77 protein-coding genes (1 of these 77 cut by a window edge) are annotated in these 53,213 nt (G+C 39.0%); 53 read left to right on the plus strand and 24 right to left on the minus strand.

Going from position 1 to position 53,213, the window contains the following annotated elements; all coding sequences use genetic code 11:
* A protein-coding gene (locus ACTF5Q_RS07100) for a zinc-ribbon domain-containing protein (RefSeq protein ID WP_438953934.1) crosses the window boundary here: on the plus strand, nt 1-646 show its 3' portion. The gene continues 32 nt to the left of window position 1, outside the view; the window shows 646 of its 678 coding nt (coding positions 33-678); the start codon falls outside the window, past its left edge; its stop codon occupies nt 644-646.
* 21 nt (nt 647-667) lie between these two features.
* Here ACTF5Q_RS07100 and lysA read toward each other — a convergent pair whose 3' ends face one another.
* On the minus strand, nt 668-1,936 hold the full coding sequence (gene lysA, locus ACTF5Q_RS07105) for a diaminopimelate decarboxylase (RefSeq protein ID WP_438953935.1): 1,269 nt from the start codon (nt 1,934-1,936) through the stop codon (nt 668-670).
* Between the two features lie 208 nt (nt 1,937-2,144).
* On the minus strand, nt 2,145-3,539 hold the full coding sequence (gene argH / locus ACTF5Q_RS07110; protein WP_438953936.1) for an argininosuccinate lyase: 1,395 nt from the start codon (nt 3,537-3,539) through the stop codon (nt 2,145-2,147).
* A 22-nt stretch (nt 3,540-3,561) separates the two neighbouring features.
* On the opposite strand from argH, the gene ACTF5Q_RS07115 reads away from it, so the two are divergent.
* Nucleotides 3,562-4,137 (plus strand): TlpA family protein disulfide reductase, encoded by a 576-nt coding sequence (locus tag ACTF5Q_RS07115; protein ID WP_438953937.1) that lies wholly within the window; start codon nt 3,562-3,564, stop codon nt 4,135-4,137.
* A 24-nt stretch (nt 4,138-4,161) separates the two neighbouring features.
* Here ACTF5Q_RS07115 and ACTF5Q_RS07120 read toward each other — a convergent pair whose 3' ends face one another.
* Entirely contained in the window at nt 4,162-5,913 is a 1,752-nt protein-coding gene (locus ACTF5Q_RS07120) for an ABC transporter ATP-binding protein (RefSeq protein ID WP_438953938.1), read from the minus strand.
* A 346-nt stretch (nt 5,914-6,259) separates the two neighbouring features.
* Here ACTF5Q_RS07120 and ACTF5Q_RS07125 point away from each other — a divergent pair, with 346 nt between their 5' ends.
* The 11 genes from ACTF5Q_RS07125 to ACTF5Q_RS07175 all read left to right on the plus strand — a co-directional run bounded on the left by ACTF5Q_RS07125 (nt 6,260) and on the right by ACTF5Q_RS07175 (nt 16,841).
* Nucleotides 6,260-6,727 (plus strand): flavin reductase family protein, encoded by a 468-nt coding sequence (locus ACTF5Q_RS07125; protein ID WP_438953939.1) that lies wholly within the window; start codon nt 6,260-6,262, stop codon nt 6,725-6,727.
* A 228-nt stretch (nt 6,728-6,955) separates the two neighbouring features.
* Nucleotides 6,956-8,296, plus strand: coding sequence for an ABC transporter substrate-binding protein (locus ACTF5Q_RS07130; RefSeq protein WP_438953940.1), 1,341 nt, complete (start codon nt 6,956-6,958; stop codon nt 8,294-8,296).
* 77 nt (nt 8,297-8,373) lie between these two features.
* A complete protein-coding gene (locus ACTF5Q_RS07135) occupies nt 8,374-9,627 on the plus strand; it encodes a carbohydrate ABC transporter permease (RefSeq protein WP_438953941.1) in 1,254 nt (417 codons plus the stop codon).
* A 14-nt stretch (nt 9,628-9,641) separates the two neighbouring features.
* The gene (locus ACTF5Q_RS07140) at nt 9,642-10,868 is read left to right on the plus strand and encodes a carbohydrate ABC transporter permease (RefSeq protein WP_438953942.1); all 1,227 of its coding nucleotides are present in this window, start codon (nt 9,642-9,644) and stop codon (nt 10,866-10,868) included.
* Nucleotides 10,869-10,871: 3 nt separating this feature from the next.
* Nucleotides 10,872-12,425, plus strand: a complete 1,554-nt coding sequence (locus ACTF5Q_RS07145) for an alpha-amylase family glycosyl hydrolase (protein WP_438953943.1) — start codon at nt 10,872-10,874, stop codon at nt 12,423-12,425.
* Complete coding sequence (locus tag ACTF5Q_RS07150) at nt 12,426-13,484, plus strand: ABC transporter ATP-binding protein (RefSeq protein ID WP_438953944.1); 1,059 nt, start codon at nt 12,426-12,428, stop codon at nt 13,482-13,484. It abuts the gene before it with no gap.
* Between the two features lie 185 nt (nt 13,485-13,669).
* Complete coding sequence (locus ACTF5Q_RS07155; RefSeq protein WP_438953945.1) at nt 13,670-14,293, plus strand: hypothetical protein; 624 nt, start codon at nt 13,670-13,672, stop codon at nt 14,291-14,293.
* A gap of 50 nt (nt 14,294-14,343) precedes the next feature.
* Nucleotides 14,344-14,688: a cupin domain-containing protein gene (locus tag ACTF5Q_RS07160; protein ID WP_153692136.1), complete on the plus strand. Its 345-nt coding sequence runs from the start codon at nt 14,344-14,346 to the stop codon at nt 14,686-14,688.
* A gap of 92 nt (nt 14,689-14,780) precedes the next feature.
* Nucleotides 14,781-14,978, plus strand: coding sequence for a hypothetical protein (locus ACTF5Q_RS07165; RefSeq protein WP_438953946.1), 198 nt, complete (start codon nt 14,781-14,783; stop codon nt 14,976-14,978).
* Nucleotides 14,979-15,031: 53 nt separating this feature from the next.
* On the plus strand, nt 15,032-15,949 hold the full coding sequence (locus ACTF5Q_RS07170; protein ID WP_438953947.1) for a DMT family transporter: 918 nt from the start codon (nt 15,032-15,034) through the stop codon (nt 15,947-15,949).
* 721 nt (nt 15,950-16,670) lie between these two features.
* Nucleotides 16,671-16,841, plus strand: a complete 171-nt coding sequence (locus ACTF5Q_RS07175) for a DUF1737 domain-containing protein (RefSeq protein WP_438953948.1) — start codon at nt 16,671-16,673, stop codon at nt 16,839-16,841.
* Between the two features lie 287 nt (nt 16,842-17,128).
* Here ACTF5Q_RS07175 and ACTF5Q_RS07180 read toward each other — a convergent pair whose 3' ends face one another.
* The gene (locus tag ACTF5Q_RS07180; protein ID WP_438953949.1) at nt 17,129-17,341 is read right to left on the minus strand and encodes a hypothetical protein; all 213 of its coding nucleotides are present in this window, start codon (nt 17,339-17,341) and stop codon (nt 17,129-17,131) included.
* 294 nt (nt 17,342-17,635) lie between these two features.
* Nucleotides 17,636-17,839, minus strand: coding sequence for a hypothetical protein (locus tag ACTF5Q_RS07185; RefSeq protein ID WP_438953950.1), 204 nt, complete (start codon nt 17,837-17,839; stop codon nt 17,636-17,638).
* Between the two features lie 217 nt (nt 17,840-18,056).
* Between ACTF5Q_RS07185 and ACTF5Q_RS07190 the strand changes: the two genes are divergently transcribed.
* The 4 genes from ACTF5Q_RS07190 (at nt 18,057) to ACTF5Q_RS07205 (ending at nt 20,494) form a co-directional block, all read left to right on the plus strand.
* On the plus strand, nt 18,057-18,410 hold the full coding sequence (locus ACTF5Q_RS07190) for a cupin domain-containing protein (protein ID WP_438953951.1): 354 nt from the start codon (nt 18,057-18,059) through the stop codon (nt 18,408-18,410).
* 182 nt (nt 18,411-18,592) lie between these two features.
* Complete coding sequence (locus ACTF5Q_RS07195; protein WP_438953952.1) at nt 18,593-19,018, plus strand: hypothetical protein; 426 nt, start codon at nt 18,593-18,595, stop codon at nt 19,016-19,018.
* A gap of 95 nt (nt 19,019-19,113) precedes the next feature.
* Nucleotides 19,114-19,692, plus strand: a complete 579-nt coding sequence (locus ACTF5Q_RS07200; protein ID WP_438953953.1) for a hypothetical protein — start codon at nt 19,114-19,116, stop codon at nt 19,690-19,692.
* Between the two features lie 127 nt (nt 19,693-19,819).
* Nucleotides 19,820-20,494, plus strand: coding sequence for a S1C family serine protease (locus tag ACTF5Q_RS07205; RefSeq protein ID WP_438953954.1), 675 nt, complete (start codon nt 19,820-19,822; stop codon nt 20,492-20,494).
* A 280-nt stretch (nt 20,495-20,774) separates the two neighbouring features.
* On the opposite strand, the gene ACTF5Q_RS07210 is transcribed toward ACTF5Q_RS07205, so the two are convergent.
* The 3 genes from ACTF5Q_RS07210 to ACTF5Q_RS07220 are packed head-to-tail and all read right to left on the minus strand — an operon-like array spanning nt 20,775 to nt 23,480.
* Entirely contained in the window at nt 20,775-22,157 is a 1,383-nt protein-coding gene (locus tag ACTF5Q_RS07210; RefSeq protein WP_438953955.1) for a multicopper oxidase family protein, read from the minus strand.
* Between the two features lie 25 nt (nt 22,158-22,182).
* Entirely contained in the window at nt 22,183-22,617 is a 435-nt protein-coding gene (locus ACTF5Q_RS07215; protein ID WP_438953956.1) for a c-type cytochrome, read from the minus strand.
* Nucleotides 22,617-23,480, minus strand: coding sequence for a c-type cytochrome (locus ACTF5Q_RS07220; protein ID WP_438953957.1), 864 nt, complete (start codon nt 23,478-23,480; stop codon nt 22,617-22,619). Before ACTF5Q_RS07220 ends, ACTF5Q_RS07215 begins: the two co-directional genes overlap by 1 nt.
* A gap of 155 nt (nt 23,481-23,635) precedes the next feature.
* Between ACTF5Q_RS07220 and ACTF5Q_RS07225 the strand changes: the two genes are divergently transcribed.
* Nucleotides 23,636-24,148, plus strand: coding sequence for a cytochrome b (locus ACTF5Q_RS07225; RefSeq protein WP_438953958.1), 513 nt, complete (start codon nt 23,636-23,638; stop codon nt 24,146-24,148).
* A 94-nt stretch (nt 24,149-24,242) separates the two neighbouring features.
* Here ACTF5Q_RS07225 and ACTF5Q_RS07230 read toward each other — a convergent pair whose 3' ends face one another.
* Nucleotides 24,243-24,629: a GFA family protein gene (locus tag ACTF5Q_RS07230; RefSeq protein WP_438953959.1), complete on the minus strand. Its 387-nt coding sequence runs from the start codon at nt 24,627-24,629 to the stop codon at nt 24,243-24,245.
* A 409-nt stretch (nt 24,630-25,038) separates the two neighbouring features.
* Here ACTF5Q_RS07230 and ACTF5Q_RS07235 point away from each other — a divergent pair, with 409 nt between their 5' ends.
* Nucleotides 25,039-25,527: a hypothetical protein gene (locus ACTF5Q_RS07235; RefSeq protein ID WP_438953960.1), complete on the plus strand. Its 489-nt coding sequence runs from the start codon at nt 25,039-25,041 to the stop codon at nt 25,525-25,527.
* A gap of 32 nt (nt 25,528-25,559) precedes the next feature.
* Entirely contained in the window at nt 25,560-26,666 is a 1,107-nt protein-coding gene (locus ACTF5Q_RS07240; protein ID WP_438953961.1) for an alkane 1-monooxygenase, read from the plus strand.
* Between the two features lie 550 nt (nt 26,667-27,216).
* Here the strand turns inward: ACTF5Q_RS07240 and ACTF5Q_RS07245 are convergent.
* Nucleotides 27,217-27,594 (minus strand): hypothetical protein, encoded by a 378-nt coding sequence (locus ACTF5Q_RS07245; RefSeq protein ID WP_438953962.1) that lies wholly within the window; start codon nt 27,592-27,594, stop codon nt 27,217-27,219.
* Nucleotides 27,595-27,865: 271 nt separating this feature from the next.
* Here ACTF5Q_RS07245 and ACTF5Q_RS07250 point away from each other — a divergent pair, with 271 nt between their 5' ends.
* The 3 genes from ACTF5Q_RS07250 (at nt 27,866) to ACTF5Q_RS07260 (ending at nt 29,102) form a co-directional block, all read left to right on the plus strand.
* On the plus strand, nt 27,866-28,168 hold the full coding sequence (locus ACTF5Q_RS07250) for a hypothetical protein (RefSeq protein WP_438953963.1): 303 nt from the start codon (nt 27,866-27,868) through the stop codon (nt 28,166-28,168).
* 143 nt (nt 28,169-28,311) lie between these two features.
* Nucleotides 28,312-28,620, plus strand: a complete 309-nt coding sequence (locus tag ACTF5Q_RS07255) for a hypothetical protein (RefSeq protein ID WP_438953964.1) — start codon at nt 28,312-28,314, stop codon at nt 28,618-28,620.
* Nucleotides 28,621-28,730: 110 nt separating this feature from the next.
* Nucleotides 28,731-29,102, plus strand: coding sequence for a hypothetical protein (locus ACTF5Q_RS07260; protein ID WP_164377007.1), 372 nt, complete (start codon nt 28,731-28,733; stop codon nt 29,100-29,102).
* Nucleotides 29,103-29,182: 80 nt separating this feature from the next.
* On the opposite strand, the gene ACTF5Q_RS07265 is transcribed toward ACTF5Q_RS07260, so the two are convergent.
* The gene (locus ACTF5Q_RS07265) at nt 29,183-29,632 is read right to left on the minus strand and encodes a GFA family protein (protein ID WP_438953965.1); all 450 of its coding nucleotides are present in this window, start codon (nt 29,630-29,632) and stop codon (nt 29,183-29,185) included.
* 147 nt (nt 29,633-29,779) lie between these two features.
* On the opposite strand from ACTF5Q_RS07265, the gene ACTF5Q_RS07270 reads away from it, so the two are divergent.
* Nucleotides 29,780-30,655: a DMT family transporter gene (locus tag ACTF5Q_RS07270; protein ID WP_438953966.1), complete on the plus strand. Its 876-nt coding sequence runs from the start codon at nt 29,780-29,782 to the stop codon at nt 30,653-30,655.
* Between the two features lie 5 nt (nt 30,656-30,660).
* On the opposite strand, the gene ACTF5Q_RS07275 is transcribed toward ACTF5Q_RS07270, so the two are convergent.
* Entirely contained in the window at nt 30,661-31,314 is a 654-nt protein-coding gene (locus ACTF5Q_RS07275) for a hypothetical protein (RefSeq protein WP_438953967.1), read from the minus strand.
* A 30-nt stretch (nt 31,315-31,344) separates the two neighbouring features.
* The gene (locus tag ACTF5Q_RS07280; RefSeq protein WP_164377004.1) at nt 31,345-31,551 is read right to left on the minus strand and encodes a hypothetical protein; all 207 of its coding nucleotides are present in this window, start codon (nt 31,549-31,551) and stop codon (nt 31,345-31,347) included.
* Nucleotides 31,552-31,627: 76 nt separating this feature from the next.
* On the opposite strand from ACTF5Q_RS07280, the gene ACTF5Q_RS07285 reads away from it, so the two are divergent.
* The 9 genes from ACTF5Q_RS07285 (at nt 31,628) to ACTF5Q_RS07325 (ending at nt 34,814) form a co-directional block, all read left to right on the plus strand.
* The gene (locus tag ACTF5Q_RS07285; RefSeq protein ID WP_438953968.1) at nt 31,628-31,936 is read left to right on the plus strand and encodes a hypothetical protein; all 309 of its coding nucleotides are present in this window, start codon (nt 31,628-31,630) and stop codon (nt 31,934-31,936) included.
* A 122-nt stretch (nt 31,937-32,058) separates the two neighbouring features.
* Nucleotides 32,059-32,385: a hypothetical protein gene (locus ACTF5Q_RS07290; RefSeq protein ID WP_438953969.1), complete on the plus strand. Its 327-nt coding sequence runs from the start codon at nt 32,059-32,061 to the stop codon at nt 32,383-32,385.
* A gap of 74 nt (nt 32,386-32,459) precedes the next feature.
* Entirely contained in the window at nt 32,460-33,029 is a 570-nt protein-coding gene (locus ACTF5Q_RS07295; protein WP_438953970.1) for a prolyl-tRNA synthetase associated domain-containing protein, read from the plus strand.
* Nucleotides 33,030-33,133: 104 nt separating this feature from the next.
* Nucleotides 33,134-33,298: a hypothetical protein gene (locus ACTF5Q_RS07300; RefSeq protein ID WP_438953971.1), complete on the plus strand. Its 165-nt coding sequence runs from the start codon at nt 33,134-33,136 to the stop codon at nt 33,296-33,298.
* On the plus strand, nt 33,279-33,473 hold the full coding sequence (locus ACTF5Q_RS07305; protein ID WP_438953972.1) for a hypothetical protein: 195 nt from the start codon (nt 33,279-33,281) through the stop codon (nt 33,471-33,473). The genes ACTF5Q_RS07300 and ACTF5Q_RS07305 overlap by 20 nt, the downstream gene beginning before the upstream one ends.
* Nucleotides 33,474-33,513: 40 nt before the next feature.
* Complete coding sequence (locus ACTF5Q_RS07310; RefSeq protein WP_438953973.1) at nt 33,514-33,939, plus strand: nucleoside 2-deoxyribosyltransferase; 426 nt, start codon at nt 33,514-33,516, stop codon at nt 33,937-33,939.
* 123 nt (nt 33,940-34,062) lie between these two features.
* Complete coding sequence (locus tag ACTF5Q_RS07315; protein ID WP_438953974.1) at nt 34,063-34,221, plus strand: hypothetical protein; 159 nt, start codon at nt 34,063-34,065, stop codon at nt 34,219-34,221.
* A 181-nt stretch (nt 34,222-34,402) separates the two neighbouring features.
* Nucleotides 34,403-34,534: a hypothetical protein gene (locus ACTF5Q_RS07320; RefSeq protein ID WP_438953975.1), complete on the plus strand. Its 132-nt coding sequence runs from the start codon at nt 34,403-34,405 to the stop codon at nt 34,532-34,534.
* A 55-nt stretch (nt 34,535-34,589) separates the two neighbouring features.
* Nucleotides 34,590-34,814, plus strand: a complete 225-nt coding sequence (locus tag ACTF5Q_RS07325; RefSeq protein WP_438953976.1) for a hypothetical protein — start codon at nt 34,590-34,592, stop codon at nt 34,812-34,814.
* 16 nt (nt 34,815-34,830) lie between these two features.
* Here ACTF5Q_RS07325 and ACTF5Q_RS07330 read toward each other — a convergent pair whose 3' ends face one another.
* Nucleotides 34,831-35,508, minus strand: coding sequence for a glutathione S-transferase (locus tag ACTF5Q_RS07330; RefSeq protein ID WP_438953977.1), 678 nt, complete (start codon nt 35,506-35,508; stop codon nt 34,831-34,833).
* 255 nt (nt 35,509-35,763) lie between these two features.
* On the opposite strand from ACTF5Q_RS07330, the gene ACTF5Q_RS07335 reads away from it, so the two are divergent.
* The 5 genes from ACTF5Q_RS07335 to ACTF5Q_RS07355 all read left to right on the plus strand — a co-directional run bounded on the left by ACTF5Q_RS07335 (nt 35,764) and on the right by ACTF5Q_RS07355 (nt 37,809).
* Nucleotides 35,764-36,039: a DUF3764 family protein gene (locus ACTF5Q_RS07335; protein WP_438953978.1), complete on the plus strand. Its 276-nt coding sequence runs from the start codon at nt 35,764-35,766 to the stop codon at nt 36,037-36,039.
* Between the two features lie 39 nt (nt 36,040-36,078).
* Nucleotides 36,079-36,366, plus strand: a complete 288-nt coding sequence (locus tag ACTF5Q_RS07340; protein WP_164376993.1) for a DUF4242 domain-containing protein — start codon at nt 36,079-36,081, stop codon at nt 36,364-36,366.
* A gap of 31 nt (nt 36,367-36,397) precedes the next feature.
* Nucleotides 36,398-36,829, plus strand: coding sequence for a GFA family protein (locus ACTF5Q_RS07345; RefSeq protein WP_438953979.1), 432 nt, complete (start codon nt 36,398-36,400; stop codon nt 36,827-36,829).
* A 74-nt stretch (nt 36,830-36,903) separates the two neighbouring features.
* On the plus strand, nt 36,904-37,137 hold the full coding sequence (locus tag ACTF5Q_RS07350) for a hypothetical protein (RefSeq protein WP_438953980.1): 234 nt from the start codon (nt 36,904-36,906) through the stop codon (nt 37,135-37,137).
* 54 nt (nt 37,138-37,191) lie between these two features.
* Complete coding sequence (locus ACTF5Q_RS07355; protein WP_438953981.1) at nt 37,192-37,809, plus strand: glutathione S-transferase family protein; 618 nt, start codon at nt 37,192-37,194, stop codon at nt 37,807-37,809.
* 211 nt (nt 37,810-38,020) lie between these two features.
* On the opposite strand, the gene ACTF5Q_RS07360 is transcribed toward ACTF5Q_RS07355, so the two are convergent.
* Complete coding sequence (locus ACTF5Q_RS07360) at nt 38,021-38,233, minus strand: hypothetical protein (protein ID WP_438953982.1); 213 nt, start codon at nt 38,231-38,233, stop codon at nt 38,021-38,023.
* 135 nt (nt 38,234-38,368) lie between these two features.
* Here ACTF5Q_RS07360 and ACTF5Q_RS07365 point away from each other — a divergent pair, with 135 nt between their 5' ends.
* Nucleotides 38,369-38,833, plus strand: a complete 465-nt coding sequence (locus ACTF5Q_RS07365; RefSeq protein ID WP_438953983.1) for a pentapeptide repeat-containing protein — start codon at nt 38,369-38,371, stop codon at nt 38,831-38,833.
* A 39-nt stretch (nt 38,834-38,872) separates the two neighbouring features.
* On the opposite strand, the gene ACTF5Q_RS07370 is transcribed toward ACTF5Q_RS07365, so the two are convergent.
* Nucleotides 38,873-39,256 carry a rhodanese-like domain-containing protein gene (locus tag ACTF5Q_RS07370; protein ID WP_438953984.1) on the minus strand — a complete coding sequence of 128 codons (384 nt, stop codon included), beginning with the start codon at nt 39,254-39,256 and terminating at the stop codon, nt 38,873-38,875.
* 833 nt (nt 39,257-40,089) lie between these two features.
* Between ACTF5Q_RS07370 and ACTF5Q_RS07375 the strand changes: the two genes are divergently transcribed.
* The 3 genes from ACTF5Q_RS07375 to ACTF5Q_RS07385 all read left to right on the plus strand — a co-directional run bounded on the left by ACTF5Q_RS07375 (nt 40,090) and on the right by ACTF5Q_RS07385 (nt 41,079).
* On the plus strand, nt 40,090-40,383 hold the full coding sequence (locus ACTF5Q_RS07375) for a hypothetical protein (RefSeq protein ID WP_438953985.1): 294 nt from the start codon (nt 40,090-40,092) through the stop codon (nt 40,381-40,383).
* Between the two features lies 1 nt (nt 40,384).
* Nucleotides 40,385-40,741: a hypothetical protein gene (locus ACTF5Q_RS07380; protein WP_438953986.1), complete on the plus strand. Its 357-nt coding sequence runs from the start codon at nt 40,385-40,387 to the stop codon at nt 40,739-40,741.
* A gap of 74 nt (nt 40,742-40,815) precedes the next feature.
* Nucleotides 40,816-41,079: a hypothetical protein gene (locus tag ACTF5Q_RS07385; protein ID WP_438953987.1), complete on the plus strand. Its 264-nt coding sequence runs from the start codon at nt 40,816-40,818 to the stop codon at nt 41,077-41,079.
* 29 nt (nt 41,080-41,108) lie between these two features.
* Here the strand turns inward: ACTF5Q_RS07385 and ACTF5Q_RS07390 are convergent, their stop codons facing one another.
* Both ACTF5Q_RS07390 and ACTF5Q_RS07395 read right to left on the minus strand, forming a co-directional pair.
* Nucleotides 41,109-41,531, minus strand: coding sequence for a GFA family protein (locus ACTF5Q_RS07390; RefSeq protein WP_438953988.1), 423 nt, complete (start codon nt 41,529-41,531; stop codon nt 41,109-41,111).
* Nucleotides 41,532-41,590: 59 nt separating this feature from the next.
* Entirely contained in the window at nt 41,591-41,779 is a 189-nt protein-coding gene (locus ACTF5Q_RS07395; RefSeq protein WP_438953989.1) for a hypothetical protein, read from the minus strand.
* A gap of 166 nt (nt 41,780-41,945) precedes the next feature.
* On the opposite strand from ACTF5Q_RS07395, the gene ACTF5Q_RS07400 reads away from it, so the two are divergent.
* From ACTF5Q_RS07400 to ACTF5Q_RS07425, 6 genes are all read left to right on the plus strand, one after another.
* Complete coding sequence (locus ACTF5Q_RS07400) at nt 41,946-42,926, plus strand: hypothetical protein (protein ID WP_438953990.1); 981 nt, start codon at nt 41,946-41,948, stop codon at nt 42,924-42,926.
* Nucleotides 42,927-43,158: 232 nt separating this feature from the next.
* Nucleotides 43,159-43,611 carry a GFA family protein gene (locus ACTF5Q_RS07405; protein ID WP_438953991.1) on the plus strand — a complete coding sequence of 151 codons (453 nt, stop codon included), beginning with the start codon at nt 43,159-43,161 and terminating at the stop codon, nt 43,609-43,611.
* A gap of 41 nt (nt 43,612-43,652) precedes the next feature.
* On the plus strand, nt 43,653-44,261 hold the full coding sequence (locus tag ACTF5Q_RS07410) for a carboxymuconolactone decarboxylase family protein (RefSeq protein WP_438953992.1): 609 nt from the start codon (nt 43,653-43,655) through the stop codon (nt 44,259-44,261).
* A gap of 99 nt (nt 44,262-44,360) precedes the next feature.
* On the plus strand, nt 44,361-45,062 hold the full coding sequence (locus ACTF5Q_RS07415; protein WP_438953993.1) for an SDR family oxidoreductase: 702 nt from the start codon (nt 44,361-44,363) through the stop codon (nt 45,060-45,062).
* A 133-nt stretch (nt 45,063-45,195) separates the two neighbouring features.
* Nucleotides 45,196-45,594 carry a hypothetical protein gene (locus ACTF5Q_RS07420; RefSeq protein ID WP_438953994.1) on the plus strand — a complete coding sequence of 133 codons (399 nt, stop codon included), beginning with the start codon at nt 45,196-45,198 and terminating at the stop codon, nt 45,592-45,594.
* Nucleotides 45,595-45,747: 153 nt separating this feature from the next.
* Nucleotides 45,748-45,948: a hypothetical protein gene (locus ACTF5Q_RS07425; RefSeq protein WP_153696988.1), complete on the plus strand. Its 201-nt coding sequence runs from the start codon at nt 45,748-45,750 to the stop codon at nt 45,946-45,948.
* Nucleotides 45,949-45,975: 27 nt separating this feature from the next.
* On the opposite strand, the gene ACTF5Q_RS07430 is transcribed toward ACTF5Q_RS07425, so the two are convergent.
* The 4 genes from ACTF5Q_RS07430 to ACTF5Q_RS07445 all read right to left on the minus strand — a co-directional run bounded on the left by ACTF5Q_RS07430 (nt 45,976) and on the right by ACTF5Q_RS07445 (nt 48,024).
* A complete protein-coding gene (locus ACTF5Q_RS07430) occupies nt 45,976-46,731 on the minus strand; it encodes a DUF924 family protein (protein WP_438953995.1) in 756 nt (251 codons plus the stop codon).
* A 113-nt stretch (nt 46,732-46,844) separates the two neighbouring features.
* A complete protein-coding gene (locus ACTF5Q_RS07435) occupies nt 46,845-47,264 on the minus strand; it encodes a hypothetical protein (RefSeq protein WP_438953996.1) in 420 nt (139 codons plus the stop codon).
* A 102-nt stretch (nt 47,265-47,366) separates the two neighbouring features.
* Nucleotides 47,367-47,552, minus strand: a complete 186-nt coding sequence (locus ACTF5Q_RS07440) for a hypothetical protein (protein ID WP_438953997.1) — start codon at nt 47,550-47,552, stop codon at nt 47,367-47,369.
* Between the two features lie 10 nt (nt 47,553-47,562).
* Nucleotides 47,563-48,024, minus strand: coding sequence for a hypothetical protein (locus ACTF5Q_RS07445; protein ID WP_438953998.1), 462 nt, complete (start codon nt 48,022-48,024; stop codon nt 47,563-47,565).
* 259 nt (nt 48,025-48,283) lie between these two features.
* Here ACTF5Q_RS07445 and ACTF5Q_RS07450 point away from each other — a divergent pair, with 259 nt between their 5' ends.
* The 5 genes from ACTF5Q_RS07450 (at nt 48,284) to ACTF5Q_RS07470 (ending at nt 51,046) form a co-directional block, all read left to right on the plus strand.
* Nucleotides 48,284-48,673, plus strand: a complete 390-nt coding sequence (locus ACTF5Q_RS07450; protein WP_438953999.1) for a hypothetical protein — start codon at nt 48,284-48,286, stop codon at nt 48,671-48,673.
* Nucleotides 48,674-48,713: 40 nt separating this feature from the next.
* Entirely contained in the window at nt 48,714-49,097 is a 384-nt protein-coding gene (locus tag ACTF5Q_RS07455; RefSeq protein ID WP_438954000.1) for a rhodanese-like domain-containing protein, read from the plus strand.
* A gap of 135 nt (nt 49,098-49,232) precedes the next feature.
* Nucleotides 49,233-49,637: a hypothetical protein gene (locus ACTF5Q_RS07460; RefSeq protein WP_438954001.1), complete on the plus strand. Its 405-nt coding sequence runs from the start codon at nt 49,233-49,235 to the stop codon at nt 49,635-49,637.
* 70 nt (nt 49,638-49,707) lie between these two features.
* Nucleotides 49,708-49,992 (plus strand): hypothetical protein, encoded by a 285-nt coding sequence (locus ACTF5Q_RS07465; protein ID WP_154032983.1) that lies wholly within the window; start codon nt 49,708-49,710, stop codon nt 49,990-49,992.
* Nucleotides 49,993-50,854: 862 nt separating this feature from the next.
* Entirely contained in the window at nt 50,855-51,046 is a 192-nt protein-coding gene (locus ACTF5Q_RS07470) for a hypothetical protein (RefSeq protein WP_438954002.1), read from the plus strand.
* A gap of 23 nt (nt 51,047-51,069) precedes the next feature.
* On the opposite strand, the gene ACTF5Q_RS07475 is transcribed toward ACTF5Q_RS07470, so the two are convergent.
* Complete coding sequence (locus ACTF5Q_RS07475; RefSeq protein WP_438954003.1) at nt 51,070-51,255, minus strand: hypothetical protein; 186 nt, start codon at nt 51,253-51,255, stop codon at nt 51,070-51,072.
* A gap of 851 nt (nt 51,256-52,106) precedes the next feature.
* Nucleotides 52,107-52,688, minus strand: coding sequence for a dimethylsulfonioproprionate lyase family protein (locus tag ACTF5Q_RS07480; protein WP_438954004.1), 582 nt, complete (start codon nt 52,686-52,688; stop codon nt 52,107-52,109).
* Nucleotides 52,689-53,213 lie beyond the last annotated feature (525 nt).

Consider the following 53,213-nt stretch of genomic DNA (forward strand, 5'->3'; position numbering starts at 1 on the left):
GTACGAAGTTCCAAATGATATAATACCTGCGACAGGAAGAGATGTTCAATGCTCAAACTGCTCTAAAACTTGGTTTGTAACCGGTCTTTCTGGCAAAAAAACTTTCAAAGATAAAATCTCTAAGTATGAAGGCCCAGAGAGTGGCAGCTTACCCACATTTGAAACAACTGAAAGTTTTCTAAAAGATAAATCTACTAAGGATATCGATGCAGATGTCTTGGAAATTCTAAAAGAAGAGGCTGATCTTGAGATACGAACACGAGAGGCAGATCGCAAAGCAAGCAGTGCTGCGCAAAAGCCATTAAGCAAAAGAGCCGTTAAAAATAGTACTAAAGACAATCGCAAATCACACGATAAGGTATTGCCAAATAATATTGAAATAGGAACTACCTTAGAGGAAACCTTAACCCCAAACTCTCCAGATGAAGTCCCGGAAAAATCTAAAACCAAATCTGGTAAAGTTGGGTTTTTTATCGGCTTGGCAATAATTGTTGTTTGCTGGGCAGCGTTTGCCTATGGAGACTTAATAACTCAATCCATGCCACAAGCAGCAGCGTATATAGAAATTTACAAAAACTATGTAGATTACCTACTAGCAATGAGAGACGGTGTACTGAAAAATTTACTAGAACAAATCAAAAATTAAAAATGCGTGCATTAGAGCTGCTCATTTCAACCATAAAGGTATTTTGTCTCGAGCTATAATTTCCTCCAAGGCTGGCCTCTCTCGTATAACTGAATATTCATGATTATTTGTTAAAACTTCTGGTACCAAAGGTCTTGTATTATACTCACTAGCCATTGCAGCTCCGTATGCTCCAGCAGAACGAAAAGCCACAAGATCACCCGAGCTACATTTTTTCATGGCGCGGGATTTAGCAAAAGTGTCCCCAGTCTCGCAAACTGGACCAACTACGTCATAAATCGCGTTCTCTTGGTTTGAAGAATATTTTTTGACTGGAACTATATCATGATATGCTTCGTAGAGAGCTGGACGCAATAAATCATTCATTGCTGCATCCAAAATTAAAAATTCCCTGTCGTGACCTTTTTTAATGTAAATTACCTCTGAAACTAGCAAACCAGCATTACCGACCAATAGTCTTCCAGGCTCGATTTCTATTTCACAATTTAGGTGGCCTAATACTCTTTTAACCATTTCACCATATTCTTTTGGTGTTGGAGGGCTGCCATCTTCCAATCCATATGGAATACCCAAACCACCACCCAAATCAAGTCGTTTGATTTCATGCCCATCAGACCTCAAGACGTCAGTAAGATCAGCGATTTTCTTATATGCTTTCTCAAAAGGTAAAAGTTGAGTAAGTTGACTACCTATGTGGAGATCTATTCCCACAACCTGTATACCGGGTAGTGAAGCAGCTCTTGCATAAACTTCTCTTGCCCTTGATATTGGTATTCCAAATTTGTTCTCAGCCTTACCTGTGGCAATTTTTTCATGAGTTTTGGCGTCGACGTCTGGATTTACTCTTATACTTATTGGCGCTACTCGGTTCATATCATGAGCTATGCCTGATAATACTAATAGTTCCTCCTCAGACTCAACATTGAACTGTCGCACCCCCTCATGCAGGGCGAGTTTCATCTCAGTACCAGTTTTTCCAACTCCCGAAAAAACGATACGGCTACCATCTACACCAGCTTCTCTGGCTCGTTTATATTCACCACCAGAAACAACGTCCATTCCAGCACCAAATTTTGCCAATGTTTTTAAAATAGCCTGATTTGAGGCAGCCTTAACAGCATAACATATCAAGTGATCAACACCACTGAGAGCGCCTTCAAATAGATCAAAATGTCTACGCAGGGTTGCAGTAGAGTAAATATAAAATGGTGTCCCTACTTCTTTCGCAATCTCTTGTATTGAGACTTCTTCGGCGTGAAGAATGCCCTCCTTATAAGAAAAATGATCCATTTAAAAACACCTAATTAAAAGCTTGGGAAATAATTCCGATACATATTGTAGACAATCCTGGAAAATGTAAATGAGGTCAGAGTATATAATAATAACCACTAATCTTTTACTAGGCCTCAGTTAGTCAAATCTAAGGATTTAGGTGTCGGGGCTCCATCGATACCACACCCGTTTAAGGCAACTGAGAAAACTATAATCAATATAAATTTCATAACTCTAAGGTCTTTCTCCAACGGGCAATCTGACTTCTTACTTGAGACGGGGCCGTCCCTCCATATGAGGACCTTGAGGCAACCGAGTTTTGTACTGAAAGAACAGAGTAGATATCTTCAGTAATTCTATCATCTACCTCTCGCATTACAGCTAGATCCAGATCACATAGCTCACATTTTTTTACTTCCGCCCTTTGCACTATTTGGCCGGTGATATGATGTGCTTCTCTAAACGGCAAATTCAATTTTTGAACCAGCCAGTCTGCCAAATCTGTTGCAGTAGAAAATCCAAAATGTGCTGCTGCCTCCATATTTTCCTTATTTGCTTTGAGATCTTTAATCATCCCACTCATAGCTGCTAGAGCAACCATCAAATTATCGGCGGCATCAAATACCTGCTCCTTATCCTCTTGCATGTCTTTTGAGTAAGCCAAAGGAAGTCCTTTCATCACAATCATAAGTGCTACATTTGCACCAAAAATTCTACCGATTTTGGCTCTTATCAATTCAGCAGCATCAGGATTTTTCTTTTGAGGCATTATTGATGACCCAGTTGAAAAACGATCGGAAAGTGAAATTAAATTAAATTGCGCTGAAGACCAAATTACCAATTCCTCTGCTAATCGACTTAAATGCATAGCACAAATCGATGAAACTGACAAAAATTCTAGTGCAAAATCTCTGTCACTAACAGCATCCAAAGAATTTGCTGAGGGAGCTTTAAAATGTAGGGACGACGATGTTTTTTCTCGATTTATTGGAAATGACGTTCCAGCCAGGGCAGCTGAGCCCAACGGACATTCGTTCATCCGCTCTCTAGCATCGGTAAATCTCGACAGATCTCTGCTGAACATTTCTACATAAGCCATCATATGATGGCCCCAAGTCACCGGTTGTGCCATTTGTAAATGAGTAAATCCAGGCATTACCCAATCAACTCCCAATTCAGCCTGATCCAAGAGAGCTTCTATTAACGACTTGATTAACTTTTGTGAAAAATCAATTTGATCACGAACCCATAATCGAAAATCAGTAGCAACTTGATCATTTCGAGACCGAGCGGTGTGGAGCCTTCCCGCAGGGTCTCCAATTATTTCTTTAAGGCGCGCCTCAACATTCATGTGAATGTCCTCGAGAGCTCTATCAAAAACAAATTCATTTTTTTTGATCTGCAACCCAATTTGATCAAGCCCGCCAACGATAGATTTATAGTCTTCTTCACTAATTATGCCTTGATCTGAAAGCATTTTAGCATGAACTTTTGAAGCTAATATATCGTGCTCTGCTAATCGCTTGTCAAAGTCGATGGAAGCATTAATTTCATCCATAAGGGAATCTTGTCCGCCGGCAAACCTGCCGCCCCACATTAGGTTAGCTTTTTCTTGCGTCATTAATGAACCTTTCGGAGTCTATATGAACAAAATTCAATATGCTGTTCTTTACACCTCATTTTTATTGATCGCAAATGTCCTTTCTGCAAATGAAACAAAATTTGGTGAACTCAATAATCTCAAATTTGGTGATATGAAAAAAATGATACTATCAAATAACTTTTTTAGTGCACCAAATAACGTTTTTTTTGACCAAGATGGAAACGAAATAACACTACAACAATTTCAAGGGCGCGTAACCCTAGTAAACTTTTGGGCAACATGGTGCGCACCTTGTCGCGAAGAAATGCCTAGCCTTGAAACTCTGTCAAACCAGCTTGGAAGTGATAGTTTTCAAATTCTCACAATCGCAACAATGCGCAGTAGTAGCGAAGCGATAGATAATTTCTTTAATGAGAATAACATTGTTAATCTTCCAAAATTCCGGGATCCGAAAGGCCAGCTTGCTCGCGCGTCGGGTGTTGCGGCTCTTCCATTGACAATATTATTAGACAAAAACGGTTATGAGATAGGTCGTTTAATTGGCGATGCGGATTGGTCTAAGTCTGCAACAATTGATTTTATTAAAAAAGCAGTGGAAATCGACGCAGCCAAGTGAATTCATCAGGTATCCTTATTTTTATTATTGAAGTACCCCGAACAATTCACGGAATTCAGTTGATGTTTTGTATATCTTACTAGGCCTATCAAAACCAACTATTCTACCCTTTTCAAGCATCAAGACTTTGTCCACGTACTCAAATAGTGCGGGTCTGTGAGTGACAAATATAACCGTTTCATTTTTTAGAGTTTTCAACAGAGCTGTCATAATTTCACGCTCATTTTCTACGTCTAAAGCACTTGTCGCTTCATCAAATATGTATATCGATGCTTTTTTTAATAGACCCCGTGCTATTGCAACCCTTTGTTTCTGACCACCAGACAAATTTGAACCATTAGCACCTACCCTTGTTTGCAATCCTAATGGAAAGTCTTCTGCAAAACCGTCAACTTGGGCACTCTTTACTGCAGCTATGATTTCCTCTTGGGAAGCACCGGCAAAACCATCCTTTATATTTTCCTCAATTGTATCATCAAATAAGAAAACATCCTGGCTTATAAAAGCAATATGATTTTTTAGATCCATAGGTGAGATTGATGATATATCCATCGTGCCGATTTCGATCATGCCATCAGTAGGGCTATAGAAACCGAGAATTAAGTCGACGAGCGTTGATTTGCCAGCTCCAGACTTTCCAACAATTGCGACTTTATCTCCGGGTTGTAAATTAAAACTCACCTTGTTGATTGATACCTCATCATTTTCATAACCAAACGAGACATCAGAGAAAGTTACGCTTCCATTGCCACTTTGTAACGATTTATTTCCGTAGCTGACACTTTGTGGCTTAGTATCAATTAATCTGAACATAAAAAATGATTGCGTCAGCGATTTCTGTAATTCGACCCAAAGTTTCGAAATTTTAGATGCTGGTTGATAAGCTAGAAGAAACGCTGTTATAAAAGCTGTAAATTCCCCTGGAGTTTTCCCATAGGTAATTGTCTGCCAGGCTGCATAAATCACAAATACACCTAGCACTAAACCACCCAGAAACTCCATTATTGGATGGGTCGCGGCGGTTACCTTGCTAATTCCAAAGATCCGATCTTCTAATGCATCTACAGAAGAATTAAATTTTTCTATAGATTTACGTTCCAAATTATAACTTTTTACAGTACGAACACCCGCTAGAGCTTCTGAACCTGCTGCAAAATAATGTCCAGATAGATCCGTTTCCTCCTTGGCAACCTTTCTAATTTTCCGAGAAAGGAACGAAACCAAACCAAAGATGATGGGAATTATAACTATCGAATAAAGCGTCATCAGAGCATCTTGAAGGAACATAACAACAAAGAGCGCCACGAGCGTTAGTACTTCAGTCAAAAACCTGGAGCAGACAGCTGTCACTGCTTGGCCTGCGGCCATACCGTACAATCGGATCTGCGCCATATGATCAGAGGCATGTTTTCCATTGAAAAAACTTATTTCTCTTCTGAGCGTTTTTTGAAAAGCTTCTTTTTGGTAAAAACTGGAAATGGATCGATTAAGAACCGTCTGAAGAACAGCATTACCGTAGTGAAATAGGCTTTTCGAGAATGACACAAAAATAACTATGATTGCTACTTCAATCGCTGCTCCTGCATCTTTCGCAACGAAAACATCGTTTACAATTAACTTGGTTGTATAGGCAAGCGCCGCTGTAAAAACGGAAACACCAACCATACACAGAATAGATGCAGTAATAATCTTTTTTCTGTTTGGAATAGTTTCTTTAATTAAACGCTTAGCAGTTTTTAATGCGTCATCGCCAGTTGGTGTATTAACCGATTCCATGATCTTGCCTTTAAAACTTTTAATTTAAGCGCTTGAATTCATACTCTTAAATTCAAGTAAACTAAAAGTCATTCTAAATCGACTTAATGATATTAAAACTACCGAGCTAACTATTAGCCTACAAAAAATCTCTTTGGAGTATTCTCTGCTGAGTCGATAAGAAGATCTTATTTTAAATAGTGATGAATCTAAAAATATTAGGACCCTATTCCCAAGTTTTTATCAGTTGACGACAGTATTTCATACCGTTATTCCAATCTAAGGCACACTAACCTCCTAGGTATTTTTACTAAAAAGGTTCACTTTAATCCATTTTAATTGGTATAGTTGATGGAGTTTACATATTTTGGCTGATGTAACCGATATCAGTATTTACAAAGAAGCCTTAAGTCAATTTGCAACAGGGGTAACCATAGTGACCTGTGGCTCAGAGCAAGGGCCGGTGGGAATTACTGTAAATAGTTTTACGAGTGTTTCCTTAAACCCACCTTTGGTGCTTTGGTCTGCAGCCAAAGATTCAAAACGTCACGACTATTTTGCCAATTCAAATCATTTTGCTATACATGTCTTAAAAAAACAGCAAATCGATTTGTGTTCTGCGTTTGTCAAGCCGACCCAGGGGTTTGAAGAGATAGATTGGGAATATAATTCAGATGGAGTTCCTATTATTAATGATTGTTTGGCATTGTTTGAGTGTTCATTTTACTCCAAACACGAAGGTGGCGATCACACAATATTTGTGGGGCATGTGAATAGTTTCAACGTCAGTAAAGGCGATCCTCTCATTTTCCTTCAAGGCCAGTATTCAACATAAACTATTGATCTCAAGGATTGTTTCTAATCTTAAGTAGACTACTCTCTTTTAAGTTTCTCTAAAATTTTATTCTGACGTTAGACGTTATTCGTTACATTCAATAAAATTGATACTTGCAGGACTAAAATTCAAATGTTAGCGTTCACATTAGCACTCAGATGCTAACCAATAGCCAAATTATTTGTAATTCAATATTGCAAAGACAAAAATATTCTTGGGAGGGAATTTATGGCCTTAAAAAATAAATTAACCACAACAGCAGCACTCCTTGCTGCTTCCTACGCTTTCGGAAGTGTGGCATATGCCGACGTCTGCGATACGCCGTCGAAGCTAGGCGATATGGGAAGTTTTCCAGGTGAAGTCATTACCATTCAAGGCTCACTGCTAGGAACAGACCAGGAGATGCTTCTAAATACCGTTAGTTGCTTTGAAAAAGCCACTGGGGCAAAAATCCAATATTCTGGCTCACGAGACTTTGCAGCCCTAGTTGTCGCTGACATGCGCTCAAATAATCCACCAAATATAGCAATCTTTCCCCAACCGGGTCTTGCAGCAGATATGGCGGCAGAAGGTCACTTAGTTCCCATTGGCGATGAAGCCGCCGCGTGGATGAAAGATAACTATGGTGCAGGTTCATCATGGGTTGATCTCGGGACCTATGCAGATGCTAACGGTAACGATCATTTTTATGGGTTTGCCTATAAAATGGATCTTAAATCTTTGGTTTGGTATTCACCTGAGCAATTCGAAGATAATGGCTATGAAATACCAGCCACGATGGAAGAACTAATCGAGCTCTCAGACCAAATGGTGGCGGATGGCAATACCCCTTGGTGTATTGGTGTGGAATCCGGCAATGCTACTGGATGGACCGCAACTGATTGGATGGAAGACATAATGTTGCGTACGACATCTGCAGAAAATTATGACCGTTGGGTTTCAAATGACCTAGCATTCAACAGCCCAGAAGTAATCAACGCAATGGAGCTGTATGGAAAATTCTCTCGAAACGACGATTACGTTGCAGGTGGGGCATCATCAGTTGCCACCACATCTTTTGGGGATGCTCCAAAGGGTTTATTCACATCACCGCCAAGCTGTATGATGCACCGTCAAGCATCCTTCATTACCGGTTTTTTCCCTGATAAAGGTGCAGAAGTCGCGCGCGGTGAGGCTGATGCTTTCTACTTCCCACCTTTTGCGTCCGGAAATTTGGGTAACCCAGTACTTGGTGCGGGAACGCTTTACACAATGGCTAAAGACTCCCCTGCTACGCGTGCGTTTTTCAAATATTTGCAAGAAGCCTCTGCTCATGAAGCTTGGATGCAGCAGGGTGTCTTCCTAACTGCGCACAAGGGGGCAGACTTATCTGCTTACGCGACACCTCTGCTACGAAAGCAGGGAGAAATATTGGCTAATGCTACAACATTTCGTTTTGATGCTTCTGATTTAATGCCTGGCGCTATCGGAGCTGGAGCTTTCTGGAGTGAAATGACAGCTTTTGCAAACGGTCAAGATGCAAATACAACGGCTGATAATATTCAGTCAGCATGGGACGCTATTAAATAATAGTATCCGCAACATGACTTTTAAGAGCACAGGGTAAACCTGTGCTCTTATTCTATTGATCATAGGTAAATACGTATATGCGTTCGATCCAATCCATAATATTCAGCAATAGCCTTGCTATCGTATTAACCATTGTTTGTGTGTTACCCCTAACTGCCGTTTTTATTTTTTCATTAACTTCACCAATAGATGATGCTTTTGCGAGTTTTGGTCTCTGGCTTCATAATAAATATGGATGGTCTGTTTCCACTTTTGTAACTGAACTCAGATTTGCAAAGGTTGGTTTTGCTTTACGCTCTGTAGTTATCGCATTGTTCATATCGTTTTTATACTATTGGATTTCTAATTGGCTAAACTTTGGATTGGCTAAAGTTAGATCCAATAAGTCAATTGCCAAAAGATCTGTTGTTATTGAAACGATACAACCTTGGATATTCGTTGGACCAGCACTCGTACTGCTTTTGCTATTTTTACTTATACCAGCGCTGACAACCTTAAAAATTTCATTCACTGAACCTGGTGGCGGCGCCTCGTTAAATAACTATGCATTCCTTTGGGATTCTGACGCTTTGGGATACCTTCAATTTAGGTTGGCGATGAGAAATAGTTTAATGTGGCTTATTCTTGTACCGTCGCTTTGCATAATTTTTGGCTTATTGATTGCTGTTCTGGCAGACTCCGTAAGTTGGGGTGTTGTGGCAAAGACATTTATCTTTGTGCCTTTGGCTATCTCGTTCGTAGGAGCAGCTGTTATATGGAGAAATATTTTTGCTGGCGGCGGAATTGAACCTCAGCAAGCAATCAATGGAGCCACACCATCTTATCAAATCGGTCTTCTAAAAGCACTTCTAGGACATACTCCTGAATATAATGAGCCTTTATATAATCTAAAGTTTTGGGGAAACTTCTATCTGATGTGGATTATGGTGTGGATTAAGACTGGTTTTGCAATGGTAATTTTTTCTGCTGCTCTAAGAGGAGTGCCTCAGGAAACTGTTGAAGCTGCAATTATTGATGGAGCGAATCCAAGGCAACTATTTTTCCGAGTAAAATTACCACAAATTTTTTCAACAGTAGTCGTCGTTTGGACCTACCTTGTGACCGATGTATTAAAGGTTTTTGATATTCCATATGCATTATCGGCCAATGATGATGACAAACTATTGCTGGCCACTATGATGGAGGCAGCGATGAATACATGGTCAATTGGAGGCAACAATGTTGATAATTTGTTTGCCGCCATTGCAATTATGCTCATGCTTACCGTTATACCGCATATGATTTTTCTTGGGTGGCGAATAAGACGCGAACAAAAACAACTCGGACACTAAGGATTTACTCTGTCATGTATAGTCGCTCATTTGCCCATATTATACTTGCAATAATCTTAGTAATTTGGGTCGTACCATTTATCGCGCTTATAACCACTTCATTTAGATCTGAGGTTGCTTCTAAGACATCTGGGTTTTGGACTGCATTTACCCCTACTGAGCTTGGACACCGCTTCAGTACCCATGAGAAGGGACAAAAAGTAAAAATCACGGAAATGCGTGGTAATATTTTTGACCGAATTAATAAAGATGAAGAGTGGTTCAAAATATCTGGTGAGATCAACTCTATTATGTTCAAAGGTCGCGTTCCAGATCCAGAAAAGCCTGGCAAGACCAAGTTAATTAGAAAGCTTGTTCCTGTGGGAGAAGTTATGAATGTTCGGGATGGCGAGTTCGTTTTCCAAGCAAACGGTGACTTCACATGGTCATTCCCTGAGGAAGTTGCTCCCAAACCCAAAAATCTTGACGTATTTATAAATCAAGATCCTGTTTTTGGTGCAGAAGCGTATTTCGAGGTCCTTTTAGATAACAAAGACGTACCAAATGCACTCATATCGTCATTTATTGTAGTGGTTCCTGCAACGATAATTCCTATAACAGTAGCTGCATTTGCAGCATATGCTTTTTCATGGATGCAATTCCCTGGACGTGACTGGTTATTTATACTCGTAGTCTCTTTGATGGTTGTCCCAACCCAGTTAGCATTTCTACCCATTCTTCAGGGATTCAACGGCCTAGCATCTTGGGCAACTTCCTTAAAACAATGGATGACCGACTGTGAGGTAACAAATACCTGCCAATTCCCAACAAAATCGTTCGCTGGTTTGTGGCTTACCCATACAGGCTTTGGTCTTCCTTTGGCGATATTTCTTTTACGCAACTACATCGTGGGATTGCCTCGTGAATTGCTTGAGAGCGCAAAAATCGATGGTGCCAACCATATGCAAATTTTTGTAAAAGTAGTTGTTCCTCTATCTGTGCCTGCTTTAGCATCATTCAGTATCTTCCAATTTCTATGGATCTGGAACGATTTACTGGTTGCAATGTTTGTAGGGCCAAGTGCGACAGATGATATAGTTTTTCCTATTCTGCTAGAACGGCAGTTAGGGACTTTTGGAGATCAGCTCCATCTTCTAAACGCTTCAGCGGTAATTTCTATGATTGTTCCGGTGATTGTTTTCCTAGCTATGCAAAAATATTTCATTCGCGGTTTGTTAGCCGGATCCGTTAAAGGAGGCTAGTGAATGTCTTCTTTGAAATGGTGGGAAAATGCTGTGATATACCAAATATATCCAAGATCTTTTCAAGACTCGAATGACGACGGGATAGGAGATTTAAAAGGAATTACTACTCGACTCAACTACTTGTCTGAGCTCGGAATAGACGCTATCTGGATCAGTCCATTTTTTAAGTCCCCACAAAAAGACTTTGGTTATGATGTTTCAGATTATTACGAGATCAGTCCAGAATATGGGACTTTAAGAGACTTCGACTTACTCATTAGCAAGGCGCATGAATTAAAGTTACGGGTTATGTTAGATATCGTTCCAGCACATTGCTCCAGTGAGCATCCATGGTTTGTTGAAAGCAGATCTTCAACCACAAACTCCAAAGCAGACTGGTTCCATTGGGTTCAACCCCAAAATGATGGAAGCGCCCCCACAAACTGGCTATCATTTTTCGGTGGTCAAGCTTGGACCTGGGAACCGAGAAGGCAACAGTACTACTTACATAATTTTTTACCTGACCAACCTAACTTAAATTATGCAAACCCCGAAGTTATTGAAGAATTTAACCAAATAGCCAAATTTTGGTTTGATAAAGGTGTAGATGGCTTCCGTTTAGACGCAGTGCACACAATAAATGCCGACTCTTTTCCTTATAAAAATAATCCTGCGAATCCGACATTCAAACTGGGGCCTCTTCCACAGGATCAACAACCATTTTTTCGCCAACTACATGATACAGCACAATTAAACCAACCAGGCATTCAGGAATTTTGTGAGTCATATCGTAGGATCGCAGACTCGTATGACAATGACCGGTTTTTAATGGGAGAAGTAGATGGTGATAATGACAACGCAATGAGTGTGAGTGAGACGTTTACCGAAGCAGGAAGATTGCATGCAACTTACAATTTTGATTTGCTGGAATGGGATGGCCTTAGTGTAAATGAAATAAAAGAAGCCATTTTAAAAGCGTCAAAAGTATTTAATAATACGGGAAGACTTTCGTTTGCATTTTCTAATCATGATGTCCCTCGCGTAGCTACAAGACAACTTAAAGCATTGCATTTAAGTTCCAAAGATAGTGATAAAATGCAAATTTTATTAATGAAACTACAAATCAGCCTAATCGGTTCTAGCTGTATTTATCAGGGAGAGGAGCTGGGTTTGGAGGATGTAAAAGATATACCTAGGGAAAAGATGCAAGATCCATGGGGGATAGAGTTTGCACCTACTTTTCTTGGCAGAGACACATGTCGAACCCCTATGGTGTGGAATAAACTACTACCAAACGGTGGATTTTCTAAGGCAAATACCACTTGGCTACCAATTTCGGATAAGCATTTAGATCGAGCAGCAATCGATAGTGCACTAAATCCAAACTCAATTTACAGTGAATTGTCGAAATTTTTGAAATGGCGCAAGAAGCAGTCTGCAATGATGAATGCAAATTGCATTCTAAATATAGATGGCGACGACACGCAAATAAGTTTTGATCGTCAAAGCGATGATCAAACCCTTCACTGTAACTTCAATTTTAAAACGTTAACGGCGTCCTTTAAGGAGATTTAAATGGCACATGTAGAGTTAAAAGGTGTGACAAAGACTTTTGGGAATACAGAAGTTATTCGTGATGTTGAATTGGAAATAAACAAAGGAGAATTCGTAGTTTTCGTTGGGCCCTCCGGGTGTGGCAAGTCAACACTATTGAGATTAATATCTGGACTTGAAAAACTAAGTAGTGGTGAAATCATTATTGCAAATAAAGAAGTAATGGATCTTCCCCCGTCAGAAAGAGGCATTGCGATGGTTTTTCAGTCATACGCGCTCTATCCTCATATGAGCGTTTACCAGAATATGGCTTTTTCTCTCGATTTACAAAAGATGCCGAAGCTCGAAATTAAACAGCGAGTAGAAGAGGCTGCAAAAATTTTACAGATGGAAGATCTCCTAGAAAGGCGCCCCGCCGCACTTTCTGGTGGTCAGCGTCAACGCGTTGCAATTGGACGTGCGATCGTAAGAAACCCCGAAGTTTTCTTGTTCGATGAACCTCTTTCGAATTTAGACGCTGCTCTACGTCATGACACCCGGGTGGAAATAGCAAAATTGCATCGTCAATTGGGGGCCACAACTGTATATGTTACTCACGATCAGGTAGAAGCAATGACACTTGCAGACAAAATCGTTGTCTTAAAGGATGGAGAAGTTATGCAGGTGGGCGCACCAATGGATTTATTTAATTATCCGGAAAACAAGTTTGTGGCGGGCTTTCTCGGCTCTCCAAAGATGAATTTTTTCGAATGCAAACTAGTTTCAAAAAATGGTGCAAAAACGCTTGGCAAGGTGGAATTTGATGGCCATAACACTAACTACATTAGATTGGTCTCACAAGAGAAAAGCGCTGGTGACGCTGTACATTTAGGAATTCGCCCTCAGGATCTAAAAATCAAAACTAATGGTGCAATAACGGGTAACGTTACATTAGTCGAACGCCTTGGCACGGAAACTGTTGTAGAACTTCTCTCAAAAAACGGTTTCCCTTTTAGATTTGCTTCACCAGAAACTCTAGATTTAGAAATAGGTAGCCAAGTTTGTTTCAGTTTTGATCGCCAAAAGGCACACATATTTTAGTTTTAAGTTCGTAACTACTTTCACTTATTAATTTTTGCTAAGCTGATATTATCCGTTTCTAACTATTTTTGTATATCCCGCAGCTTTTAAAAATAATTAATTATTTTAAGTTCGTTTGATACATTTTTTGTACTTGATCCATCTAATAATGATGCAATCATTCTATAGAGTTAGGAGAAGAACCAATGTCATATGTAGCTGTCAGAGAATTCACACCTATGATTGGAAAAGATGCGGTATTAGAGGATCGCATTCTTAGGACATCGGATGTAATAGAAAAGTACGGTGCAGTTTCCAGAGTAGGTAAAGTTATTGGAGGTCACAGGGCTGGTGATTACGAGCTCTATAATTGGTATGAAACCGTGGCAGCCGGAGCCAGTGCAATGGACGGTTACTCAAATGATCCTGACCTAAAAAAGATATTCGAGGAACGAGCCCTGACTCCCGTTGCAGAAATGCGAGGTCCCTGGCTGGGAAGAATGCTGCATAATTCGAAAAGTACTGATCCGAGAAAAATAGTGCTTGCTCGAGATTATCATATGCCACGAAAAAATGTTGCTAAGGCAATGGAATTAGTACCAAACTTGCAAGCAATTTGTGATGAAAATGATGTAGAAATGGGCGTAGGAGTGCCTGTAATTGCTTCAGATCATGAAATGATGCGAATTATATACAGGTTTAAAGATTTAAAACACTGGGGCAGCGCTACTGATGCAGTTATCGCTAATCCTAGTTTTTCTGAATTAGTAGACGCGGCCAATGAACTTGGAACATTAAAACACTCCAGACTAATAATGATGGTTAAATAATTTGAAAATTAATTTTGCTAGAGTTTTATTACTTATAAGGAAGAAAAAATATGCCAATCGAAGTAAAGAATTTTTCATCTGCTGATGAGGCCAAAGATATGCCTAATGCACGTATGGAAGCAGTAAATGTGCTCAACCAACGTGTTATGAAGTTGACATTAAGTCCAGATTGGAAATGGTCAAAAGATATAAAGCCAATAATAGGAACTGATACTTGCCAAGCGACCCACACCGGAATAATAGTAGAGGGTGCTGTACATTGCGTTTGTGATGATGGTAGCGAGGCGACCTACACAGCTGGCGATGCATATGCGATTTCACCAGGTCACGATGCATGGGTTGTTGGAGGCAAACCGGCCGTAGTTTATGAGTTTGCGGGTATGTGGGGCGAATAAATTACCTTAAAACTCTTTGACTTTATCAAAAGGAAAATTAATTTACAATCCGTAGCCAACAGAAGCTTTAATGACTTACAACGAGGTTTCTGATGAATGTTAGTGATTATAATACAATAAAGACCGTTCTTAAAAAAACAGAGAGAAAAAATAAAAGAGCAAAAATAGGGATTATCGATATTGCCAAGGAAAGAGGATATCTCGATAGTAGTGGGAAAGTAACTCCAGAAGGCAGAAGATTTCTCCAAAAACGAATAGAAAATTCGTCGCTTACAGTGCGTGGTACTTAGTACTTGCGGCAAATATACGAGTCACTTTCTTTTTCTAAACGAGACTTTTTACTTTGCTGAGTAGCCCAAGACCCTCTGCTATTTTAAGTGCAAAGCTCTTAGGTTATTTAGCTGCCATAATTACAGTGTCCATTTGGGCAGCCTTCTTAGTTGGAACTCGTTTTGCGATAACCAAAAATTTTTCTGTTGAAGAAATATTAGTACTCAGGCTCCTGCCAGCTGCTATAATAATGGCACCACTTATGTTGCATCTTGGCATCCTGCCCCCTGGAAATAATCTAATTACTAGGCTCATTTTTGCGCTAGGTGCCAGCGCCTTGTTCCCATGGGTGCTATCAGTAGGGCTTTATTACTCACCTGCGTCCAACGCAGGTGCATTGGCTCCTGGAACTCTTCCTTTTTGGACAGCATTAATTGCTTATTTGATTGTCCACGAAAAACCAGAATTCTCTAGACAAATTGGCCTGTTTATAATTTTGTTTGGGGCCTTTTTGATTGGAATTTTAAAACTTGATGCAGATCTTGCCAATCTAACCTGGGTTGGAAATATACTTTTCTTGCTCGGAGCTGCTCTTTGGGCAATTTATTCAGTTTTATTTCGTCAAAGTGGGATCGCTCCGATACACGGACTTGTAATTGGATTGTTTTGGGGAAGTATTGTCTTTGTCCCAATTCTTCTCATTTTTGGAGATGTAAGCTTTCAGCACGCCAACCTTTCAAATATTTTCCTTATGATAGTTTTGCATAGCTTCATTGTAGGAATTCTAGCGATGCTATTATTTACCTATGCAGTAAAAATTTTAGGGGCAGCCCAAACGGCTGCTTTCGGTGCACTTACACCAATTTTATCCATGTTGGGCGGCATATTTTTGCTGGATGAAATAATTACGCCCGTAAAATTACTTGGAATCTGTCTTGTAACTATAGGAGTTCTTTTTGCGTCAGGTGCGCTCAGGTTTACGAAAAAGTAACATAGACATTATGATTTATCACTTTGAAGTAAAAAGCGGATCGACAGTAGCTCCTCCCAAACCTACTGGATCCGCTTTTTCAATCTCTCCCCAGAAAGATTAAACCAATTGTGCTAAAGATAGCACAAGAGTCAACAACTAATTGATTTTATATAGTAAAATGAACGTATAAGTTTAGTTTCCGAAAAAATGTAGGCCCAATAAAAGGGACCAGCCATATGGGAGAGTATAGCTGGCCCTGTCCCAAACTTACAATCAAGACAGAAAATCTGACTGCTCATTATTTATATCTTTAGCGAATAAAAAGATTTGGGAGGATATCTCTATCCGCTTGTGCATTTTAATAACGCTCCGATAATATAGCATATTTTTTTGAATATTGCTAACTATATATTAAAAATTGACAAATAATAAGCAGATACACTTTCTATACTATAAAAGGAAATAATAGATACTTATCCTCAGTAAATGTAACTTGGTAGATCGTGTGAATAATCATTCTTCTCTTCCTACAACGACAACCAAGTTACACAGCTTTCCAGATCCTTTTATAAAGCCCAACTTCTGAATTGATAAAAAAAGCTAATCCAAAATTTCTGAATGAAAAATCTGCTATAAGATTATAAAAATATTGAAAGCTCGTATTTCTTAAATCTGATAATCTTAAATTAATTGTTTAAAAAAATTCATCTGGCTGTTCAAACAATAGGAAAGATAAATAATGGATAATAAGTATGTCATCGCAACAGGATATAGTCGTGCAAACCTATGTGAACACGTTTCAAAATACATAGAAAACGGATGGCACCCCGTAGGCGGCATGGTAATCGATTTTAATGATGAGGAAGATGATAAAGTTTATTGTCAGCCAATGACTGTATTATCTCCATGACTAAAGTATTTCAAATTTCCAAATAGTTCTAGGATTTGTTGAAAACGAACTTTAATCCAAATTTTATCTTTGTTCGTATTAAAAATATGAAAATTGATAAGACAACAGATCCTACCATTTTAAACCTTTTCACAAGGCTTTTAAAATTAATTGAAACGATAGATGCCGATCCAAAACTACTATTTGGAACTTTGTTTTATTCACTTTTATTATTAGTGTACTTAGTAGGAACTCTCTAATTTATTTAAATAATCAGTGCGCTAAAATATTTAATCGCTTAACGTTTATCAAATTATTTGCCATTCCACGGGTATCCAGGTATCGCTTTTGTTCATAGAATGAGCCAATTTTATTCCCTCGGTGGTAACACTCTCGTCACGGTTGAGAAAACCCTTGCCCTTAGCGTACCTTATCAAATCACTTATGTCTGCATCAAACATCTGATACTCACAAAATTTAAGAATTCTTTCCTTGATGTAAAAATGATCAATCTCGGCCAATGATTCAAACTCCAAAATTAATAATATTCTGCTGCGCTCTAAGAATCGATGATAAACTCAGAGCCTGGTATTTTAACTTAGATGAAAAGCCATAAAAAATGGCTCCACGTGTACGAGTGCGATATAATCGAAACGGAAAACCTCTAAGGTCAAACAAGGGTTATCTCTTGACCAAGTAATTACCGTTTATGCTTAAAAATTGACCTGAATGTTTCTTGTATGATTGTAGCATAGGCATATTAAATGCAAGTTCATCATTTAATAGCTAAATTCGAGAACCATATCCTGGATCATTTAAACTGTCAGATCTAATATATTTATATTCTTGTATGGATATTTTTTACTTTTTTTTGTTGCTTGCTTTAAACCGTTTTTCAACATTCCTTTTTGACGCCGCTTCCTCTGCTCTTTGTCTTTATCTTTGGTCACGGAAAGAGCAGCACGATTATCTAAAACTCGCGCATATTCTAAATTTTTGATATCAAACATAACACCCATAGAAATACCAACGGCTTAGTTCTATCGATGTTTAGTTATTATGTATTTCATACAAGTGCGCCGGTTAACATAAATGTCACTTTTATCCTTAAACGTCATCAGGCAATTTCCATCGCTAATTGTCCAAATTAAATTATTGATTTAAAAAATACATATTCTTTTGAAAAGTAAATATATGTTTAAATTGTAAAGATAATCATAGGTATTGAGCAAACAAATGATAGAATTAAAAACTTTTGCGCAGTTTGCAAACATAGAATTAACGGATTTCAATCCTAAACCAACAACAAAAACACCCGGACAATTAGAGGCATCCGAAATTCTTTGGGAATCTTATGACGGCACGACAAAAATTGGTATCTGGGAGTGTTCGGAAGGAACTTTCACTGCGGACCGAACGAGTGCCGCTGAATTTTGCCATATCTTATCAGGAAAAGCGTCAATAATAAACTATGACGGAAATGGTCAACGTGTATTGGCTGGAGGAGATCTACTTGTACTTCCAAAAGGCTGGAAGGGTGAATGGACAATACACGAGAAAGTAAAAAAACTTTTCATAATTCAACAGTAGATAGTGGCTTAGTTAGATATTTTTTGAAGCTTATTTTAAAATAAATCATACCTCTAACTTTTGGCGCCAGATAAACAATTCTTTTAGATTAATACAAAACCTGTACTTGATTTACTGTCTAATTAACTGAAACGTGACCTATCAAAATATTATTGACTAGCTAATTATCACGGGAGAATAAAATGGTGGAAGCTTTTGGTGGCGTATTAAACCTCGTTATTTGGTTATTACTAATTGTTGCAGGCGGGTACTATGCATACCGCTGCCTTTTACAAACAAAAGGGTTTATTGATCAATATGGTTTCGGCGATGGAGCCGTATTCATGACACGACTTGTGGGTACGTGTGTTGGAGCTTCCACTGCGGTTGCTATTGTACTTTTATTTATCGGGCCTCAAGGAGCTTGGGCATTCGTCGTGTACGCGTGGATACAGGCACTTCTTGCGGCAATCTTTGGCTATAATACTGTAAACAGTGAGTGGGCTGAAGTTGAGGGTGTTAAAGTTACACCTGAAGGATATATCGCTCCATTAGGTTTTTTAATACTCAATACTATTTTACTCTTCAACATGGGCGATATACTTTACAGTACTTCTGCTGCTGCTTAAATTTTAAAGTGGCTGACTTATTTGTTCAGCCACCTTGTGATATGCGTAACCTCCAAATAGTATTTTAGAAAGTTACAAATTAAAGTTACACATTTATGAGCGCCAATATCACCTGCCACTGCGGAGCTTGTGGTTTTGAAATTAACGATGAGCAACCTTGCCTGAGTTTGTTATGTGGATGCACTGATTGCCGACACGCATTAGAGTGGTGCTCACTACAAGGCGGTGCAGAGCCGAGCTCTTTACAAGAATTAATTTATGTTAAATCAGATATTCTTAGCGTCAAAGGCAAAGAATTCATGCACGCATTTAAATTACGATCAACCGGTCGGTCTACCCGCATATACTGTGAAAAGTGCTTCTCAATAATTGGGGTAGACCACAAAAGCTATCGGGATAATGTGTTTATGTTTTTTAAATATCACTGTTCTACAAATTGCGACCTGTCTATAGAACCTTCGGCTGCAATCTATTTAAATGACTTGCAAGATGCCAGTCAGATAAGCAAATTGGAGAATATCCCCCTAATTTTTAGCTTCTCTGAGATAGAAACCCGGGAGTTTAGAGAAATAAAAAGAGTTTCGAATTCATTTAATGAAATAAATCGTCCAAGGTACGGGCAAACTTTAAAATCAGTAATTCACAGCATGTCCAAAATAGAAATTTTAAATTGATATTTTTATCAAATTAAGTCCTTATTTAAGATCGTAGATTTTAGATGTTACAGATTTTAGGGAAATTTGGTTAGATCTATATCTTAAAACCAGAGAATAGGCATTTTATTAGCAAGGCTAAACTTTCGTGAAGAACTTTTTTTATATATTTCCTGTAGTAAAAATCATAGTCCTGCTGATATCAAAACCAATCTTTGCAGACCCAGTAAACGCATGGGAAATAGCTTCACCTACTGTAGTATCTATATTACCAACTTGGCCCGGCTATGATAAACCAGGATTTGGCGCACCCCCTGGGACAGCGCCAGAAGGTTCTGGAATTATAGTTTCGTCAGACGGACTTATACTTACTGCATCGCATGTAATTTCAAAAGCAACTGATGTAAAAGTTCGAGATATTAAAGGTGAATTATTTTCAGCTAAGATAATTAAGAATTCTATTTCTACCGATCTTGCATTACTTAAAACCGAGTTAGAATTGCGGCCAATAACAATTAAAACTGAAAAGCCTAAAATTGGCAGCAGTGCTTGCCTAATAAGCAATAGTTTTGGATTAAATATTGGGATAACCTGCGGCGTGATATCCGCTACAGGCTTGAGCAACATTGGTTTCAATGAAATCGAAGATTTCCTGCAGACTGATGCAGCGGCAAATCCTGGTTCATCTGGTGGAGCTTTAGTCAATCTTAATGGTGAATTACTGGGTATGATGAGCGGCATTTTTACAAAAAATACTGATACTAATGCAGGTGTAAATTTCGCGATATCATCCGGCCTTATTAACAAATTCCTAGCAAATTAATTTGGTAATCTACGGCTGGAAATCCTTAAATAGCTCTATTTCGCAAACCCACCATTGCGAGCGTTGCATGCCGGGTATTCTTTTTTTCAAATATTCATAACAGAAAAAAGATTATATCCAAACCATAAAATTATGGAGTGTATAATGCAAAAACTATGGAATAAATCTTTGGCGCTATTGATACGATCAACAGACTGTTCTGCAAAATGCTATTATACCAAGAAGCGCGCTTTGTACTTATAAATCTGACAATTTTTGGAAATCAATAAAGCTAAATTTTCTATCCAACGGTTATAATGCCTCCCATGCCTGAAACGTGATGTTCAAGCATATGGCAATGAAATAACCATGATCCAGGATTGTTTGCTTCGAAGACCAAGTCGGCCTGTTCACCCGGTTGCATGAGATAGGTGTCTCGAAGAACTAAATTAGCCTCATCCCCAAATTCTCTAGACTTAACCCAAAAATGATGTCCGTGGAGATGCATCCCGTGTTGCCACCGTGTATCGTTCCAAATCTTTAATACGACAGTTTTGCCTAAATCCACTTCTGCAAGCGTTAGATCATACCCACCGATTTCTCCATTAAAAGCCCATAATTTTTTTTCAGATCTTGCCAGCTCTCGCAAACTCTTTTGCTCACCCTCGAAAATAGCAGAAGATAGGTTACCCATGGCCCCACCCTGCATATGAATGTTTATCACCTCAGCATTATCCATTTTCAGCATATTATTTGTTGGCAATACAAATCTTGGTAATGCATTTAGTTTTTGAGTTACCTCATTTGGCGCAAAAGTAGCTGCACTATATTCCTCCCCTGCGCTTACCTCGAATAATTCTCTAAGGAATGAGACGTCATCGATCTGAACATCAACCCTTTGTGCAGGAGCCAGAGTTAAACGTTGCCTCATGAAAGGATCACATGGTGCCCCATCTAAAGCAACAATCCGCATCGGTAACCTATCATTTAGTTCAAACTGCATCACACGAGCATTTGCAAAATTTAAAAACCTTAAATGTACTTTTCCAGTCTTTGGGATTTTTATTTCAGGTGCCGACTTACCGTTTATCGTAAGAAAATTTCCTAGCCTTCCTCCATGCGACCAATCATGTAAGCTTCCTAAACTAGCCGTGTGAATTTGCTCATTCTCGTCTAAAAGCCAATCATCTACAGCAATGGTTAGGTCTCTATCACTCATTAATGAATCATCTTCTAGCACAATCAATGGGCCACAAAGCCCTCTTGCTACTTGGTTCCATGCCTGACTGTGAGAATGGTACCAAAAAGTACCAGCATCATTCAAAGGAAACCTATAAGTGAAAGTTTCTCCAGGTTCTACAGGTGCTTGTGTGAGACCCGGCACACCATCCATGTCGTTAAGGTTTCTGATACCATGCCAATGTATCGAACTGGGCTCATCCAAAAGGTTCGAAAACTCTACTTCCAGTATATTACCCTTTTTTTCCACAATGAGTGGGCCGGGGCTACTACCATTGTAAAGAAATAGATCTGAAAGATTAGCTCCCTCATAAAATTGATGCTCAGATTTCTGAGCAACGATGCGGTAACGAGAAACATTTTTTGCAGAAAATGCACTTGTAGGAACCTTCACTGCTACTAAACTTGCCAAACAATTTTTAATTAAACCACGTCGTGATAACATCGAAAAAACCTTTACAAACTTTCAACTAATGTCTAGTTGCATGTAGATCTTGTATGTCCTTAGGCCAGGTCGATCTAATAAAAGCTAAAATTTCCCAAATTTGTAAATCTGAAAGCACGTCTTCGTAGCCCGGCATACCACTTTTGTAATCGGTGATACCTACGGCAGCCAGCGTTTTTTGACCGCCATATTTAGTATAATCAAATAACATTTTTGTATCATGATGCCAGGTATGCCCCGTCGCATCATGAGGGGGTGCCGGAAGACTGCCGTCAGCTTTCATTGTCCGCCAATTAGGTTGACCCTCGAGGTCAACCCCGTGACAGCTGGCACAATGTGCTTGATAATTTTCTTCTCCGTTCACGATGTTTTGGTCTTCGAGTTCATGATGAGCATTTGCTGTATGCAAATTTACCATCGCAAGAAGAAAAATGTATAAAATTAGATAGTTTTTAAACATTATTTAATCCTCAAAAGATATTGTGCGATAGAGCTTCTATCCGCTGCACTTAGCTTAGACGTGTTTTCAACTACCGAAGCCATTTTACCTCCAGCAACGTCATAATCAGGAGTAAAACCAGAACTTAGATATTCTATAATTTCATCTTCCGTCCAAGCAAGCTTCTCGGTGCTAATACCAGGAATTCTTCCCTTACCACTTGGGTCTTGGGCTCCTTCTAGCCACTCAGAAAATTTTAATGCACCGAGTATGTTTCTAGGAGTATGACACTCTGCGCAATGAGCAAGTGCCTCAACTAAATATGTACCCCTATCAACCTCGGAGCTGACAAATTTATCTGACATGTAAAGAGTTTTCCAAATGCCGATATTTCGCCTGCTAGAAAATAAAAATGGTAAGTCATGATCGCTGATAAATGCGTCAGAGCTAGGCAGAGTCTTCCAGAACGTCCATAAGTCCATGATATCTTGATCTGTCATTTTGGAATATGCTGTGTAAGGAAATGTAGGGAAATAATGTTCGCCGTTAGGGCTCTGGCCGAGCTTTAATGCGTTATAAAAATCTTTAAATTCCCATGCCCCGATTCCAAATTCAACACTATTGGAAATATTTGGAGCTTTAAATGTACCAAACGCAGTTTCAAATTTCTGCCCGCCAGCCAATAGATATTTGTCTTTTGAGCCCTCTTCAATATGACATCCACTACAACCCGCAGCTGTAAATATATACTCACCGTTGGATAGATCCGAAGTTTCCGCTGAATAATCAAGCACGGCAAGTGACTTCGGGGCGGTCACTGTCAGGTAAAGAAAAATTCCAAAGGCACTGGCTATAAGTGTCGATATAATTATTTTCACTCTCATGCCTTCGAGGTAGTGGCTCCAGTTACTGGAAGGTCAATAGGAAGCAAAATGTTCTTTACATTTATAATTCAATATTCTTTTTATGATGCACTTTAAGTGTGTGTGAAATTTTTGGGAATGTTATATATGCTGATCTCAATTGTTGGAGAAATTATTTGGAAGAAACAAACCTCATTAATCAAACTCGATATAGCAAAATAGCCAAACTAATGCATTGGGGGTTTGTACTTCTGTTTGCATATGGAGTTTTCAAACAAGTGGATGATGTTGCAGAACTCTCAGACCCCTCGCTGTTTAGACTTGAAATATTCTTTGCTGGTATCTTCATACTTCTTCTTTTGGGACGTTTTGTTTACATGACAAAAACACAGCGAAGCGCACTGCCCGAAAATACGAGTTACATTCAAAAAATTGCAGCAAAACTTGTACACCTTGGAATGTATGTAAGCCTAGGGTCCATTGCATTAACAGGACTGGCGATAGGTGGACTTTATTGGATTGGGCTAAAAGAAGGGTTAATTATGGAAGCTGTGATCATTATCCACGAGTTTTCTGTTACTGGTACATATTGGTTGGTAGGTATCCACATCCTCGCCGCCCTTTATCATCGCTTCAAAGCTGATGGTGTATGGTCAGCTATGGTTCCATTTGCAAAATCAGAAAATTAAGTGGAGCACGCGACATTATAATAAATATTTCAATAATATTTGAGGCCTTTGGGACAAAATTTAGGGGTATGGTCGATCAAGCACTGTGCTTGGGTCAATATTCCTCGAATTGTGGTAAGTCATCTGAAATATCATAATAGTCACCTTTACTTGCAACGTAGATATGGCGCATCCGATCAAGAGATGTCGGTGTTTCGAGCGAACCTGCTGAAACCGAGATTTTATCAATACCTTTTCTCTCATAAAACATGCTGGAGCCACATACACTGCAAAAACCACGACGAGCTTCATCTGATGAGTCATACCAGCTTAGTGACATAGCTTTAATTAAATTTAAATTAGCTTTTGCAACCTGTGTGGCGGCCCAGTAGTGGCCAGACGTTTTACGACACTGAGAGCAATGGCAGAAGACAACATCTCGCAGCTCTCCAATAAGTTCAAAAACAACACCCTGACATTCACACGAACCTTTTACACTCATGTTCTTTAGCCTTATTTTACCTTAAAAGTAGTACGGAAATACACTTCCCACTTTTTAATGATTTGTAAACAGAGCTTTTGTGAGCTGATTTCAACTAGCTGCGTTGATTTAACCAACCTAGATTAAAGCAAAGCTTTGGGATGCTATAACCGCTAATACGGCCACAGCAGATAGCAAATGGATTATCGTAATTTTAGAATCTCCCATAAAAATATTGTAATATTAAAAGAAAATTAAATCAAATTTCGGTCTTTCTATGCTTTGATAGTATCCTTTAAGATCATAAATATTAAAATTTTACGCATAGATTTTGCATGTATTTAATAATTAATATTTGAAATACCTTAAGGCTGTCATTGCATTCTAAAATAGGGATATTAAAATCAATTCTGACTTATTAAGGTAAACAATGGGCACAACACTTTATCATTGGACTTCGCGAGACGCGATGAAATTGATCTTGGCGAGCAAGAAACTTGAGCTCGAGGGAACTGAATATATGGCAGGGCTTCGGGAGGGTTATTCTATAGCTGACCAAAGAGCTCTTGATGACCAATATAATTACTGTGGACGTTTTGTTTGGTTTACTGAAAGTCCATCTTACAATTTTTCAGGAAAAGTAAAAAATGAGATGGCGCTGATTTTAGATACTGATGCAATTGAAGTGCAGAAGTGGCATTATGTTAAAAAAGAAAACAAAAATAACTCTGATTTCATGAAGATTGCGAACGAAAATGACAGACTAGCAATTCGAATGGAAGATGACCCGTATCAGTGGTGGGTATCAAAACAGCCAATAAAGTTGGAAGGGCTGAACTATCAAGTGGCAATGAGTAACTGGTTGCGAGAAATGCTGGAAAACGAACCAGAAGGAGCTACAAATTCAAAAGGTAATTGATTGTTAATTTTCAAGCTAGAGAGTTTTTAAAGGTGTCCAACACAAGTCAAAATTTTAGTAAACCTGAGCCGCCCATAGCGTTTGCCCTTCCATTATTGTTTTGTCCATTACTTATATTAGCGTGGGTTTACGGCGGAACTATATTAATTCTCGCCCCAGTTTTTGGTTACGTAATAATCTCAATCATTGATTTTATTATCGGTGAAAACAAAAAAAACCAAATAGATGTCTCGAACGACACAAGTAGTTACAAACTAATTCTATTTACCTGGCCCTTGATCCAATTCTTCTTACTGTTTGGATCTCTGGTCTCTATCTGTTGGTTTAATCACCTCACAACTCTCGAGGCTATTTGTTTAATGCTTGTACAGGGAATGATTACTGGGGCCGTCGGAATTACCTTTGCTCACGAATTAATGCATCAAAAAACAAAGCTAGAGCGATTTTTCTCAGATATCTTAATGGCCATGGCTTTTTATGGTCACTTTAGAACTGAACATGTATTTGTACACCACAGGTATGTAGGCACTAAGAAGGATGCGGTCACTGCCCGTTTCAATGAAAGTTTCTATACTTTTTTCCTTCGGGTCATCCCCCAGTGTCTAATTTCCGCTTGGTCAGTGGAAGCGCAAAAGCTCGCTTCCAAAAATAAATCTATCCTAAATATTTCGAACCCGTTTTACATTTATGCCGCATTGGCATGTTTCTTTGTGTGCTTGTCTTTCGTAGTTGGCGGAGGATGGGGCATTGCATTATTTTTCATTCAAGCACTGGTGGCCGTACTTCACTTGGAAGTTGTAAATTATATAGAGCATTATGGTCTCTCCAGAAAAAAAATATCAGATAATAAGTATGAACCCACAAAGCCACACCACAGTTGGAATGCCAATCATGCAGCCAGCAACTTACTACTTATTAACTTACAAAAACATTCGGATCATCATTCTAGGCCATCACAAACATATCCAACTCTGAGTGCACATGATGCTGACAGCGCACCCCAATTACCATTTGGATACCCGATTATGGTTGTATTTAGCTTGGTACCATTTATTTGGCGCAAGGTAATGAACCCAAAAGTAATTAAATGGCGCGCGCAATTCTATCCAGAAGTCAGTGAGTGGAAAGGCTTAAGTTAAACCTACATCAATTGGTTAAATCCAACTGAACAAAGTTAAACAGTTTGATTAGTATTAGCATAATGTAAGGCCACCTTCTTGTTTCGGGTAATAATTACAACTTTACCCTGTTCATCGTATAAAATGTAACGTACGCCGTGGCGCCAATTTACCTGCACAAGTTTCATCTGCGAGTATACGTTAAATGCCCCTTTGAGTTAAATGGTAAGTTGTTAACTTCTTTTCAAGTTTCTTGTTATTTGTGTTACAACTAATTAACTCGAAAATATTTGTTCATATTTATTATATTTTCGCTCAGCACCAAATCCATTGCTGTTGAAACTGAAGCCAAAGCGATAATTTCAGAGGTTACAGTTGTCGCTAGCGGGACTAACAAGGACGGCAATTTGCGTATGACTGTGTTGCATAATGATGAGATCTGTTTTTGCTTACATAACCGGCTTCCCTCAATGAATTTAGGGTCAGCAGATATTGTAAGTATCGAATGCCATAAGACTAACTACGAAAATGGAGAACAAATTAATAAAAACTGACAGCGAACAAGCTTTTGTTAGGGCTTAATGAGTACAGGCTTGCAAATAGGATGGGCAATTGCGATCTCAGGTCCAACTCTCAGCAATGCACGACAATCTGCTTCAAGTTTTGAATATGTGTTTTCTACTTCCTCAATTAATTGATTAACATTTGGTTTTTTCGTCGTTTCCCCAAATGCAGTGTATAGACACTTCTCAAACGAAGCAGCTAATTGCTCATTTTCTGGTAGTTTTGTACTCTGTATCTGTGAGGCAATATTTCTAACCGTACCCGAATCAGCTGACTTTTGAGCCGCATCACAAATATTTAACAAGACACGCAAACGATTATCACTAATTTCACCAAAGGCACCCGTAGAGAGTGACATCAAAAAAGCTAAAACTACTAACCGCATAACAAAACTTCTTTCTACAATTCTCTTCTTTATGATCATGAACAGTAACAAAAGTAATTTAGATAGCAATGTGAAGCTACACGAGATAGAATATTTCACTTAGTTAATTTGAAAGGAAACGAAATGGACCTTGAAGAAGTTTACTTACGTCAAATAGTCGAGCAGCTTAAGCTACAAAATAAGCTAAAGGAAGATAGCAACGAGCTTTTAAAAGAAATTTTAGATAAACTTGGTAAATAAACGTTTATTATGAATGAATAGGAAAATCTTTATGACATTGGTCACAACGATCACGAGATTCAAAGCCAAGATCGGATTTGAAGATCAGCTAATAGATGCACTCAGAAAATTTGACAATTCCAACTCTATATCTTGGCAGATACTAAGCTTAGGAGATAGTGAGTATGCAGCTTTGAATACCTACGACAGTATCGAAGATAGAAGCATGGATGTAGTTTCGGGCTTAGATTGGCTAGATAGCATTACCCCTATTTTAGAACTATATGAAAACGGTAGCCGCACCAAGGCATTCTCGGGCATAGTTCTGCATCAAAATGAAATAGATAATTACTAGCTATAAGAATGTTTTTGATACAATAAAATGAATAAAAAATCAAAACTTATCATACTCTTTGTAATTTTAGCAGCTTCTTATTTTTCATATTATGTAAGCAGCTTAAAATTTACTCGATTTGATAATTTTATAAGTAGTGAATAATGAGAATTCTTATATTTGGACTATTTTTATCGCTAAATTTGAACCAAGCTGAGGCTCAGGTAATGTATGGCCCAGGCAATAAACCATGCTCGGCGCTCGTAAAAGCATGGGAGGGAGGTAGCTTTTTTGATAAAAACTTCTTCGACGCGTGGGTAAATGGGTTTGTAACTGGAGCAAATTGGAAATCAAAAAAATCAGTTCATGCAGACGAAACAATTTTTGGGATGGAGTTACTCAAGTTCTGCAAATCAAATCCATCGGAAAACGTGTTTACAGGGGTTATGCAAGTTTATAAGGGTTTTAACTAGATATACTTTCTTAGTGTACCCAACCAAAAGTTCATTTGGGTCCAAAAGTTGTACTAGTCGCAAGCAACTTGGCCATTTAAGCTCAAGCTAAATCAATAAGGGAGAACAATATGTCTGATATTAAATGTATTAACCTTGGCTATGTCTGCTCCAATGCAGAGGCCGCGTCCGTCGAAGAAGTATTCCGGAAACATGCTGCTTGGATGACTGATTTTTACTCAGAGGCAAATAATGGGAGCGAACATTTACTCAATGCTTACTTTACTAAAGCGCCCGAGTTCATCGATCCTACTGATCCAGAAAAGGGTGTGACTGGCAATACATTATTCACAATCAATGAGCGTTTTACCGGGATGGCAAGTATTCAGCGTCACGTCGAAAATGCGTCACAAAATGATTATTTCCCTCAATTTGCTGAAATACTCGGTAGTTATGGGAAAGTGATAAGCCTTGGCGGGGAAATCTATCATTCTATAAGATAAAATACTGAGTGTAATATAGTAACCGTAAATATATGAAAATAGAACGGCCTGGTTACGGCCAGAATTGATTTAAGAAGTTCTTATCCCCTCTTGTCTAAATTTTCGAGCATATCCATAAGCCGATCTGTTGTTCCGTTATTCTCAAAGGCCGCTTTCGTTGAAGTGGCCTTTGGGATATAATTAGGTTTTTGTGACGTCCATAATTCAACAGTTGGAGTGAACTCTATTTGACCATCAAGCAATCCCGCGGGTACGTAAATCATAGGATCCAAAAGATCTGGTTTGTTATATATAAAAGTACCACAAGTTGGACAAAAGTTATAATGTAGTTTGTTCCCACTTCCGCCAGTTATATGATAATTTGAAAGAGACCCAGAAATCTCCAATTCGTCCTTTGGCTTAGCCAAGGCATGCAAAGTATGCCCAAAGACTTTCTGACAAACATTACAATGACATTTAAATTGCATCATTGGGTCGTATGAAAATTTAAAGCTAACCGCACCACATAAGCAATTTCCCGAGTACTTCATATATTTTTATAATCCAGGTAATATTCGAAATGCAAATAATCGATCCGGATCAATTATCGCCAAAAAAACTCCTCAAACAATTTATAGCCAAAGCTTAGTTTTATCTATAGTCCATTCACAGTTAAAGCTCTCACTAAGGATAGTGTATTGAAAAATTCTGAATTCCAACCCGTATTATTTATGGTTGGCTCCATGGCTCTTTTTTCTTTGGAAGATTTTTTTATAAAACTCTTATCAAGCACTATGCCAGCATCTCAAATAATGGTAATTATGGGATTAAGTGGCGCGATAATCTTTTTAATTTTCGCTATTATTTCAAAACAACCAGTACTTAGCCGAGAGTTGCTAAATAAGCACGTGATTACAAGGACATTTGCTGACTTATTCGGTGCATTATTCTTCGTAGGTGCAATAGTGCTAACACCCTTGTCATCAGCTTCAGCCATTCTTCAAGGAACTCCGCTGGCAATTACAGCGGGCGCGGCTATTTTTCTGGGAGAAACAGTTGGAATCAGGCGTTGGCTAGCGGTAATAATAGGGTTTTTTGGTATACTTTTAATAGTTAAACCCGGACTAGCGGATTTCAATCCTTTAAGCTTGCTCGCTGTTGCGGCCGTTATTTGCCTATCTGTCAGAGATCTAGCGACACGAGCAATGAAAACAACTTTACCAACCCTAACAATCTCCATCTACGGTTTCGGAGCAATGGCCGCGGCAGGTCTAGTGGCTATTCCATTTTATGGTGAGTTCATTTGGCCCAGTTTTGGTGAAATAAAAATATTAATGGTTGGCATAGCATCAGGCGTAACTGCATACTACCTGCTAGTGGGTGCCACTCGTTACGGTGATGCTTCTTTGATTGCTCCTTTTAGGTATTCGAGGCTAGTATTCGCGCTATTATTGTCCATATTAATTTTGGGAGAACGTCCCAATCTAATGACATGGTTGGGAGCCTTTATAGTTGTATTTTCTGGGTATTTTATTGTTTTAAGGGAGCGAAACATTAAAAATGTGAAAAGATGATTAGTTTAAAAATTGCCACTTCTAGAGATTATGTGCCGACGATAAACTTCAATCATCCAAGCAAGCATAATGGCGTTAATAACATGCCACAAAAAGTGAGTGCCTGTCGGGATTGTCTCGCATAACGGCAAATCCACAGAGCGGGCTAACATTGATATCGTCAACAATAACGCACCCATTGCAAGACCCCGCGATAAATACGGGAATTTTTTGTACAAAATAAGTGAATAAAGTGTAATGAGTACCAATATGGGTATGTAAATACGGGTTGAACCAAGAAAGCTTAAGGGCAGCGTCAACCATTCCACGACAACTGAAAATGGAAAATACCCTAAAGTCACAACCAGCGCGCTGCGTCTCGGTAGGCCCAAAAAATCTTCTGTAGCAACAAAAATATATAAAAGGGTAAATAGTAGGATTAATAATACATCTAGTGCTCCAGCCCAGGCAGTGGCAACGGAATGAAAAAGAAAAGAGGCAATACCAATCATTGCTAAAAGAAAAGCTAAGGCACGCGCCTTATTGTTGAGCTCTTCTCTTCGCAAAACCCAAATTGCAGCCATCAAAAAAACAACATTGGTAACTGCATTTAAGGGTTCCGACCAAAACGAAGCATCAATTCTCTCACAATAACCATCGATTGTTGCGAACCAATTCATAAAATTGTACCTTAATAATTTACCAGAAAACTACTTTTGTTGCGTCATAACACAAGCATACTGGACTGGAAGTTCTACGAAATCTCTCTCTGTATTTGGAGTTAAGATCTCAGCTTTGTCTCGAGACAAGCGGCTAGCGTCCCAGTTGCACATCATTTTCTCAGGATAAGATGTAAGTGGTTCGAATTGAATGGGTTCTCCGGCAGCGCTTAAAAAAACTAAAAAAAGTGTCCACATTTTAAATTCCTTGCTTGGTGTTGATCATTAAACTTCTATACTTCCGCTAACATACATTTTTATGAGAGATTAATTCATGAATAAGCCAGTTAAATTTTGTGCAATTCTCACGATGCGATACACCAACAAATCGTTAATGCATAGTGCTCACGAGTACATTGATAAGCATATGCCTCCACAACCAAAAGGCTTGATTGCTATGCGTTCCTTTCATATAGCGCCGGATAGAGGTATGAGCATTTGCTATTTCGATACAAATGAGAACCTAAATAATGCTTTCAAATCATTAAAAGAATTTCAGCAAAATGTTGCAGGAAAGTTTGAAGCTAAAGCCGACGCTCAAAAAGCTATTACTTCATCCCAGTCTGATTTTGGCGAAATCTGAAAATGTCCGTGAAATAATGCAAAGTAAAAAAATAGATGCAATTATCTTCAAAATGATGGAGAACAGAAGACATATCATACTAGAAATCGTTTCAGCAGCACAATAAATGTAGGGAGCTCAAAATGAAAAAACATTTCATATGCACTCATACTTACATGAGTGATGAAATAAAGAACAAATTCTTCGAAGACACAAAAAACTTAACTGACAAAGAACTTTTTGATGGGATGAAAACTGAAAAAGCAGAACTGCTGCAGCATTGGATGGGTACAGAAGATTTCTTTTATTGTCATTGGTATGCTGAAGACGAAGATGCTATATTTTCGGCTTTAGAACAAATGGGAATGAATGACGTTATGGTGACGCTACCGACCGAAACACAAAGGTATGTATCGCATGAGACTCTTACTGGACAGCCCATGGTAAATCCTGCAGACCTTACAAAATAAAAAATTTGCCCGCAACTGAACAGAAAACCTTTTCAGTTATATCAACTCTTTATTACTTTTTATAATTGGTGCCAATGACGCTCATTCCCGATGCATCCTCAGAATATCAAGAAACACTGCCAGTCTCATCCGAGGATCTTATAAAGCTGTTGGATGAATGGGGTATCATTTATAGTCGCACCGACCACGTGCCTCTTCAAACCGTAGAGGACTCTAAAAAAATACAGCATCAGTTTTTATCTTCAGATGAAGGTGGAGGTCATATTAAAAATCTCTACCTTAGGGACAATAAAAAACGCAATATTCTGATAGTTGCTGAGCAAGATCGAGGAATTAATCTCAAACTACTTTCCTCGAGGCTCGGTGTGGGCCGACTCTCATTCGGTTCCGCAGAACGGTTGATGGATAACCTAGGTGTTAGACCGGGTGCTGTTACGCCGCTCGCAATGATCACTGGAGCTCAGCAAGGTGTAACTATATTTATCGACCATGAACTAAAAAACTGTGCTCAAATATATGTCCATCCGTTAGTAAATGACAGAACGCTGGGAATTTCACCCGACAATTTAGTAAAGTTTTTGAATAAAGTTGGCGTTCAACCAGAGTGGATAGATCTATCAGAAACAGCCGATCCAAATAAGTAAAAATGCAGCTTTGATTTCAAGCCTATCAAAAGTACTCAGGCTGATTGGTTTAGTTTCTTGAAAACTTAAATAGGCAACCTACGATTCAATCAAAGGAGAATACTATGTTTTTAGCCCATAAATTAATTGCTACTAAATTTCTACTCACTGGGGCAGTCTTTTTTACGGCCGGAGCTCTTCTTGCGACTGCCGTTCTCTCTGACCCAAAGTGTCGAGATAAATTAAAGGAATGTTCTGAGAAGCTTCGCAATGGCCCGAAGAACACGTGAAGCCGATGCTGAGCTAATCGAAACGATCGATGACCTAGAAGAATTGGTTCAGGATAAAAGGCAAAGCTGGAGAGCCAATTCAAGCAAGGCAAGGCGCAGGCAACGGCGTTATAAAAATCGCCTGACTAATGAATTGTCAAGAATGGATATTGGGTCAACTGATGAAAATTATTAAACGAGGGTCAGCACCACAAATAATAAAGAAAGGCCAATAGTTGTTTAAGAAAATATACATTGCTGGGCCCCTATTTAATACTCACGAAAAACGATATTTAGAAAAAATTGCAAGAGAACTGGAAAATAATGGTTTTGAGTGTTTTCTCCCTCACAGAGACCAAAAAGGGGTATCAGAGGAAAAGCTGAAACAGCTTAATATGTCTACCGCAACAAAAGAAAAAATTTTCAATAACGATATCGATGCATTAAAAACCGCTGATTTAACTGTGGCTCTACTAACTGGGCAAGACATAGATTCTGGAACGGCGGCCGAAATTGGCTTTAGTTATGCAAATAAAAAACCAATAGTTGCGATTACTGCTTCAGAAAGACGTTTTCGGAATTTGTTTGTGGAAGGAATGATCGACAAGACAATCGACGAAATAGACACACTTGTCGATACGATTAAAAACCTAAAAAATTAACTAGTAATTTTTGATCACAAATAAGGCTTTAGGATGGCTTAGCTATACGCGTTCCTTGACAGAAAGTCGCATTGATATGAGCTTTCCTAAGCCTATCTGTACTGAAGATAAGAGGAGATCAGCATGAAATATTTAAGTACAACACTATTTGCCATAATTCTTTCAACCTCATTTAGCTTTGCAGGCGGTTGCAGCAAACATGGCACCGACACCGCGATGACTTGCGAAGTAGGACAGGAGTGGAATGCAGAATTAGGCATGTGCATGGACACCAACGCGTGAGTGAGGCGACATCAAACAATAGCGGGTTAGGCTGGGCATTTTTAAGCTGTATATTTTTTATAGTTGGAATACCCGTCGTGATGCTTTTAGCAACAGAAGGACCCGAATGGTATCAGACCTTCAGCTTGATGAACCCCATGTTTTAACTAATTAACTTATGAAATTATATAGGAGCTAAAATATGGCAAATTGCAGTTGTGGTCGAAGCCCTACAGGCAAGTGCGTAGGCTGGCATAGCCTATCAGAAGAGCAATATCAGGAAAAGAAATCGGTGTATGACGCTAGACAAACTGCAAAGTCGACCGCTGATTGATATATTATTTTGGAGGTTGAGTCGCTTCAACCTCCTTTTGCAATGGGACAAATGAATGGCATATACAAGAAATGACGAAAAATTTGATGCCGCAATGAAATCACTAGAAGCCAGGCGGAGAAAAGTTGAGGCTAACGGGTACGCAGCAGGTGCATTGGTTCTGGCCAATAACAATTCAAGCTTTTTAAAGTGGGGACGCAGAGCACAATTACTAGGCGTCACATTTTTCCTTCTTTTACCTAACTTACTTGTTATGAAGCATGGATTAGGATGGTTCTAGAGCCTGCAATTATCAACTAGGTTTTATTGACGCCTGTTGGATGCTCAGTCCCGTTAATAACGAGCTTAGGTTCTATACCCACGCCAACTAATTTAGGCCTATTTTTCAAATACTTTGAAACTGAATCAATATCTTCAATGTCGTTTACAAATTTTATTAAACGGGGAAACTTTTTAAGGATTTCTGGATCAAGATTTCTTGATAAATCAAGGTGATGAAAGCAGGCAAATTCCGCAGCTCTTGGAGTATCATCGATAAAGTACCTGCCCTCATGTTTGTCAAGATAGCGAGCCAAATCGGAAAACCGACTTTCTAAGTTAATCCTCATGCTATCTCTTTTGTTGCTAAAGTCTTGGCCAACCGCAAAATTCACTGTTGGATTTAGTGGTGCGAATAATTCTTGAGCGCTTTGCAGTACGGCCATGGCTTCAGCCGCCATTAGCGGATCACTAATTTTTAAGCCACCTAAATTTTCAATATATTGAAGTATAGCGATACTCTGGCAAATTTGAGTACCATCCTCAACTTCCATCATTGGCAGTTGTCTAAAAGCAAGCTTTGGCTTGATGTTAGACCACTCATCATCAAAGTGGTCCCAAGACATTATATACTCATAATTTATTTCGCAGTAATTCAACAGCAATTGCGGAGCTTCAGCCAACGCTCTCATTTTAAAATAAACAAGTTTTAACATTTAATAGATCCGATCTTTTACTACTTAGAATTTGTTGTTGCTTTCTTGTTATAGTTTGTATTTTCCTACCACTATTCTTCTTCTCAATCTGACTTTCATATATCGGATTTTCAACAAATATCTTGTTCACAATCTTAATAACTAATTTAGGAATAATCTTACGAGCCTAAAAATAAAAACACTACAAAAGCTGTACTATGAAATTTCTATTCTTATTGTATGCTTTTTTGAACGCAAAGCTACAGGAGTAATTAAATGCCAACACTCATTCTGAAACAAAAAATTACGAAAGGGTATGACCACTGGCTTGCAGCATTCGATGGTGCTGAAGGTTTAAGAAGTAGTAAATATGGAATAAAAACAATTTACAGGGGCCAGGATGTGAATGATAATGATACCATTCATGTTGTAATGTATACTCCCAATATGGACGTAATACAGGAACATATGGAAAATGAAGCAGAGCTCATCGCTTCAGCTGGGGGAAATACAGATCCAGAAACAATGTCAATGTCAATTGCATCAGATTAATTAGTTCCAGGTAATCAGAAACGAATAGGAGAAATTAAGTTGAAAAAATTTTTGATTAAGAGAGAAATGGCGGGCGCGGGAAGCCTTGCAAAAAACGATTTAAATAACGCAGGCAAAGGATCAGAAGAAGTACTCGAGGCTATGCGATCAGAGGGCAAAAATATTATGCAGGAACAGAGTTACGTAATTGGTGATGCAATTTACTGCGTGTACAATGCTGATAGTGAGGAACTTGTTAGAGAACATGCCGAGCGCGCCGGCGTACCTGCTAGTGAGATCTCAGAAGTAAGTACTGTAATCAAACACAATACTTCGTTCGTAAGCTAATTCAGTAAAACACTGCAGATATGGGATTAACATGTCCGACCCTGTAAAAGTAAATGGAAACTGCCACTGCGGAAAAATTAAAATTAGCGGTAAGGTTGAACCAGGTATGATTATTGCCTGTCATTGCACTGATTGTCAGCAGTTTAGTGGTGCACCATTCAGGCCGGTGGTTATTATAAAAAAAGACGATATAATAATAGAGGGTAAGGTAACCGAATATTCTAAAATCGCCGATAGCGGGAATGAACGGATCCAAGGTTTTTGCGGCACTTGTGGATGTCAACTCTATGCCAGAGCTCCTGATAAATCAGTTTTCAACGTTCGAACAGGGTTTTTAAAGCAGCATCACGCACTGACCCCAGCAAAGCACATTTTTGGACAGTCAAAAGTAGCATGGATTGAAACAATTTATGAAGGCAAATGGCATGTAGCTGGTCCAGACAGTGACGAAATGAAACCTTAATTTGTAAGTCGCATAAACTTCCAACGAAAGTAATCACCGATGAAAAAATTGATGCCTTTGCTAGCATTTGGTTTTTGGACAAATTTTCCGTAGCAGACGACCAAAAGATTCTATCCCAAAAAGACTGTAACGAAATAAAAGATGGTGTACTTTATTTGCTTACAGTCGCTGATGAAAACTGGAAAGCGTTAGAAACCAACCCCGAGGGAACACCAGATTTCATTGCACATACTGCAAAGATTCAGTGGGCGGTGGATGTGGCTGCAAATTATACAACTATTTACAAAGTATTTTGTGATAAGAAATAAAGACGATAACCTATCGTCAAAGTTTTGTAGCTTTTATCCAAAAAAAGGAACTCAATGACCTATAAGTTATATTACGCAGATCGCACCGCATCAATGGGTGTTAGAGTACTTCTCGAGGAGATAGGGGCCCCTTACGAACTCATACCGACGACAACTATCCGAGGCCAGCCACGACCAACAGAGCAATTAAAAATTAATCCAAATGGGTGGGTTCCAGTACTTATCTGGGAAGACGGCGCAATGTACGAGTGCGCGGCCATTACAATATTTCTTTGCGATCGTCATCAAAACGCAAATCTAGCACCATCACCTGATTCGCCCTTGCGTGGCCTTTTTCTTCAGACACTAGTTTATTTCTCTGGTTGTGTTCAAACTGCCTTTCAGCAGGATTATCACCCATATAGATTTGCAGATACAGTTGAAGATGAGCCGGGATCACAAAGACGTGGTCATAAGAGACTAATGGAAACACTTCAGATAATCGATAATCAAATTGACAACAAAAAATGGATTCTGGGTAAGACCTTTAGTGCCGCAGATATCTATTTGTATATGCTTACCACTTGGCTTGAGCCCTCACGCGGGCATCCAAAACTGACTAATTTTCCGAATGTGAAACGGGTCGTAAAACAAGTGAGCACTCGATCTAGTATTAAATTAGTTTACGGATAGACTCTTTTAATTAGACGGATTTCAAAGCTATTTTTAGGTCAAAATCTAAACGTTTATAAAAAAGTGATAGATTAAAAGCCCCAGTATTAAGCCTTTTAAAAAGGCAATCCACGCTACTGTATAATCACTAACTCCAAGTTTCGATTTAAACCATTCAAGCTGCTTTTTATGCGTTTCAATCATAGTGTTTTCCCTTCATACTTCTTGCCCATTAGCCTAACACACAGGCATACATCATAGGCACAGGAACTTCAGTACGAAGATCCTGCGGATTTAAAGCAGTGGATGGTGTATCAAGGCTCTTTGCAGCCAAATCTCTTCTCCGAAGCTCGCACTGTTCAATAGTCTCAAAGCGAATTACTTCTTTGTATTGTACAGGCTCGTTCCAGCCCGAACTCAAAAAAACGATAAATAGTGTCCACATTATTTTTCCTCTCATCACTTTAAAAGTCAGTATGATAATTTATCTTGCTAAACACGTTATAATTTGACTGATATCTTAATTAAAAAATTTTACTAACACATTTATTGAAGCCAACTACTTTGCTATTGTATTTTCATGATCAAACTCTTGCCCGTAATAATCTTTTGCCTTTTAGCTAACCCTGGCAATACTAACGAGAGCAAGACACTCAATTCTTTAAAAGAAAACCGGTCCTGTGTTGGATGTAATTTATCAAAATTGAACCTCGGTTTGCAGGATCTTCAGAGGGTCGACTTGAGCGGTGCAAATCTCAGCGATAGTTATCTGGTTAATGTTGATCTAAGCAATGCAAATCTTTCAAACAGTGAGTTAAGCAAAACCTATATGAATGGCGCAAACCTCTCGGCTACCAAACTAGTAGAAACTGATTTCGAGGGTTCAGAACTAGAGTTGGCAAACTTTAGCCAAGCAATTTTCATTAATGTAAATCTAGTTGGGGCATATCTTCTTCATGCTTCGATATCCGAGGAGCAGCTAAATAATGCTAAATTATGCAAAACTGTTCTTCCTGATGCCAGCACGAGTTATCGAGACTGCTAGAACTAAAATAATTCGAAGATGCATTAAATCATAATCCACTTATGAGTAGAGGATATTTCCTGCTTCAACCCACGCCGCAGACCCACCTTCTAAATTACTGACGTCATTAAAGCCCATATCCATTAGCGTTTTTGTCGCGAGGGCACCTTGGCCGCCTGCTCCACAATAAACCACTATCTTACTATCGGATTTAACATCTATTTTCTTAAATGGATTATCTGCTCTTTGATCAAAATAAAATTCCAGGAAACCACGGTTGGTGTGTATTGCATTCTTTATCATACCGTTTTCCTCAACCGCATCTTTTGATTGAACATCTACAAGTATAAGATTTGGGTCCTCAATTACAGACTGAAGCTCTTCCACTGAAACAGTATTTATTTGATCATTTGCTTCCTTAATCAACTCTGGAAAACTTTTCATTATTAATTCCTTTTCATGAAACTCATTACTTTATAACTAATATTTTCATCATTTATTGGTACTAAAATAATTTAATATTTTGAATAATCACCCCATGGCACAACGGTTCGGCTATTGAAAGTGCTCAAACATAATTTTACCGCCAATTTATCTCCATGTTAAATTACGCACTCCAAAACAGGTATATTTACAGAATAAGTGACCTGTGACCCTGGCAAAAAACCCCTCAAGAAAGAGGGGTAGTTAAATTAGGGAGCTTAAAATGAATATGTGTTTCATTAATATTAACGACCGATTGCGCTTTTATTTACATCTAAAACCAAAGAAAAAAAATACGCACAGAATCTGCGACAATTTATGCATTGAAGTACAAAGATACAAAGCTAATTTTCCTACATGCAAGGATATTATGGATCAGCTTTTAGCCTCCCAGTTTGACTGATCCACCCTTGCTCTCCACCCCACTATGGATCAGTTTAACCCCATTAACTGATCCACCCTTTAAGAACCTTCAACCAAATCATAGACTATGTAATTTTCAGTTATAAATCTTTGGGATTGCATTTTAATGAGTCAAAAAATCATTCCAAATGTTAAAGTTTTTAAGTTATTATATGATTAAGTTATTATATTTTGATGATTAAGATAGAGGTTCATATGCGACTACTTCTACTAACATTAATAATACCATTATCCAGCTGTAGTATTCCATTCGTTCCATTTTTTTAGAAAAAACATAAAATTTTAACTATAAAATCGTCTGGAAGTTTTTAATTGTTGTCATAAACGTGCATTTTTGTTTTCCTCTAAATAGAATGATGAGGATGTTTAAAATGGCAAAATATGCAGTTCATACTAAATGGGAGTGGCCTAACGGTGTTCCCAGCGCAGATACTATGCAAGGTTGGCACCGTGAGTTTAAATCGCAAACAAAGGCTGAAGATATAATTTGGTTTCAAATAGATGAAAATACGCATCAATCAGTGATTATATTTTCATCTGAGGAAGACGCTAAATCAGAATTAGAAATGCGTCAAAAGCAGCGTGAGCAGTCAATTAATGAAACAGGACATAAAATGGTCGAAGAAACAATGGGACCAGTTTTATCCATAATGTCTGAAGTTTAAATTGAGAGCTATAGTAGCCATAGTATTTTTGACCTTAGCCTCTCAGGCAAAGTCAGAAGGTCTTTTTTCGTGGTTATTCAGTTCTGGGAAAGAGATTAAGGCTGAAATCACTTTAGTAAATAAGTGCGAACTAGAAGCTCGTTACTTCATTGTTCGTGACCTTCAAACAGGAAAAAGTGCATCCTTTAAAAATGGCGTAGCTAAATTGAACACAAAGGTAAATTCGTCTTTGCAATTGCAACTATCACCATCAGTGAAACATGTTATTTTCGAAGGGAATGCAGTCTCTGCAAAAAAGAAAATGAAACTTATCGCAGACTGCTCTGAACGTAAACTTGGGGGAATTGCAGACAATTGATTAATCCATCACAAATTTTAACTTAAGCACTCGATTATTAAGGTCTAAAAAATTTAATTTAAGGAGAAAAAATCATGAATATATTTGTTCGCGGAACCGTAGCCAATGGAGCGCGTGTCCTTCGCGAAAAAATTAAAGCAGATATGAAAAGTGGTGCAGGAGAATTTGTTACCGATTGGAGGTTTGCCGAAGTAAGCGACAAAGAATTTATGGCATGTATGAACGTTACCGATATGGAAGCAATGGGAGCTTTCATGAGTAGCCCCGAGGAGTTACAGTGGGACAAAGATAACGGATGCGAATACACAGTTTACAGCATGGAGGAAATGCCAGGGTAAAAACTTAATTATACCTCGGTTAAAATTAGCTATTTAGAACCAGCGGCAATAAAGTCAGGATCATCTTCCGTTCGATGTTGCGGCAAGTCATCGTGAATTATGTCCCACGGGATTTGGCTTTCGATGCCTAAATGGACTCCATTAGGCTGCCAATTCTCTGGATCATCAAGAGTGCCAATAAAAACTGCGTCTACTGATTGGTAACTGAAAACGATCGGACTTCCACATTCAGGACAAAAGCCTCTTTTTGCGATGTCTGAGGATTGAAAATATTTTGGTAACCCACTTGTAAATTCTAATTGGCCTGCATCAAAAGCTACGAAAATAGCAGAGGTGTTACCGTACGCTTTTTGGCACATACGGCAGTGACAAATTGAGATCCATTTAGGCTCTGCGCATGCTTTGTATCGGATTTTTTTACAAAGGCATCCGCCTTTTATTAACTTTCCCATATTGCAGCTTCCATACTAGTACTGTTCCACGTTGTAGTATGCAGAGAGGAAATAGCGCATCAAGCTCGCTTGTAACCTTTATCAAGATTTGAGTCGGTTCCACAAACATCGCCAGTACAACATTCAAAGATATTTGATTTACAAGGTGCACAAGCTTCATGTCCATGAACTACAATTGTGTTCAGAGGAGCAGAACAACGCGGGCATCTCTGAATATTTTCATTGGAGGGATGCTGATGATTGTCCATACCAAGAGCCCTTTAAAAATTTTTTAGCTGTTATCGTATCTCAAATTATTAATTTATTTGCCAATTCAAAGATACAAATTTATTTAAATAATGCATAATAATATCCTAATGGTATTATTTGTTTAACAACAATTTGATATAGCGAGATCTCTTAGAGTAATGAACTATGATAAAAAATGTTCGTTCATTTTATTTAAGATATGCTGAGTCTTTAAAACACCCGGGTGACTTCTCGGAATGCGTCAGAAATTTCTTTACTGACGATGCTAAGATAAATGTTGTTCATCCTTTCAATGAAATTAATGGTTCGGACGACTATCTTTGTAATTTTTTATTACCGCTTCAAAATTCATTCATAGGACTTTTCCGACGTGACGATATTTTCATGTTTGGTGAATTCGAGGGACAAGAATGGATTAGCTCTACAGGCTATTATGTTGGACATTTTGCAAAAGACTGGATCGGTTTAACTGCAACAAAAAAACTTTCTTACATACGTTATGGTGAATTCCATCGTATTGAAAATGGACAAGCGGTCGAAAGCTATATCTATATTGATATTCCAGAGCTTATGATTGCTTCTAATCAGTGGCCTTTAGATATGGGACCTGGGAACTCCCGAGGTTACACTGGACTGATACAAGGACCCGCCTCGCGTGACGGTGTGCTCACACAGGCCTCGGACCCTATTGAGGGTCATTTGAGTTATCAAATTGTGACAGACATGCTTGATAAACTAGCAACAAAGGATGAGGCATGGCGCCCATATTGGCATGATAATATGGCGTGGTATGGACCAGGAGCATTCGGTTCATTTATCGGCATCAATGAATTCGCTTCATTTCAGGTTCCATTCGAGTCCCAATTTGAGGGGTGGTCTGGTGGCACAAAGAACAATGGTTTTACTAAACATTTCACAAGATTTGGCGATGGCAACTACACCTGCTCCGGAGGGTGGCCATCCCTTACTGGAGTAAACGTCAAACCGTTTTTAGGACAGGGTCCAAGTTTTGAAAGAGTTTTCATGAGAGTGTGTGACTGGTGGAGGCGTGAGAACGCGCTTCTTGTAGAAAATTGGGTTTTCGTTGATGTCCCACATGTTTTGTTACAACTAGGATACGATCCGTTACCAACTTGGGAAAAGTAGCCGGCTTACAAAATAATTACAGCGATTTACTATGGCTAACTTTTATGCTCGTTTGCATGATTTAAATGTTTGGAGGTCATCAGGCCAGCCTTGCTACACTGCTTCACAGAACAGACAATTGACATAATAGAATGTCTCAAATCAAATTTATTAAACGAAATGTTTTTTGAAAATTTCTACAATTTCAATAATATCAAATTATTGATGGTGAAATAAATTGAAAGGGTTGATTATGAAACATACTGGGGGCTGCCTCTGCGGGCAATATGGCTTTGAAACTGAACTAGACCCAATGCTTATTATACAGTGTAACTGTACAAAGTGCCGTAAGTTATCTGGTAGTTACCAAATCGGGTGCCTTTACTCCGTCGAGGAAATTGAAGAAAAAGGCGATACAAGCTGTTACGAATTTGAGGGTGGAAGCGGTTTTATTAATACAGTGCACTTTTGCGTTAACTGTCATGTTCGTTGCAAAACCCACCCAGCCCCTGAGATTATGGATGGCATGGTTGGCATTCCATTAGGAATTTTTGACACAGCCAAAAATTTATCACCTAAAGCGGAAATATGGACATCTGAAAAGTTGCCTTTTCTAAAAACTGATGAATGCGTATCAGAAAGTTTTGAAGATAGTGGCATTGCAGAACGTTTAAATGCATTATTAGAAAATTTGGAAAGTAGATGAATTCTTATTGATAAGTATAAACTCTCACAAAAGGAGTGCCTATGTCGTGGATTGACACAATTGCCTATGAAAAAGCCGATGCAAAATTGAAGGCTCTTTATGATCGAGTTAAAGGACCCAACAACAACGTAGATAACATAATGATGATGCACTCTTTAAGACCCCACACAATGGAAGGTCATATGGCAATATACAAATACGTTTTACATCACCGTGACAATACAATTGATAAATGGTTCCTAGAAACCCTTGGTGTCTGGGTCTCCACGTTGAATAAATGTGACTACTGCGTCGAACATCATTTTGCTGGACTGAAACGCTTATTAAATGATGACGTAAAGGCAACCCAAATTCGGTCTGCCATTGATACCAATAACATTGGAAACGCTCCCTTAGAAAATCGCCAGAAAACCGCCATGGAATATGCCCGCAAGCTCACTGATAATCCAGGAAGTATACGTGAGGAAAGTATAGAGAAAATGCGTGCTGATGGGTATAAAGATGGTGAGATCTTAGAAATCAATCAAGTGTGTGCGTATTTCAGTTACGCTAATAGAACCGTTCTTGGACTTGGTTGTTCTACTAAGGGTGATGTCCTGGGTTTATCACCGAACAATAATTACGATCCCAATGACTGGGGGCACTCCTAAAATCATATTGGACCTGATCCCAATAAGGCGTTTATTGGTCTCTCTCAATTTGCTAAACAGTTAGTATAAGCAAAGTAAATTTATTACTATGGAGCAATTATGACAAATAAGGTGTGCGTAATTATTGGCGGCGGTAGCGGAATGGGTGCCGCCGTTGCTAAAGAGATGAATAACCGAAATTACAACCTAGCATTGATGTCACCATCAAAAAATTGCGAAATACTTGCTAACGAGCTCGGAGGTATAGCGGTTCGTGGCAAAGCAGAGAAGGACACCGATTTACAAGAACTATTTGACACTACCATGGGGAAATATGGACGTATTGATAGCTTGTTAATTCATGTTGGTGGGCCTCCAAAAGGAGACTTGCTAGAAATCTCAGATGAAGACTGGATAACAGCAAATGAAATGGTTTTATTACCAGTGATACGGATGTCAAAATTAGTGACACCAGTAATGCAATCGCAGGGCGGTGGTTCTATAGTAAACATTACAACATTTTCAGCTTTCGAACCTAGTCTGACTTTTCCGACCTCAAGTGTTTATCGCGTGGGTGTATCGTCATTCACTAAGCTTTATTCAGATCGCTATGGAGCAGATAATATACGCATGAACTGCCTATTGCCCGGATTCACTGACAGTTTAGATTTACCTCAAAAATTTGCAGACATGTCTGTGTTTAAACGCCTCGCGAGTGCAGACGAACAAGCTAAAGCGGCAGCATTCCTACTTACGGAAGATAGCAATTATATAACTGGCCAAAGCATTCGTAGTGATGGAGGAGTTACGCGTAGTATGTAAAACCATCAGGCGTTCTTAACCACCGAAAAGCATAAAATTAGTTTATTTAGATAATATCATTTGCTACGTACGTAACGTCTTATCTTGCATGGTTTTAGCGATAAGATACTCTTTTAAAAATTGGGAGGAAACAATGACTGAATTAAATGCAGAATCCAATCGAATGGTTTTGATACTTGATTGCAAAGTAAAAGATATAGAGAGATTTAAAACCTGGGCCAGAGATCGTGCAGCGAAGTATGTCTATGAGCTAAAAGAAGAAAATAGCATTAGTTATGAATGGCACATCTCAGAGGACGGAAGTGAAGCTACCCTTATAGAGGCCTTTATGGACAGTGATGCAATGATGGTGCGTTTAGGAAATCATGCTGCAAGCCCCTTAGCCTCTGAGGTGCTCGAGCTGGTCGAAATAACCGATGTCATATGTTTAGGTAATGCAAACCCTACAGCAGTAGAGGCATTGAGTGCTTGGGGTGCTCGATTTCGCTCACATCACTCTGGATATAATAGAGAAATCGTGGCACCCCGATAGAATAACTTCAAGCAAGGTTTTAACACTAACCCATAATGCTCATGCTCACTCACAATAGCGTTTATTCGGATCAGTTCGTTTGCTACGTGTGTAACATCATATCTTGCATGATTTTCAACTTCGGTTACTCTTATATTAACTTTGGAGGTGGTAATGGATACGTACACAAAAACAATGGTGACCATTATAACTGTATGCGTTGTTGTAGTTACCTTGTTGCTAGTTGGCAGCTTAATCTTCGAGGGCCATGATCACGACGACGAGCATGATTACGGTTATGTTGAAGAATTATATGAAAAGTTAGAATATATTAGCCACCGTATTGATGAACTAGAAGAACGTTTAGAAGAATAGCTCCCATGCAAACCGTCATAGCAATTTCTACGTGATATCTTCCTCGATCGATAGTTTTCCGCCAGCCCAGACTGGGAGGTTCTCTGTATCGTCAAGCCAAGCCTGTTCTTCGGAAGTATTATTTCTGCCGAACTGTTTGTTTCTGTGGGGGTAACGTCCAAATTTTTCCAATACTTGACGGTGTTGCTCGACTGCCCTTCTGTTCCGATCAGAAAATAAATAAAAACTAGGGGAAGATGCTGCAGCTTTATCGATAAGCTCACGAGCGTAATCAAGGTCTTCTAAATCTTCTGAATGTGCCAAGGCCCATGGTAAAAGATACAAAAGAGCCGCTGGAAGTTTTAAAGTTTCCTCTATTAAGTCCGCAGCTACTAATTCACGTACTAATTTTTTACCAATTTGATCGTAAGAAAAGGCTTCGGGAGTTCCTCTAAAACAGGATCTAGAAAGCTGATCTGCCAACAATACTTTCGCCACTTTACCCTCTAGACTATCCCAATCTTCTCCGACTAACGTCGGTGGCTGGGCCTTCAGCTCGCGAATTACTGGAGCAAACGGTTGGCATAGAGCATCCAGTGAACTGCCACTCGCAAACCAGATCGTTAAAAGAGATCTAACCTTATCTTCAGTATTTAAAGATAGCCTGATTACAGGATCTGCGGTATCACAGGCACACATATAATTCAGGACACTGCGTGGCTTCCGAGGCTCTTCCAGAGCCTTTATCACCTCAGGAAGTAACTTAAAAACTTCAGGTTTTAAATCAGAGACATCCGAATTCATAATGAGACCTCTTTAAGATTAACATTTATCACCTTTAACACAGGCACACATAGATCAGCTTAGTATTGTTGACTCTTCAATCACAACTGTGTTTCAAGAAATGGGTGCTTATGCTAAGGTACAATACTAAACAGCGTTTTGACCTGCTCAGACCCACCTACTCGGTATGCACTCATGAACCCAAGTTTAGAAAACATACTTGCATAATTTCCTGAAACATCTCGGCGAAACAAGCTCTGATGGTTCTTTAAGCCTTCGGTTGTATCGTATCTTTCAACTATCACATAATATACGTGATCACCAATAGGATTTCCTTTTGTTATGGTCAGGCTGTCTAGGCCTAAAGCCTCATCTCCCATAGGATGGGTCTCTTTGATCCAATTACCCCATTCTACTAATCCTTTCTCCACGGACCCAACTTTACTAAGTGGGACTTTCAACACAGCGCCCCAATTTGTGGTTGGAATGTCTGACGCGAAGCCAGCTTGGCCAAATCCAATAATGCACGCGGCTATGAGTAAAAATTTTTTCATGAGGTTTTCCTTTGCTGTGAATATAAAACTACTCCTCAAATCGGTAGGTCTATTCAAGTATATTATCTGTACTGAATTACTATTAATTATTACTATTAATTTTTACCCCTCTATCTCTCTGGATGATCTACATAGTCCACTCGTCCACAGGTAACCCCACCCCAACTCACAATATCCCTGCTCACGCGCAAAGACGTTTATTTGGATCGGTATGATTGTTACTGGTGTAGCATCAGTTGGATGAGCCAACCATGTACCATTAGAAGTATCATGGTTTTTGGCTCCCACTTTAGCGATCTTAATCAGTAGCTTTCCAAGAGTAAGTGGATGTGTTGGCGTCTATTTGAATATCCGTTCCACCAATCCATTTTACCCCGTTGTAAGCCTCCCATTTTCCAGTACCAGAAGTCTGTGTGATTAATGCTCCGTCTGGGTGTGGTGTCAGTAAGCTAACCGAAACATCGCCATCAGGATCAACGGACATACATGTCGCTACGAATCCCACTGGCTGTTCTTGACCTACTGCAAAAGTTAGAACTTGCGTGCAGGTTGCTGCTGTGGCCTTGTGGAACCCTTCAGGCGGATTATCCCACGTCCACACATCGCTGGTAGTATTTTTTACCAGAACTCCTGTCTTGCCTTCCATTACTTCATTATCAACAGTTATTCCCGTCCCAGTTCCTCCTAAACCAGAGTGTCCACCGGCTAGAACTAGTGTAGGCATAAGCGCTAAAATTGAACCCGCTAGAATCTTTCTCATTTAATTTTCCCTTCTTTTTAATGAAAATTAATCAACACTACTCTCATACAATCAAGACGCTACGATACGGACATTAACAGTTTTATGAAGCTGGGAGTATTTCTGCCCATTAATTAATCGATAACCCCACCCCAACTCATAATTCCCCTTGTCACTCACTAAGGCGTTTATTCGGATCAGGTCATTGGCTACGAACGCAGCGTCTTATTTTACAAGATCTATAATCTCCTTCACATTAGGATATAAATCGGAGGTGACCATGAAACCAAAAACTACGTTAATAATAACTGCTTTAATTGGGTTAGTTTTTTCGTCAGTAATGTACATTGCGCCAGAATTCGTAACAAGTGAACAGTTTCCAAATGCTGAAGGTCAAGGATTTGCTGACCTTGTTACAGTCAGATATGGAATAGCAAGTTTAATCCTTGCTTTAGTTATCATAACTTATCATTTGCGAAATATTGAAGGCCGAACTTTCCAAGCGCATGTAATGAGAGGCTATACTTTGGCGTTCAGCGTAGTTTGTATTACCACTCTTATATTGCAAATTTTAGGAAAAATATCAGCAGTACCTCCAATTTTAGGTACTGGCATTGTTGCCATTCTTTCCTTTATATCATGGCGTGGTTTAGCAAAAGACCCTGACTAAAATTAAGTTTTTAATATAGTGCAACGGTAGGAACTGATCTATGGCAATTACCCCAGTAACCACACTTGTCTCTCAAGCTAAGGAACAGATTGAGACACTTTTGCAAGAAGACGCCGAGGCACAGGTTGAAGCGGGAACTGCGCAGTTTGTAGATATTCGCGACATCCGTGAATTGAAACGAGAGGGCTGCATACCGGGCGCTCTGCACGCCCCAAGGGGTATGCTAGAATTCTGGTTAGATCCTGCCAGCCCATATCATAAACCAGAATTTATCACAGACAAAAAGCTAATTTTATTCTGTGCTAGCGCCTGGCGTTCAGCGCTAGCCGTAAAAACTTTACAGGACATGGGCTTTGAGAACATTGCCGAAATGGAGGGTGGATTTGGGGCATGGAAAAAACGCGGTGCGCTGATTGAAGAATAACCGAAGCCAATCGAACCATTTATATAGTTGCCACTCAGGAAAGTGTTAATTGATGTTGAGGTACAGTTCCTACACTATCACAACTTCATCGTAATTATAGAGTAAGTTTTTTATTATAACTTACAGGAGAGTAGCATGCTTGGAGAAAAAGCAGGAACATTGACTTTAAAAGAAACCACCAAACCTATTGATTCAGGTAAATACGGTCTGCCTGCCATGGAAACGCACAACGTTGGTAGCGGTACGCTGGTAGGTCATGAGGTTCAAGGTATGGCAACCTTTACCGCTGAGATGAGACCTGATGGTTCATGGAAAGGTCATTGCCCAGCAGGAGTGATCATGTGTGCCGGAGGTGTTGCCACCTTTACTTGCATGGGTGTTGGTAACATGACTGATACTGGTGGTGTGATGTTTCACGGAGGTGCTTCATTTGAAACAACATCTGAAGCTTTATCCGAACTGAATGGTAAATATTATATGTTCTCCTATGAATCAGATCCAGAAGGTAATGCCGAATGGAACCTATACCCATGCATTTAGCATCGGTTTGATTAAAGAGACGTTAGTCTTTGGCAGCAACTGTTAAATCATATTAAAGAAGGAAAAAGATATGATAGTTATGTTAACTCAAGATCTTTCAAAAGGCTTCGCACCTTGGAAAGAGATGTATTTAGAAAATAAAGACCAACTAAACTCACTCGGCGGTAAGCTGATTTTTGCAGGACCTCATAAAGATGATAACAATAAAATGATGGTACTGATGGAGTTTGACTCTCCGGAGTCTATGAAAGCATTCGCTGGACATGAGGAACTTAGAGCCAAAAGAGCTGCTGCTGGAGCAATTTTGGAGTCTAATGTTGTAACTGTAATGGGTGATGAATCTTTTACAGAATGAATTGTTTGCATTACTTACCCTAATCCAAGCACTAAGGCGTTTAATTGGATCTACTGATTTGACACCTAAGCAATGTTACGCGCGTCATTCGGTCAAATAAGAGTTTCAGGGGTTTAGTTGCAATTTTAGTTACAAGTCTTTATTGGTATCGTTGGGGACTGCGCACGGACTCTCGCCTAGACTAGCCATCTTAGACGAAGTGGGACAAGTTCGTGGTTTCCACGATGACTAGCAACTCAAGCGGTCAAGGTTTCCCCCCTACCTCTCAGTATAGTCCACTCGTCCACTAGTCCACAGGTAACCCCACGCCACATTAGCATTCCGCGATATATCTAAAGTTTTTGAATAGTGAAGAATAAAAATAAAAAAACGCCAACAGCTCGGGGTTCGAATAAGCGTTGGCGTTTTCTTAGTTACGGAGTAAAAAGGATCTAAACAAATTACTCCAATTTTTATAAAGTATGCTGCATCGCGGCAATAGCAATTTTTACTCTGCGTAAACTTGGCTTATCGCTCTATATTTGTGCCAACCTAGAACGAGACGATATTCCCTAAGCCACCAACTGGTCTGCTCTAACGTATCTTGTATCAACTTTTAACTTGTATAAATCTGAAAAGAGGCTATCCATTAATGAGCGTTGATATTTTGTTTGCGTGGTAGAGACTACGGAGACAAATCATGAGCAAAAATCTTATTATTCTTATTACTGTTATTGGTCTGATTTTAATTGTTTATAATCTTGGGCGTCTTTTTTTTACCTGAACTCATAAGAGTTTATACTGGCACCGATCACATTTTGGGCTGATGCACTTATTATTGTTTAAAACCAAACAATATAAAATTATTTAAAAAGGATATTTCATGGCGACTTTAAAGCAAACAGAGGCTTTGGAACGATTATTAACTTACTGCAGAACGCAAACTCGTAATGATGACAAGCAACAGGCACTAGAGTTGGCGAAGCGAAAAGGTTATGTGAATGAAGATGGAAAGGTTACATTGACTGGAGCAGATTTGATAGATTATTTAGATGAAGTGAGCGCTAGGTCATAAAATTTACATTTAACTCACTAGGGTTATTTTTTCCTAGCTCGGGCTCTGAGCAAAAAAGATGCATTCACTTGTTCGCTTTTTCTATTTTTGCTTGAAACTGTATCTCTCATTTGCTGCAATTCATCGGCTGAGCGGCCGGTTGGTTTTTTTTCTATCTCGCTATTTAATTTTTTCTGTGAAGGCTTAGGCTTATTACTCAGCTTTTTCATATTTTATTGACCTTATAAAATTTATTTTGTCTTAAATAGGTAGGGTAAGTAGTAACGTGTTTGGAAACAGCAACATAAGCGCACTGCGAGATGATTGCACAAATTCTCACAATGCGCATATGCCTCTAGAAGAAGATTAAAACGAAGCCTTAAAGTATAAAAGGAGATCATAAAAAATCTTACCAGCTTCCACTTAATTTGCTGTTAAATGTAATAATCTCCCACTAGTATTTTCACAGTAACGTAGGGCATACGAATGTCCAGAGTATAAAACTGAAATTTCAGTATTTTAACAAGCTTACTGCAATAGGTCACAAAGTTGTTCGATTGCTCGAAGACGATCTAGCTGCGTAATTACTTTACGCTTGGATGTTTAGGGTCAACAGGCCAGCCGTCTGAGCCAATCGCTGTGTCATAACCCAAGGTTTCTATGTTCTGAAATAAACCATCGTAGCAAGACTTACCCACAGCCCGTAAATTATTAAAATAAAAAAATAATTTTAGATATCCTATAAGCCAGATACGGTAGTAATAAAGCGCTGCACTTTGATCTCGTCAAGCTTTTGTCCAGTCTACATTACACTTTGTTTGTTGGTACTTTAACTTACACCTTTTGAGTACACCATTCCTTGATTTTTGCCATTGGCTGTTTTGATATCGCAATTAAACTTTTTTGCTGAATCATCTCCTACTTTTCTTGACACGGATGTTATCCTCGAAATTATCCTCAGTTTCTGTGCGTAACTATAGAGCTATGAACCACGTTTGGATTGTTACTACAGCGACAAATTGAATTGGCTTTCTGTTAATGAGGATTTACCAAAATTCGAAACATCCGCATCCACGTAAAGTCAAGAACTATCAGTCCCCATCAAAGGCAGTCCTTCCACTCCTTTGCCGCGCCAAAGGACAAAGGTTAAGATTGGACCATCAGTCATTGTCAGCGCATGCGGTTGATTACTACTGTGCATACGAGTTTCGCCTGAACCTAAAAGAGCCGCTTCTTGTCCTTGACTTTCGAAGTAGCCCGAACCGCTTACAACTGCGTAAATTTCTTCTGCCTCGTGACGATGCCAAGGATAATAAAGCCCGCGTCCCCAGTATCCTAAATAGGCACGACCCGCATTAGTTTTGAAATGACCGTCAGGACCATACAATTCAAGATAGCCATAATCTTGCAAGAAACCAAAGCCGACCTCATTCTCAGTATATGATTGCTTCCAATTACCAAAGTCAGCAACCTGTTGGGCCGCTTTATGGAGTGGGTGTGCATTAGACCAGTGTTTTATTTGCCTAACAGCTGGGACCAAAACAACTGGCTTATCCTCGTAAGAAAGATCTGTTGGCCAAGGTGCAAACTCTTTTAGTGCCTGTGACGAAGAGTATACATCCTTTGCTGCATTTAAAAGGTGTAGAAAGAGATTTTGTTTCATGCCGTCACCTGCGTTGACTTGGTAGTTTCAAGATTAATCTCAGTGTAAACACAAAATAAAATAACATTATTGCATGTACTGATAAGTATTGTTTCCTACAAACCCATATTCGTTATGAATTTCATTACTAGCAAATCATACAGTGATCTATCAGAATTCTAGTACCACGCTCTAAAAAACAGCTTGATTGATAAGTTCATCTTCATTCAACGCGATGTTTTGTTTCCAGATGATTGCAATTAACTCCTTGCGTCTGAATAGAAAAAGAAACTCTCGGTCGGTGAAGAGAGCCCTCGGATTTTCCAGAATAATCTGACAGGCTAGGACAGCCATGATTATTTGTATACCGAAAGAACCTGCAATGAGAAGGTAACGCTATTAGTTCCATAGCATCAACATAACTGCACACCCAGCCCCTCATGAGCCTTTAGCGGGCAATAAGTGACCGAAAGGTGCGGCAAACAAGACTACAAATGCCCTGCCCGTCTAAAGTGATTCAGTCTGACAGTACCTTTTCGATTGGTA

It is taken from the genome of Candidatus Salinivivens marinus, assembly GCF_965655845.1.
GTDB lineage: Bacteria > Pseudomonadota > Alphaproteobacteria > Rhodobacterales > Rhodobacteraceae > Salinivivens > Salinivivens marinus.

Coding starts and splice junctions, on each gene's coding strand:
- lysA (WP_438953935.1), bottom strand. CDS start 1,936: ATGGATCATTTTTCTTATAAGGAGGGCATTCTTCACGCCGAAGAAGTC.
- argH (WP_438953936.1), bottom strand. CDS start 3,539: ATGACGCAAGAAAAAGCTAACCTAATGTGGGGCGGCAGGTTTGCCGGC.
- ACTF5Q_RS07115 (WP_438953937.1), top strand. CDS start 3,562: ATGAACAAAATTCAATATGCTGTTCTTTACACCTCATTTTTATTGATC.
- ACTF5Q_RS07120 (WP_438953938.1), bottom strand. CDS start 5,913: ATGGAATCGGTTAATACACCAACTGGCGATGACGCATTAAAAACTGCT.
- ACTF5Q_RS07130 (WP_438953940.1), top strand. CDS start 6,956: ATGGCCTTAAAAAATAAATTAACCACAACAGCAGCACTCCTTGCTGCT.
- ACTF5Q_RS07135 (WP_438953941.1), top strand. CDS start 8,374: ATGCGTTCGATCCAATCCATAATATTCAGCAATAGCCTTGCTATCGTA.
- ACTF5Q_RS07140 (WP_438953942.1), top strand. CDS start 9,642: ATGTATAGTCGCTCATTTGCCCATATTATACTTGCAATAATCTTAGTA.
- ACTF5Q_RS07145 (WP_438953943.1), top strand. CDS start 10,872: ATGTCTTCTTTGAAATGGTGGGAAAATGCTGTGATATACCAAATATAT.
- ACTF5Q_RS07150 (WP_438953944.1), top strand. CDS start 12,426: ATGGCACATGTAGAGTTAAAAGGTGTGACAAAGACTTTTGGGAATACA.
- ACTF5Q_RS07155 (WP_438953945.1), top strand. CDS start 13,670: ATGTCATATGTAGCTGTCAGAGAATTCACACCTATGATTGGAAAAGAT.
- ACTF5Q_RS07160 (WP_153692136.1), top strand. CDS start 14,344: ATGCCAATCGAAGTAAAGAATTTTTCATCTGCTGATGAGGCCAAAGAT.
- ACTF5Q_RS07165 (WP_438953946.1), top strand. CDS start 14,781: ATGAATGTTAGTGATTATAATACAATAAAGACCGTTCTTAAAAAAACA.
- ACTF5Q_RS07175 (WP_438953948.1), top strand. CDS start 16,671: ATGGATAATAAGTATGTCATCGCAACAGGATATAGTCGTGCAAACCTA.
- ACTF5Q_RS07185 (WP_438953950.1), bottom strand. CDS start 17,839: ATGGGTGTTATGTTTGATATCAAAAATTTAGAATATGCGCGAGTTTTA.
- ACTF5Q_RS07190 (WP_438953951.1), top strand. CDS start 18,057: ATGATAGAATTAAAAACTTTTGCGCAGTTTGCAAACATAGAATTAACG.
- ACTF5Q_RS07195 (WP_438953952.1), top strand. CDS start 18,593: ATGGTGGAAGCTTTTGGTGGCGTATTAAACCTCGTTATTTGGTTATTA.
- ACTF5Q_RS07200 (WP_438953953.1), top strand. CDS start 19,114: ATGAGCGCCAATATCACCTGCCACTGCGGAGCTTGTGGTTTTGAAATT.
- ACTF5Q_RS07210 (WP_438953955.1), bottom strand. CDS start 22,157: ATGTTATCACGACGTGGTTTAATTAAAAATTGTTTGGCAAGTTTAGTA.
- ACTF5Q_RS07215 (WP_438953956.1), bottom strand. CDS start 22,617: ATGTTTAAAAACTATCTAATTTTATACATTTTTCTTCTTGCGATGGTA.
- ACTF5Q_RS07220 (WP_438953957.1), bottom strand. CDS start 23,480: ATGAGAGTGAAAATAATTATATCGACACTTATAGCCAGTGCCTTTGGA.
- ACTF5Q_RS07230 (WP_438953959.1), bottom strand. CDS start 24,629: ATGAGTGTAAAAGGTTCGTGTGAATGTCAGGGTGTTGTTTTTGAACTT.
- ACTF5Q_RS07235 (WP_438953960.1), top strand. CDS start 25,039: ATGGGCACAACACTTTATCATTGGACTTCGCGAGACGCGATGAAATTG.
- ACTF5Q_RS07245 (WP_438953962.1), bottom strand. CDS start 27,594: ATGCGGTTAGTAGTTTTAGCTTTTTTGATGTCACTCTCTACGGGTGCC.
- ACTF5Q_RS07250 (WP_438953963.1), top strand. CDS start 27,866: ATGACATTGGTCACAACGATCACGAGATTCAAAGCCAAGATCGGATTT.
- ACTF5Q_RS07255 (WP_438953964.1), top strand. CDS start 28,312: ATGAGAATTCTTATATTTGGACTATTTTTATCGCTAAATTTGAACCAA.
- ACTF5Q_RS07260 (WP_164377007.1), top strand. CDS start 28,731: ATGTCTGATATTAAATGTATTAACCTTGGCTATGTCTGCTCCAATGCA.
- ACTF5Q_RS07265 (WP_438953965.1), bottom strand. CDS start 29,632: ATGAAGTACTCGGGAAATTGCTTATGTGGTGCGGTTAGCTTTAAATTT.
- ACTF5Q_RS07275 (WP_438953967.1), bottom strand. CDS start 31,314: ATGAATTGGTTCGCAACAATCGATGGTTATTGTGAGAGAATTGATGCT.
- ACTF5Q_RS07280 (WP_164377004.1), bottom strand. CDS start 31,551: ATGTGGACACTTTTTTTAGTTTTTTTAAGCGCTGCCGGAGAACCCATT.
- ACTF5Q_RS07285 (WP_438953968.1), top strand. CDS start 31,628: ATGAATAAGCCAGTTAAATTTTGTGCAATTCTCACGATGCGATACACC.
- ACTF5Q_RS07290 (WP_438953969.1), top strand. CDS start 32,059: ATGAAAAAACATTTCATATGCACTCATACTTACATGAGTGATGAAATA.
- ACTF5Q_RS07295 (WP_438953970.1), top strand. CDS start 32,460: ATGACGCTCATTCCCGATGCATCCTCAGAATATCAAGAAACACTGCCA.
- ACTF5Q_RS07300 (WP_438953971.1), top strand. CDS start 33,134: ATGTTTTTAGCCCATAAATTAATTGCTACTAAATTTCTACTCACTGGG.
- ACTF5Q_RS07305 (WP_438953972.1), top strand. CDS start 33,279: ATGGCCCGAAGAACACGTGAAGCCGATGCTGAGCTAATCGAAACGATC.
- ACTF5Q_RS07315 (WP_438953974.1), top strand. CDS start 34,063: ATGAAATATTTAAGTACAACACTATTTGCCATAATTCTTTCAACCTCA.
- ACTF5Q_RS07320 (WP_438953975.1), top strand. CDS start 34,403: ATGGCAAATTGCAGTTGTGGTCGAAGCCCTACAGGCAAGTGCGTAGGC.
- ACTF5Q_RS07325 (WP_438953976.1), top strand. CDS start 34,590: ATGGCATATACAAGAAATGACGAAAAATTTGATGCCGCAATGAAATCA.
- ACTF5Q_RS07330 (WP_438953977.1), bottom strand. CDS start 35,508: ATGTTAAAACTTGTTTATTTTAAAATGAGAGCGTTGGCTGAAGCTCCG.
- ACTF5Q_RS07335 (WP_438953978.1), top strand. CDS start 35,764: ATGCCAACACTCATTCTGAAACAAAAAATTACGAAAGGGTATGACCAC.
- ACTF5Q_RS07345 (WP_438953979.1), top strand. CDS start 36,398: ATGTCCGACCCTGTAAAAGTAAATGGAAACTGCCACTGCGGAAAAATT.
- ACTF5Q_RS07355 (WP_438953981.1), top strand. CDS start 37,192: ATGACCTATAAGTTATATTACGCAGATCGCACCGCATCAATGGGTGTT.
- ACTF5Q_RS07360 (WP_438953982.1), bottom strand. CDS start 38,233: ATGTGGACACTATTTATCGTTTTTTTGAGTTCGGGCTGGAACGAGCCT.
- ACTF5Q_RS07365 (WP_438953983.1), top strand. CDS start 38,369: ATGATCAAACTCTTGCCCGTAATAATCTTTTGCCTTTTAGCTAACCCT.
- ACTF5Q_RS07370 (WP_438953984.1), bottom strand. CDS start 39,256: ATGAAAAGTTTTCCAGAGTTGATTAAGGAAGCAAATGATCAAATAAAT.
- ACTF5Q_RS07375 (WP_438953985.1), top strand. CDS start 40,090: ATGGCAAAATATGCAGTTCATACTAAATGGGAGTGGCCTAACGGTGTT.
- ACTF5Q_RS07385 (WP_438953987.1), top strand. CDS start 40,816: ATGAATATATTTGTTCGCGGAACCGTAGCCAATGGAGCGCGTGTCCTT.
- ACTF5Q_RS07390 (WP_438953988.1), bottom strand. CDS start 41,531: ATGGGAAAGTTAATAAAAGGCGGATGCCTTTGTAAAAAAATCCGATAC.
- ACTF5Q_RS07395 (WP_438953989.1), bottom strand. CDS start 41,779: ATGGACAATCATCAGCATCCCTCCAATGAAAATATTCAGAGATGCCCG.
- ACTF5Q_RS07400 (WP_438953990.1), top strand. CDS start 41,946: ATGATAAAAAATGTTCGTTCATTTTATTTAAGATATGCTGAGTCTTTA.
- ACTF5Q_RS07405 (WP_438953991.1), top strand. CDS start 43,159: ATGAAACATACTGGGGGCTGCCTCTGCGGGCAATATGGCTTTGAAACT.
- ACTF5Q_RS07410 (WP_438953992.1), top strand. CDS start 43,653: ATGTCGTGGATTGACACAATTGCCTATGAAAAAGCCGATGCAAAATTG.
- ACTF5Q_RS07415 (WP_438953993.1), top strand. CDS start 44,361: ATGACAAATAAGGTGTGCGTAATTATTGGCGGCGGTAGCGGAATGGGT.
- ACTF5Q_RS07420 (WP_438953994.1), top strand. CDS start 45,196: ATGACTGAATTAAATGCAGAATCCAATCGAATGGTTTTGATACTTGAT.
- ACTF5Q_RS07425 (WP_153696988.1), top strand. CDS start 45,748: ATGGATACGTACACAAAAACAATGGTGACCATTATAACTGTATGCGTT.
- ACTF5Q_RS07430 (WP_438953995.1), bottom strand. CDS start 46,731: ATGAATTCGGATGTCTCTGATTTAAAACCTGAAGTTTTTAAGTTACTT.
- ACTF5Q_RS07435 (WP_438953996.1), bottom strand. CDS start 47,264: ATGAAAAAATTTTTACTCATAGCCGCGTGCATTATTGGATTTGGCCAA.
- ACTF5Q_RS07445 (WP_438953998.1), bottom strand. CDS start 48,024: ATGAGAAAGATTCTAGCGGGTTCAATTTTAGCGCTTATGCCTACACTA.
- ACTF5Q_RS07450 (WP_438953999.1), top strand. CDS start 48,284: ATGAAACCAAAAACTACGTTAATAATAACTGCTTTAATTGGGTTAGTT.
- ACTF5Q_RS07455 (WP_438954000.1), top strand. CDS start 48,714: ATGGCAATTACCCCAGTAACCACACTTGTCTCTCAAGCTAAGGAACAG.
- ACTF5Q_RS07460 (WP_438954001.1), top strand. CDS start 49,233: ATGCTTGGAGAAAAAGCAGGAACATTGACTTTAAAAGAAACCACCAAA.
- ACTF5Q_RS07465 (WP_154032983.1), top strand. CDS start 49,708: ATGATAGTTATGTTAACTCAAGATCTTTCAAAAGGCTTCGCACCTTGG.
- ACTF5Q_RS07470 (WP_438954002.1), top strand. CDS start 50,855: ATGGCGACTTTAAAGCAAACAGAGGCTTTGGAACGATTATTAACTTAC.
- ACTF5Q_RS07475 (WP_438954003.1), bottom strand. CDS start 51,255: ATGAAAAAGCTGAGTAATAAGCCTAAGCCTTCACAGAAAAAATTAAAT.
- ACTF5Q_RS07480 (WP_438954004.1), bottom strand. CDS start 52,688: ATGAAACAAAATCTCTTTCTACACCTTTTAAATGCAGCAAAGGATGTA.